At 65.3% G+C, this 55,441-nt stretch carries 59 protein-coding genes (2 of these 59 only partly in view); 41 read left to right on the top strand and 18 right to left on the bottom strand.

Translation table 11 applies throughout. The features are described from left to right. The 8 genes from M2650_RS16210 to sctV all read right to left on the bottom strand — a co-directional run. Positions 1-806, bottom strand: partial view of a FliI/YscN family ATPase gene (locus M2650_RS16210; protein WP_249476213.1) — the 5' portion only. The gene continues 562 nt to the left of window position 1, outside the view; the window shows 806 of its 1,368 coding nt (coding positions 1-806); the start codon lies at positions 804-806; its stop codon lies beyond the left edge, outside the window. Then, positions 803-1,486 carry a FliH/SctL family protein gene (locus M2650_RS16205; protein ID WP_249476212.1) on the bottom strand — a complete coding sequence of 228 codons (684 nt, stop codon included), beginning with the start codon at positions 1,484-1,486 and terminating at the stop codon, positions 803-805. Before M2650_RS16205 ends, M2650_RS16210 begins: the two co-directional genes overlap by 4 nt. Positions 1,487-1,513: 27 nt before the next feature. Further along, entirely contained in the window at positions 1,514-2,125 is a 612-nt protein-coding gene (locus tag M2650_RS16200) for a hypothetical protein (RefSeq protein ID WP_249476211.1), read from the bottom strand. 7 nt (positions 2,126-2,132) lie between these two features. Beyond that, positions 2,133-2,930 (bottom strand): type III secretion system inner membrane ring lipoprotein SctJ, encoded by a 798-nt coding sequence (gene sctJ / locus M2650_RS16195; protein ID WP_249476210.1) that lies wholly within the window; start codon positions 2,928-2,930, stop codon positions 2,133-2,135. Positions 2,931-2,944: 14 nt separating this feature from the next. Next, complete coding sequence (locus tag M2650_RS16190) at positions 2,945-3,361, bottom strand: hypothetical protein (RefSeq protein ID WP_249476209.1); 417 nt, start codon at positions 3,359-3,361, stop codon at positions 2,945-2,947. Positions 3,362-3,452: 91 nt separating this feature from the next. After that, entirely contained in the window at positions 3,453-3,788 is a 336-nt protein-coding gene (locus M2650_RS16185) for a hypothetical protein (RefSeq protein ID WP_249476207.1), read from the bottom strand. Between the two features lie 112 nt (positions 3,789-3,900). Continuing rightward, positions 3,901-5,313, bottom strand: a complete 1,413-nt coding sequence (locus M2650_RS16180; RefSeq protein WP_249476205.1) for an FHA domain-containing protein — start codon at positions 5,311-5,313, stop codon at positions 3,901-3,903. 11 nt (positions 5,314-5,324) lie between these two features. Further along, positions 5,325-7,397, bottom strand: coding sequence for a type III secretion system export apparatus subunit SctV (gene sctV, locus M2650_RS16175; protein ID WP_249476202.1), 2,073 nt, complete (start codon positions 7,395-7,397; stop codon positions 5,325-5,327). A 39-nt stretch (positions 7,398-7,436) separates the two neighbouring features. Here sctV and M2650_RS16170 point away from each other — a divergent pair, with 39 nt between their 5' ends. Continuing rightward, positions 7,437-7,673, top strand: coding sequence for a hypothetical protein (locus M2650_RS16170; protein ID WP_249476200.1), 237 nt, complete (start codon positions 7,437-7,439; stop codon positions 7,671-7,673). Positions 7,674-7,774: 101 nt separating this feature from the next. Here M2650_RS16170 and M2650_RS16165 read toward each other — a convergent pair whose 3' ends face one another. Continuing rightward, positions 7,775-8,206, bottom strand: coding sequence for a FliO/MopB family protein (locus tag M2650_RS16165; RefSeq protein WP_249476199.1), 432 nt, complete (start codon positions 8,204-8,206; stop codon positions 7,775-7,777). A gap of 152 nt (positions 8,207-8,358) precedes the next feature. Between M2650_RS16165 and M2650_RS16160 the strand changes: the two genes are divergently transcribed. The 6 genes from M2650_RS16160 (at position 8,359) to sctT (ending at position 13,428) form a co-directional block, all read left to right on the top strand. Next, positions 8,359-9,507 carry a sensor histidine kinase gene (locus tag M2650_RS16160; protein ID WP_249476198.1) on the top strand — a complete coding sequence of 383 codons (1,149 nt, stop codon included), beginning with the start codon at positions 8,359-8,361 and terminating at the stop codon, positions 9,505-9,507. Between the two features lie 22 nt (positions 9,508-9,529). Continuing rightward, positions 9,530-10,129: a response regulator transcription factor gene (locus M2650_RS16480; protein WP_283254838.1), complete on the top strand. Its 600-nt coding sequence runs from the start codon at positions 9,530-9,532 to the stop codon at positions 10,127-10,129. Further along, a complete protein-coding gene (sctQ, locus tag M2650_RS16145) occupies positions 10,122-11,231 on the top strand; it encodes a type III secretion system cytoplasmic ring protein SctQ (RefSeq protein WP_249476197.1) in 1,110 nt (369 codons plus the stop codon). The genes M2650_RS16480 and sctQ overlap by 8 nt, the downstream gene beginning before the upstream one ends. A gap of 3 nt (positions 11,232-11,234) precedes the next feature. After that, the gene (locus M2650_RS16475) at positions 11,235-12,227 is read left to right on the top strand and encodes an EscR/YscR/HrcR family type III secretion system export apparatus protein (RefSeq protein ID WP_283254837.1); all 993 of its coding nucleotides are present in this window, start codon (positions 11,235-11,237) and stop codon (positions 12,225-12,227) included. A gap of 146 nt (positions 12,228-12,373) precedes the next feature. Continuing rightward, a complete protein-coding gene (gene sctS, locus M2650_RS16130) occupies positions 12,374-12,643 on the top strand; it encodes a type III secretion system export apparatus subunit SctS (RefSeq protein ID WP_249476195.1) in 270 nt (89 codons plus the stop codon). Continuing rightward, a complete protein-coding gene (gene sctT, locus M2650_RS16125) occupies positions 12,640-13,428 on the top strand; it encodes a type III secretion system export apparatus subunit SctT (protein WP_249476194.1) in 789 nt (262 codons plus the stop codon). The genes sctS and sctT overlap by 4 nt, the downstream gene beginning before the upstream one ends. Positions 13,429-13,531: 103 nt before the next feature. Here sctT and sctU read toward each other — a convergent pair whose 3' ends face one another. Further along, positions 13,532-14,602, bottom strand: a complete 1,071-nt coding sequence (gene sctU / locus M2650_RS16120; protein WP_249476192.1) for a type III secretion system export apparatus subunit SctU — start codon at positions 14,600-14,602, stop codon at positions 13,532-13,534. Positions 14,603-14,881: 279 nt separating this feature from the next. Here sctU and M2650_RS16115 point away from each other — a divergent pair, with 279 nt between their 5' ends. From M2650_RS16115 to M2650_RS16095, 5 genes are all read left to right on the top strand, one after another. Beyond that, positions 14,882-15,220 (top strand): hypothetical protein, encoded by a 339-nt coding sequence (locus tag M2650_RS16115; RefSeq protein ID WP_249476190.1) that lies wholly within the window; start codon positions 14,882-14,884, stop codon positions 15,218-15,220. Positions 15,221-15,290: 70 nt separating this feature from the next. Beyond that, positions 15,291-15,971 (top strand): hypothetical protein, encoded by a 681-nt coding sequence (locus M2650_RS16110; RefSeq protein WP_249476189.1) that lies wholly within the window; start codon positions 15,291-15,293, stop codon positions 15,969-15,971. Positions 15,972-16,290: 319 nt separating this feature from the next. Next, the gene (locus tag M2650_RS16105) at positions 16,291-17,265 is read left to right on the top strand and encodes a hypothetical protein (protein ID WP_249476187.1); all 975 of its coding nucleotides are present in this window, start codon (positions 16,291-16,293) and stop codon (positions 17,263-17,265) included. Further along, positions 17,265-19,901, top strand: a complete 2,637-nt coding sequence (plsB, locus tag M2650_RS16100) for a glycerol-3-phosphate 1-O-acyltransferase PlsB (protein WP_249476186.1) — start codon at positions 17,265-17,267, stop codon at positions 19,899-19,901. The genes M2650_RS16105 and plsB overlap by 1 nt, the downstream gene beginning before the upstream one ends. 50 nt (positions 19,902-19,951) lie before the next feature. Continuing rightward, positions 19,952-20,305, top strand: coding sequence for a hypothetical protein (locus tag M2650_RS16095; protein ID WP_249476185.1), 354 nt, complete (start codon positions 19,952-19,954; stop codon positions 20,303-20,305). Positions 20,306-20,365: 60 nt separating this feature from the next. On the opposite strand, the gene M2650_RS16090 is transcribed toward M2650_RS16095, so the two are convergent. Then, complete coding sequence (locus M2650_RS16090; RefSeq protein WP_283254836.1) at positions 20,366-21,376, bottom strand: integron integrase; 1,011 nt, start codon at positions 21,374-21,376, stop codon at positions 20,366-20,368. A gap of 168 nt (positions 21,377-21,544) precedes the next feature. On the opposite strand from M2650_RS16090, the gene M2650_RS16085 reads away from it, so the two are divergent. The 13 genes from M2650_RS16085 to M2650_RS16025 all read left to right on the top strand — a co-directional run bounded on the left by M2650_RS16085 (position 21,545) and on the right by M2650_RS16025 (position 30,285). After that, a complete protein-coding gene (locus M2650_RS16085) occupies positions 21,545-21,832 on the top strand; it encodes a hypothetical protein (protein ID WP_249476182.1) in 288 nt (95 codons plus the stop codon). A 955-nt stretch (positions 21,833-22,787) separates the two neighbouring features. Then, a complete protein-coding gene (locus M2650_RS16075; RefSeq protein ID WP_249476181.1) occupies positions 22,788-23,447 on the top strand; it encodes a hypothetical protein in 660 nt (219 codons plus the stop codon). Positions 23,448-23,504: 57 nt separating this feature from the next. Further along, positions 23,505-24,029, top strand: a complete 525-nt coding sequence (locus tag M2650_RS16070) for a hypothetical protein (protein WP_249476180.1) — start codon at positions 23,505-23,507, stop codon at positions 24,027-24,029. Between the two features lie 64 nt (positions 24,030-24,093). Next, on the top strand, positions 24,094-24,504 hold the full coding sequence (locus M2650_RS16065) for a YfeK family protein (protein WP_249476179.1): 411 nt from the start codon (positions 24,094-24,096) through the stop codon (positions 24,502-24,504). A 29-nt stretch (positions 24,505-24,533) separates the two neighbouring features. Next, positions 24,534-25,205, top strand: a complete 672-nt coding sequence (locus M2650_RS16060) for a hypothetical protein (protein ID WP_249476178.1) — start codon at positions 24,534-24,536, stop codon at positions 25,203-25,205. Between the two features lie 409 nt (positions 25,206-25,614). After that, positions 25,615-26,034 (top strand): hypothetical protein, encoded by a 420-nt coding sequence (locus M2650_RS16055; protein WP_249476177.1) that lies wholly within the window; start codon positions 25,615-25,617, stop codon positions 26,032-26,034. Between the two features lie 500 nt (positions 26,035-26,534). Next, a complete protein-coding gene (locus M2650_RS16050; protein ID WP_249476176.1) occupies positions 26,535-27,080 on the top strand; it encodes a hypothetical protein in 546 nt (181 codons plus the stop codon). 134 nt (positions 27,081-27,214) lie between these two features. Next, on the top strand, positions 27,215-27,346 hold the full coding sequence (locus M2650_RS16470) for a hypothetical protein (protein ID WP_283254834.1): 132 nt from the start codon (positions 27,215-27,217) through the stop codon (positions 27,344-27,346). A gap of 89 nt (positions 27,347-27,435) precedes the next feature. Further along, a complete protein-coding gene (locus M2650_RS16045; RefSeq protein WP_249476229.1) occupies positions 27,436-27,879 on the top strand; it encodes an NUDIX hydrolase in 444 nt (147 codons plus the stop codon). Positions 27,880-27,901: 22 nt separating this feature from the next. Then, a complete protein-coding gene (locus M2650_RS16040; RefSeq protein WP_249476175.1) occupies positions 27,902-28,327 on the top strand; it encodes a DUF695 domain-containing protein in 426 nt (141 codons plus the stop codon). 99 nt (positions 28,328-28,426) lie between these two features. Then, on the top strand, positions 28,427-28,975 hold the full coding sequence (locus M2650_RS16035) for a hypothetical protein (RefSeq protein ID WP_249476173.1): 549 nt from the start codon (positions 28,427-28,429) through the stop codon (positions 28,973-28,975). A gap of 222 nt (positions 28,976-29,197) precedes the next feature. Further along, positions 29,198-29,689 carry a nuclear transport factor 2 family protein gene (locus tag M2650_RS16030; protein WP_249476171.1) on the top strand — a complete coding sequence of 164 codons (492 nt, stop codon included), beginning with the start codon at positions 29,198-29,200 and terminating at the stop codon, positions 29,687-29,689. Between the two features lie 80 nt (positions 29,690-29,769). Beyond that, positions 29,770-30,285, top strand: coding sequence for a DUF4396 domain-containing protein (locus M2650_RS16025; RefSeq protein ID WP_249476169.1), 516 nt, complete (start codon positions 29,770-29,772; stop codon positions 30,283-30,285). Positions 30,286-30,439: 154 nt separating this feature from the next. Here M2650_RS16025 and M2650_RS16020 read toward each other — a convergent pair whose 3' ends face one another. Then, a complete protein-coding gene (locus M2650_RS16020; RefSeq protein WP_249476168.1) occupies positions 30,440-30,649 on the bottom strand; it encodes a YdcH family protein in 210 nt (69 codons plus the stop codon). Positions 30,650-30,717: 68 nt separating this feature from the next. Between M2650_RS16020 and ttcA the strand changes: the two genes are divergently transcribed. From ttcA to M2650_RS16000, 4 genes are all read left to right on the top strand, one after another. Then, complete coding sequence (gene ttcA, locus M2650_RS16015; protein WP_249476166.1) at positions 30,718-31,611, top strand: tRNA 2-thiocytidine(32) synthetase TtcA; 894 nt, start codon at positions 30,718-30,720, stop codon at positions 31,609-31,611. Between the two features lie 209 nt (positions 31,612-31,820). Continuing rightward, on the top strand, positions 31,821-32,726 hold the full coding sequence (locus M2650_RS16010) for a recombination-associated protein RdgC (protein ID WP_249476164.1): 906 nt from the start codon (positions 31,821-31,823) through the stop codon (positions 32,724-32,726). A gap of 192 nt (positions 32,727-32,918) precedes the next feature. Next, entirely contained in the window at positions 32,919-33,695 is a 777-nt protein-coding gene (locus M2650_RS16005) for a YgjP family zinc-dependent metalloprotease (protein ID WP_249476162.1), read from the top strand. Between the two features lie 51 nt (positions 33,696-33,746). Beyond that, the gene (locus M2650_RS16000; RefSeq protein ID WP_249476160.1) at positions 33,747-34,463 is read left to right on the top strand and encodes a hypothetical protein; all 717 of its coding nucleotides are present in this window, start codon (positions 33,747-33,749) and stop codon (positions 34,461-34,463) included. Between the two features lie 138 nt (positions 34,464-34,601). On the opposite strand, the gene M2650_RS15995 is transcribed toward M2650_RS16000, so the two are convergent. Together M2650_RS15995 and hemH are read right to left on the bottom strand one after the other, a co-directional pair. Next, positions 34,602-35,444, bottom strand: coding sequence for an alpha/beta fold hydrolase (locus M2650_RS15995; protein ID WP_249476159.1), 843 nt, complete (start codon positions 35,442-35,444; stop codon positions 34,602-34,604). Then, the gene (hemH, locus tag M2650_RS15990; RefSeq protein WP_249476158.1) at positions 35,437-36,402 is read right to left on the bottom strand and encodes a ferrochelatase; all 966 of its coding nucleotides are present in this window, start codon (positions 36,400-36,402) and stop codon (positions 35,437-35,439) included. The genes M2650_RS15995 and hemH overlap by 8 nt, the downstream gene beginning before the upstream one ends. A gap of 276 nt (positions 36,403-36,678) precedes the next feature. Here hemH and M2650_RS15985 point away from each other — a divergent pair, with 276 nt between their 5' ends. The 5 genes from M2650_RS15985 (at position 36,679) to M2650_RS15965 (ending at position 39,688) form a co-directional block, all read left to right on the top strand. Then, positions 36,679-37,569 carry a lipid-binding SYLF domain-containing protein gene (locus tag M2650_RS15985; protein WP_249476157.1) on the top strand — a complete coding sequence of 297 codons (891 nt, stop codon included), beginning with the start codon at positions 36,679-36,681 and terminating at the stop codon, positions 37,567-37,569. Between the two features lie 70 nt (positions 37,570-37,639). Further along, on the top strand, positions 37,640-37,867 hold the full coding sequence (tatA, locus tag M2650_RS15980) for a Sec-independent protein translocase subunit TatA (protein ID WP_249476156.1): 228 nt from the start codon (positions 37,640-37,642) through the stop codon (positions 37,865-37,867). 34 nt (positions 37,868-37,901) lie between these two features. After that, positions 37,902-38,246 carry a Sec-independent protein translocase protein TatB gene (gene tatB, locus M2650_RS15975; protein ID WP_425602559.1) on the top strand — a complete coding sequence of 115 codons (345 nt, stop codon included), beginning with the start codon at positions 37,902-37,904 and terminating at the stop codon, positions 38,244-38,246. Further along, positions 38,233-38,994 carry a twin-arginine translocase subunit TatC gene (gene tatC / locus M2650_RS15970; protein WP_249476155.1) on the top strand — a complete coding sequence of 254 codons (762 nt, stop codon included), beginning with the start codon at positions 38,233-38,235 and terminating at the stop codon, positions 38,992-38,994. Before tatB ends, tatC begins: the two co-directional genes overlap by 14 nt. Continuing rightward, positions 38,987-39,688 carry an RDD family protein gene (locus tag M2650_RS15965; protein WP_249476154.1) on the top strand — a complete coding sequence of 234 codons (702 nt, stop codon included), beginning with the start codon at positions 38,987-38,989 and terminating at the stop codon, positions 39,686-39,688. Before tatC ends, M2650_RS15965 begins: the two co-directional genes overlap by 8 nt. Before the next feature lie 37 nt (positions 39,689-39,725). Here the strand turns inward: M2650_RS15965 and M2650_RS15960 are convergent, their stop codons facing one another. Together M2650_RS15960 and M2650_RS15955 are read right to left on the bottom strand one after the other, a co-directional pair. Continuing rightward, positions 39,726-40,634 carry a hypothetical protein gene (locus tag M2650_RS15960; protein WP_249476153.1) on the bottom strand — a complete coding sequence of 303 codons (909 nt, stop codon included), beginning with the start codon at positions 40,632-40,634 and terminating at the stop codon, positions 39,726-39,728. Between the two features lie 68 nt (positions 40,635-40,702). Continuing rightward, positions 40,703-41,443, bottom strand: coding sequence for a glutamine amidotransferase (locus tag M2650_RS15955; protein WP_345779873.1), 741 nt, complete (start codon positions 41,441-41,443; stop codon positions 40,703-40,705). A gap of 104 nt (positions 41,444-41,547) precedes the next feature. Here M2650_RS15955 and glyQ point away from each other — a divergent pair, with 104 nt between their 5' ends. The 5 genes from glyQ (at position 41,548) to M2650_RS15930 (ending at position 51,704) form a co-directional block, all read left to right on the top strand. After that, positions 41,548-42,447 carry a glycine--tRNA ligase subunit alpha gene (glyQ, locus tag M2650_RS15950; protein WP_249476152.1) on the top strand — a complete coding sequence of 300 codons (900 nt, stop codon included), beginning with the start codon at positions 41,548-41,550 and terminating at the stop codon, positions 42,445-42,447. A 136-nt stretch (positions 42,448-42,583) separates the two neighbouring features. Then, positions 42,584-44,776, top strand: coding sequence for a glycine--tRNA ligase subunit beta (glyS, locus tag M2650_RS15945; protein WP_249476151.1), 2,193 nt, complete (start codon positions 42,584-42,586; stop codon positions 44,774-44,776). A 198-nt stretch (positions 44,777-44,974) separates the two neighbouring features. Beyond that, positions 44,975-46,753 (top strand): autotransporter assembly complex protein TamA, encoded by a 1,779-nt coding sequence (locus tag M2650_RS15940; protein WP_249476150.1) that lies wholly within the window; start codon positions 44,975-44,977, stop codon positions 46,751-46,753. Next, entirely contained in the window at positions 46,750-50,580 is a 3,831-nt protein-coding gene (locus tag M2650_RS15935; RefSeq protein WP_249476149.1) for a translocation/assembly module TamB domain-containing protein, read from the top strand. Before M2650_RS15940 ends, M2650_RS15935 begins: the two co-directional genes overlap by 4 nt. After that, positions 50,577-51,704, top strand: coding sequence for a winged helix DNA-binding domain-containing protein (locus M2650_RS15930; protein WP_249476148.1), 1,128 nt, complete (start codon positions 50,577-50,579; stop codon positions 51,702-51,704). The genes M2650_RS15935 and M2650_RS15930 overlap by 4 nt, the downstream gene beginning before the upstream one ends. A gap of 41 nt (positions 51,705-51,745) precedes the next feature. On the opposite strand, the gene M2650_RS15925 is transcribed toward M2650_RS15930, so the two are convergent. Next, positions 51,746-52,552, bottom strand: a complete 807-nt coding sequence (locus M2650_RS15925) for a phytochelatin synthase family protein (RefSeq protein WP_249476147.1) — start codon at positions 52,550-52,552, stop codon at positions 51,746-51,748. Between the two features lie 230 nt (positions 52,553-52,782). Between M2650_RS15925 and M2650_RS15920 the strand changes: the two genes are divergently transcribed. Both M2650_RS15920 and M2650_RS15915 read left to right on the top strand, forming a co-directional pair. Beyond that, positions 52,783-53,172 (top strand): hypothetical protein, encoded by a 390-nt coding sequence (locus M2650_RS15920; RefSeq protein WP_249476146.1) that lies wholly within the window; start codon positions 52,783-52,785, stop codon positions 53,170-53,172. 105 nt (positions 53,173-53,277) lie between these two features. Further along, complete coding sequence (locus M2650_RS15915) at positions 53,278-53,523, top strand: hypothetical protein (RefSeq protein ID WP_249476145.1); 246 nt, start codon at positions 53,278-53,280, stop codon at positions 53,521-53,523. A gap of 3 nt (positions 53,524-53,526) precedes the next feature. Here the strand turns inward: M2650_RS15915 and M2650_RS15910 are convergent, their stop codons facing one another. Next, positions 53,527-55,441, bottom strand: the 3' portion of a protein-coding gene (locus tag M2650_RS15910; protein WP_249476144.1) for an Rv1355c family protein. The gene runs 269 nt beyond the window's last position; 1,915 of the gene's 2,184 nt are visible here — the last part of the coding sequence; the start codon falls outside the window, past its right edge; its stop codon occupies positions 53,527-53,529.

Raw genomic sequence — 55,441 nt, 5'->3', positions numbered from 1 at the left:
CGCTTGCCGCGGTCGCGGAAATGCTCGGCGATAGCGGTCGCGACCCAGGCCGCGCGGCTGCGTTCCAGCGCGGGGCGGTCCGAGGTGGCGACCACGATCACGGATTTGGCCAGGCCTTGCGCGCCCAGGTTGTCGTGGATGAATTCGTTGACTTCGCGGCCGCGCTCGCCGACCAGCGCGATCACGTTGACGTCGGCCTCGCCGCCGCGCGCCAGCATGCCGAGCAAGGTGCTCTTGCCGCCGCCGGCGACGGCGAACACGCCGACGCGCTGGCCGACGCCGGTGGTCATGGTCGCATCGATGGCGCGCACGCCGGTGGAGAACGGCCGGTCGATCAGCTTGCGCGAAAGCGGATTGGGCGAAGCGGCGTAGATCGGCGCATCGACAGTCGCGCCGAGCGGGCCTTTGCCGTCGATCGGCTCGCCATGCGCATCGACGATGCGGCCGAGCAGGCCGTTGCCGGCGCGCACCGCGGCCTGGCGGCCGGTGCCGATCACTTCGGTGGTGTGGGAAATGCCGTCCAGCGCGCCCAGCGGCGTGAGCAAGGTGTGCTGGCGCGACACGCCGACCACTTCGGCGGCGAGCTTGAAATCCGGATCGCCGACGCCGCGCGGATTGCGCAGTTCGCACAACTCGCCGATGGTCGCTTTCAATCCCGTGGCTCGGATCAGCGTGCCGTAGGCTTCGGCGACGCGGCCGACGCGCTCGATGCCGTGGATCGCGCCGAGCGCGTCCAGCAACGGATCGTCGGGCGCGGCTTTCGCCGCATCCAGGTCCAGGCCGCCTAGCGTCTGCGGTCCGGTCATGAGGCCGCCGGCATCGGAACGTTGGCGCCGGCCAGCGCGGCGCGGATCGCTTCGATCTGCTGGGCGATGCCGGCGCGCACTTCGCCGGCTTCGGACACCACGACGCAGCTCAACGCATCCAGGCTCTCGTCGTCGACCAACTCGATCACGCCGACCGCGGGATGCGCCTGCCGCACCGCGCCCAGACCGGCCTGCACTTTGTCGCGGACGGCCGGATGCACGCGGATCAGCAGGAACTGTTCGGCTTGCGCGGCCTCCACGGCGCGCATCACCAGCGGCGGCATCACCTCGCTGGGATCGAAGCCCGGCGCGATGCGCGCGACGATCGCGCAGGCGAGTTCGGCGACGCGGCCGCCGGCCTCGCCCAGCACGCGGGCGCGGCGTTCGTTGAGCGCGGCCAGCTGCACCGCCATCTGCTGCTGCGCCTTGGCGAAGCCTTCGGCATAACCCGCGGCATGGCCCTGTTCGCGCGCCTGGCCGATTTCGGCCTCTGCGCGTTCGTACAACGCGTTGACGCGCGCGATCAGCTGATCGAGGTCTTCCAGGCGCTGCCAATCCTGCGCCGGCACGACCGATGCGGCCAGCGCGCGCTCGAACTGCTTGCGTTCGAACACCGCCACGGCGCCGCGGCCGGCGGCGGATTTCGCGGGAGCGGATTTGACGGCGGATTCTGCTGGCATCAGGTTTTCCGATGATGCCGCGGGCGCTTACTGCGCTTCGCGGCGCGATTTATGGTGCGTGTAGACGCGCAGGAAAGGTTTCTCGGGCAGGTGCGCGGCGTCGCGCGCCGCATCGTTGGGCTGCAACAGCCGCGCCCATTCGCCCAGCGCCCGTTCGTGGCCGGCGGACCATGCGTCCAGTTCGGCGCGGCCCTGGCGATCGAGCAAGGCATAGAGCGCGGCGTCGCTCGCGTCTTCGGCGAGCGCCTGTTCGATCGACGCGGCCAAACGCTTGGCGACGGCCGGATCCACGCGCCCGTTCCATACCGTGTTGTCCAGCGCCAGCAGATAGCTGTTGCCCAGCGCCTGCTTGAGCCGGCGCACCGGTTCGCGCCGCACCTCCGCGCGTATCGCCGGCGCGTACGCCAATGCGCCCAGGTCGCGCGTCAGCGCAGCCACGCTGGCGCGGGGCCAGCGTTCGACGATGCCGTAAGGCCCGCCGGGCGCCGGCGCCAGCAGCGCCGCCGCTGCGCCGTCGGCGAGCCAACGCGCGAGCAGTCGGCGGCCCAAGCGGCTGTCCTGCGCGCGCGACAGCAGCTCGGGCTCGAGCCCGTCGTACCAGCTCGGATCGACTTCGGCCAGCAGCGCCTGCAAGGCCATGCGCCGATCACCCGTTCCAAACGCCGCGCGGCTGCGCCGCGGCCTGCGCTGCGGCGGCCCGGCTGCGCAGGCGGCCGAGCAGGGCCAGCAGCAACGCGATCAGCACGACGACGCCGACGGCGATGCCGATGCCCAGCGGACCGATCGCCGACAGGGCCGGCGTGATGCCGGTCTGGCGCGGCTTGACGTCGACGCCGGTGGGCGCGGTCATCGGAATGAACTTGACCGTCACCTTGTTGACGTCGTCCAGGCCCTGCACGCCGTCCTTCACTGTCACCTTGATCGCGGTTTCGGCGTTGCTGAGGTCCGCGCCGGGACGCTCGAAGATCATCACCGAGGCCGAAGACACCTTGCTGTCGCCGCCGAGCGGATCGCGCTCGGGCAAGGCGATGTGCACGCGCGCGTCGACGACGCCGGGAATCCGCGACAGGGTGTGCGCGATTTCCTGCTCCAGGCTGCACTGGTAGCGCGCGCGCTCCTCGATCGCGGACGAGGCGAAGCCTTCCTTCTTGAAGACTTCGCACATCGAGGCATAACGCGCCCGCGGCAGGCCGCGGTCGTACAGCACCTGCATGGCCTGCGGGAATTCGTTGCGGCCCACGCGTACTTCCCAACCCTGCTTGCTGGGCGACGGCGCCTTGCTGGCGCCGATGCCCGCCGCCTGCAGCGCGGCGGTCACTTCGTTGGCCTGCTGCTCGTCCAGGTCGCTGTACAGCGGCGCGCCGCTGCAGCCGGCCAGCAACAGGCAGGCCAGCGCCGCCAGCAACATCAGACGCAGCGGTTTGAAGGCCATCGCCCTATTCATGCCCATTTCCCCCGTTACGACTGCTGACGGAACAGCTGCTGGATGCCGTCCGACGTGCGGTTGGCCACGTTCGAGGTCAGCTCGGCCTGGAACAGGAACTGATGGCAACGCATCGTCATCTGCATCATTTCGCCGGGCGTCAGGTCGGCGCTGTTGGCGGTCATGGTCTGCGACATCGCATTGATGTTGTCGGCGCCGCCGTTGAGGTGTTCCAGCGCAGCCAGCACGGCCCGCGTACCCTCGGAAGGCGGCGCGGCGACGCTGGCGATCACCTGCTGCGGCGCGCCGGCTTGCGGTGCGCCGCCGGTGCGTTCGAGCGCGGCTGCGAAATCGCGCACGTCGAAGGCAGAGGCCTGCGGCGATTGCGCCGGACGCGCGGCGGGCGAGGCTTGCGCGGCGTCCATGGCGGCGACTTGTATGGCTTCGATCATGTCGGTCTCCTTGCTGTCCGATGATCCGATGCTGGATCGTCCGTAGCCGGGCGATTCGGCCCGGCACGCACGATGCTTCAGCCCCGGCGTATTACTGCCGCTTGCCGAGCGTTTCCAGCGCCTGGCCGACCGCGTTCTGCGAGGTGGCCGCGTTGTTGGACATGAACTGCATGCGCAGGCTCTCGGACGTCAGCGTGATCATGACCGAGGGCTGATCCTGGCCGCCGCTGACCTGGTCGGACAGCTCGGTGATGCGCGCGGCCTGGGCATCCAGGGTGCTGCCCCATGCCCGCGCCATGGCTTCGTACCAGCTGTTGGCGCTGCCGCCGGATACGCCGCCGCCGCGCCGGTTGCCGGTGACGCCGACCGCATTGACGTCGGTGATGTAAGTGTTCAGCAGATGACCGCTGACGTTGGCATTGCTCATGACGCTTCTCCTTGAGTGAGCGCGGCTATTGCCGCCGAACTACCGTGAACGTTATGGAACCCTACGACGCTTGCTGACTTTCTGACTCTAAAAATTTGCGGCCGCACAGCCCTCACATGCGCTGCGCCGGTTGCGGTTTGGCCTTGGCGACGGTTTGCGGCTGCGCCGGAGCGGCGACGGCGGCGGCGGCGGGCGCCGCAGGTTTGGCGACGGCGTTCGTCGACGCCGCCGCTTTCGCAGCGGGCGTCGCGGAAGCCGGCGCCGCGGCGGGTGCGGTCTTGGCGTCGACGCCGACCGCGACCGTGGTCGCCTCGGTGCCGGCCGGTGCCGGAGGCGGCGCCAGTTGCACGCGCTGCAGCTTGCCTTCGGCGTCGAGCGCGGTCGCGCCTTCGCTGGTGATGCCGATCAGGGTCGAGCCGTCCGGCAACTTTTCGCCCATGCCGAACTTGCTGCCGTCCGAGCCGAGCACATGCGGCTCCTTGCCGCGCACGATCGACACCAGGCTCACCGCCGGTTTCTGTTCGGCCGCTTTCTGATGGGCGACCTGCTGCGCGGCGGGCTGGAAGGGATCGATCGGATCGTAATTGCGCGGGATGATGCGCCGCACGCCTTTCACGTCGCGCATCGCGCGCCCGAGCGCGGCTTCCTTTAGCGCATTGCCGTCGGCGAAATTGCCGGTGACCTCGACATCGCCGTTGCCCAGGTACTGGGTGCGGGTGGCGAAACCTTCGGCACGCAGGATCTCGCGCACGTCGAAGGCGATGTCGTCGCCGGTGCGCAGGCTCAGGCTGGCGCTGAGGCCTTCGCTCTTGATCTTTTCGCGGATGCGGTCGCGGGTGGCCGCGTCCCTGACCGTGCCGGACAGCACCGCGATGCCGTTGGCATCCTTCGCGACTCGTCCGTCGGCGATCGAGAATTCCGGAATCAGCCGGGTGAGCGCATCGCTGGCCTGCGGCGCCTGGTCGCGCTTGGGTACGACCGCGGCCAGGATCGCCACCGACATCAGCGACAGCACCGCGAACGCCGCCACGGCCGGCAGCCGCTTCATGTATGGCGCCGGCGCGGGTGCCGGACGCGAGCCGTCGTAGGCCGGCAGCATGGATTGCCAGGCCGGATCGTCGGCATTGCCGACCGCCAACGCGGCCTGCCCGAGTTCGATGCGCTGCAAGCTGGCCAGCGCGACCGGGTCGCCCGGATGCAGCGGCTGCCCGCCGACGCGCAGCGGCGCGTCCAGCGCGCGAACGGACAGGCTGCCGCCGAGCAGGCCGATCAGCGCATGGTGCGGCGCCACACCCTGGTCGGACAGGACGATGTCGCAATCCTCGCCGCTGCCGACCAGGATCATCTCTTTCTCGGCCAACGGCCGGCTGGCGCCGATATGCAGCCCGGACAGGATGCGCAGCGCGTAGCCGGCGCCTTCATTGCCCGCAGCCGCGGCGGTAGCGGCGGCGGCGGTTCCGGAAGCGCGCTTGGCTTTCGATTTCTTGGCGGAGGATTTCGGGTGGGTCGGTGGGCTCTGGGTCATGGGGGATTACCTCAGGCGTTGATCTGGCCGGCCTGCATGATGCGGAGATCGGGGGCGAGCTCCTGGTAGGACAGCACGGGCAGATCGAAGAAATCGATTTCCATCAGCTTGCGCAGATGCCTGCGCACATCGAGTGAACATAACAAGACAGGACGCACGGTCTCGGGCTGCCGCGCCAGCTGCGAACGGACCTCGCCGCCCAGCCGCGCCGCCAGCTCCGGCGATATCGCCAGCTGGCTGGCACCACCGGCCACGCGCACCGACTGGCGCAGGCGGTCTTCCAATTCCGGGTGGATCATCAGCACGTGAAGGGTGCGTTCGTCGTCGGCATAGCGGTCGGCGATCTCGCGTTTCAATGCGACGCGAACGTATTCGGTCAGCAGCACCACGTCCTTCTCGCGGCCGCCGACGTCGGTGATGGCTTCGAACGCATCGCGCAGGTTGCGCACCGGCACGCCTTCTTCGGCCAGCCGGCGCAGCACGTCGGCCACGCGCTGCGGCGCGACCACGCGCAACATTTCCTTCACCAGATCCGGATAGTCGCGCTGCATGCGGTTGAACAGGTGCGAGGTTTCCTGGATGCCGATGAAGCTGCCCAGCCGGCGCTGCAGCGCGCTGCGGCAATGCTCGGCCAGGGTGTCGAGCGCGCCCTGCGCGTCGGCGGCCGGCTCCTTGATCCACTCGCCCGCCAGCGCCGGGAAGAACCCGGCAGCGCGCGGCGCGTTGCCGTCGCCGGGACGGGCAGGCCGGAAATAGGCGTCGTCGCGCACGCGTCCGAACGCGATGCGCGCACCGAACGCGCTCAGCCGGTATTCGCCGCGCTCGCGCAGCTTGGGTTCGATGCGCACCGTCGGCACCGGCACGGGCACGCCGTATTCCTCGCGCAGCCGCTGCACGATCCCGCCGATGCGTTCGCGCAACGGCAGGTCGCCGACCATCGCCGCCAGCGACGGCGAGATGTCCAGCTGCAACGGCGCCGGCGGCGCCAGGTCATCGGTCTCGACCACTTTCTCGCCGGTGGGCCGTTCGCCTTCGGGCACGCGGAACGCGCGGCGCAACACCATCGAACCGTGGCGATAGCGCCAGGCCGACAGACCGAGCAGGGCCAGGCCGAGCAGGCCGAACACCATCTTCGGGAAACCGGGCACGAACACCATCGCCAGCGCCAGCATGCCGGTGATCAGCATCACCCGCGGCTCGCCGGAAATCTGCCGCGAGATCGCTTCGCCCAGATGGCGGTCGTTCTCTTCGCCGGCGGTGCGCGTCACCACCAGGCCGGCCGAGATCGCAGCCAGGATCGCCGGGATCTGCGAGACCAGGCCGTCGCCGATCGTCAGGATGCTGTAGGTGTGGGTCGCATCGGCCAGCGACATGTCGCGCTGCAGGACGCCGATCGCCAGGCCGCCGAGCAGGTTGATGATGATGATGACGATGCCGGCGATGGCGTCGCCCTTCACGAACTTCATCGCGCCGTCCAGGCTGCCGTGCAACTGGCTTTCCACTTCCAGCAGGCGGCGCTTGCGGCGCGCTTCGTCCTTGTCGATCAGGCCCGAGCGCAGGTCCGAATCGATCGACAGCTGCTTGCCGGGCATCGCGTCCAGGGTGAAGCGCGCGGCGACTTCGGCGACGCGCTCGGCGCCCTTGGCGACGACGATGAACTGGACCACGGTGATGATCAGGAACACCACCAGGCCGACGACGAGATTGCCGCCCGCGACCAGGTTGCCGAAGGTGTCGATGATGTGGCCGGCCTCGGCTTCGAGCAGGATCGAGCGCGTGATCGCGATCGACAGCGACAGCCGGAACAGCGTGGTCAGCAGCAGCACGCTGGGGAAACTGGAGAACGCCACCGGTGTGGGGATGTAGATGGCCAGCAGCAGCAGGCCGAAGCCGATCGCGATGTTGAAGGCCACCAGCGTGTCGATCACCGCCATCGGCAGCGGCAGGATCATCAAGGTGATGATCGTGACCGCGGCGAAAGCGAGCACCACGTCGCTGTATCCGCCACGGCGCCGCGGGGCGCCTGCGGGCGCCGCGGTCATCGCGCCGAACAGGTCGCGCAGGGGCTTGAGCCTTACTTCCATGTTTGACTATCCGTCGGGGGACGGGCGACGCAGTATGCCTTGCGCGCCGCAGAACGCAACCCGCAGCGCGCCTTCGCCGATGCGATGCGGGTGGTCCAGATGGCGATTCCCCCGGATGCGCTGCTGCGCACCGATTCGGAGAACTGTCGCATGGCGCTGACCTCATCCGTTTCGAAGGTCACCATAGCATGCGGATTGCTGCGGTTTCGCTTACACGCCGCGTTACATCGCACCGATGCGATGCGCAGCGTTCATCTTTGTATTTGTTTCATATGAAAGCGTTTCGACGAGCGAGCGAATCCGCGCGGCCTTCGCTGTCAACATTCTGTAACGACCGCGCGGCAGGAGCCAATTCCTTCACGCGCGCATTACGCGAGCTACTGAAATAAACGTTCGCTTGAAACCGGCGCAGGGTCAGATGGATTCTTCACATCCTGCGCCGATGGTGCGATATCGTCTGGCTGCAGTTGTGTGATCAGGCTCAAGGATTGGGCGCTGACGCCGACCGCGAATACGCGGCCGGCGCGGGTGCGCACCAGTACGATGCGTTCACGCGGCCCCACCGGCAGCACCTGCACGATCGACAAGGATGCATCGCGGCCGGTGATCCCGTAACGTCGCCGGGCCAGGCGCAGCACCACGAGCAGGGCCGCGATCACTGCCGCCAACGGCAACACGATGGCGAGCAGTTCGCCGATGAAGGAAGACTTGGCGGGCGCCGCGGCCGGGGCGGCCGACCAAGCCAGCCCCGACCACGCGATGCAGGCGGCGGCCGGGAGTATTCTGCGGAAAATGAGGGAAGAGGTCATGGCAGACGGATGCGACAGGAAGGGATGCGATAGGCAGGCGGGCCGGAAACGTCACGGCGCCGACATGGCGCACGGCTACCGTAACAGGGTGTCGACAAAGGGCAAGCTCATCCGTTCGCGCAGGGCCGCGCGCGCGCTCCGCGGTGCGCGCCATGCGTGAAGCGCGGCCATCGGGCGGCGCGGCGGTCGCGGACAAACCTGCGACGGCCGGCACGCGTGCGCCGCGGCAGAAGCCTGCGCCGGGCGGCGGCGATCCGGATACCGCATCGTTCGCCGCATGGCTGGATGCGGTGCCCTTCGCCTGCGCCGCCTATGCGCGCGACGACGGCGCGCTGGTCGCGGCCAACCGCCGCTTCCTGGACGAGTTCGGCGATCTGCCCGAACACACCCAACGCGAGCGGCTGCTGCGCGGCCTGCACGGCGACGGGTCCGCCGACGCGCAGCCGATCGAAGTGCATGCGCCGCACAACGGTCGCTGGTACGCCTTGCATTGGGGCGATACCGTACAAGCCGGCCGTGCGCTGGCCTTGCTGACCGCGGTCGACATCAGCGAACGCATCGAAACCCTGGACTCGCACAAGACCCAGCAGGAAAAACTGCTGTTCACCTCGCGCCTGATGTCGGTCGGCGAAATGGCCGCGACCCTGGCGCACGAACTCAACCAGCCGTTGGCGGCGATCGTGAACTACCTCAACGGCAGCCTGCGCCTGGTCGACCAGGCCGGCGGGCCGGTGCAGGTCGAGCGCGCGCTGCAGGCCGCGCGCGCGCAGGCCGAACATGCCAGTGCGGTGATCTCGCGGGTGCGCGAATTCGTGCGCGCGCGCGAACCGCGGCGCGACGCGCACGAATTGCCGGCGATCGCCGGCACCGTGCTGGAACTGCTGCGGCTGGAAGCCGAGCGCCTGCAGCTGCGCATCGACCTGGCGCTGGCGCCGGCGCTGCCGGCCGTGTACGCCGACCGCGTGATGATCGAGCAGGTGCTGCTCAACCTGGTCAAGAACGCGATCGAGGCGATGCGCGAAGTGCCGGCCGCGCGGCGCGAACTGCGCGTCGAAGGGCGGGTCAACCTGGACGGCGAGATCGAAGTGCGCGTCTGCGACCGCGGCCCGGGCTTGAGCGCGCAGGACCAGGACCAGCTGTTCTCGCCGTTCTTCACCACCAAGACCGACGGCCTGGGCATCGGCCTGGCGATCTGCCGCTCGATCATCGAGTACCACGAAGGGCGCCTGTTCTTCGAGCCGCGCGACGGCGGCGGCAGCGTATTCGGCTTCACCCTGCCGCGCGCGCAGGGCCGCGCATGAGCCGCGACGGAGAGGACGACCGATGCAGGACACCCGCGTATACCTGGTCGACGACAACGACGGCTTCCGCGACTCGACCGCCTGGCTGTTGCAGACCGCCGGCTTCGAAACGCTGGCCTACGCGTCCGGCGCGGAATTCATCGCCGCTTATACGGGCGAACGCCACGGCGATGCGGCCGAGTGCCTGGTCTCGGACATCCGCATGCCGCAGATGAGCGGCCTGCAGTTGCAGGACGAACTGCAGCGCCGCGGTTGCGCCTTGCCGCTGGTGTTCGTGACCGCGCACGGCGACGTGCCGCTGGCGGTGGAAGCGATGCGCAAGGGCGCGTCCAATTTCATCGAGAAGCCCTTCGGCGACGACACCCTGATCGATGCGATCCGCACCGCGATCGCCAGCGCGCGCAACAGCGCCGGCGGCGCGCAGGGCGGGCGCCTGGCCCAGCTGAGCCCGCGCGAACGGCAGGTGCTGGACCTGGTGGTGGCCAGCAAGCCCAACAAGATCATCGCCGACATTCTCGGCATCAGCATCAAGACCGTGGAACTGCATCGCTCGAACATGATGAACAAACTCGGTGTACGCTCGCTGCCCGAACTGATGAAGGTGGCCCTGGGACATGGTTGAAGCCGCCAGCAAGAAAGCTCGCGCACCCGCGACGAAATCCCGGCCCGCGCACGCGGACGCGACAGTCGCCGCATTGCGCGGCCGCATACCGTCGCTGCTGCCGGCGCAGGCGGAAACGATGCGCTATTTCTTCGCCGCGCCGGAACGCTGGCCGTTGCGCGACGGCGGCGTGCTGCGTTTCGCGTACGGCGATGCCGGCGCCGCCGGCGAAACCATCGAATTGGAAGCCGACGGCGTGCGCCTCGGCCTGCGGCTGGACCAAGCCGACAGCGCGCAGCCCAGCGACGATCTTCAATGGAGCGATTACCGCGGCCGTTCGCGCCTGCTGGCCTGGACGCTGGCGCACGAAGCGCAACTGATCCGGCTCAGCGATGCGCTGGGCGTATCGCTGCTGCCGGTGGAAGGCGGCGACGAACGCGACCCGCAAACCGTCGCGCGCGATCCGGATATCTGGCTCGCGTTCTCGATCGAGGATGCCGGCCGCGGCGCCATGCTCGGCACGCTGCGTCTGCCCTGCTCGTGGATCGACCGCCTGCTGGACCGCGCCGAACAGGTCTATGCCGACGATCCCCCGCCCGATCTCGAGCGCTGGCGGCAACTGCCCGCGCCGATCGCGATCCGCCTGGCCGGTCCGCGGCTGCGCCACGACGATTGGCGCGCGTTGCGCCCGGGCGACGTGATCGTGGTCGGCACGCGCGGCCGCGTGCCGTCGCCGCAGGCCTACGCCGCCGATCGCCGCTGGCCGCTGGCCGGTGGCGCCGACGGCTGGCGCATCGACGGAGCGCCGCAAATCCTTTCAGCACCGCAGGAGAATTCCCCCGTGAACGACAACGAAGTCAACGCCGAGGCCGGCGACGCCGCAGCCGAGGCCGCAACGCAGCCGAGCGTGCACAACCTGCCCGTGAACGTCGAATTCGATCTGGGCCGCGTGCAACTGAGCATCGGCGAGCTGGCCAACCTGCAGCCGGGTTACGTGTTCGCGCTGCCCGCGCATCTGGAAGGCGCCAACGTCACCATCCGCGCCAACGGCCGCGTCGCCGGCCGCGGCGAAATGGTCGCGGTCGGCGATACGCTGGGCGTGCGCCTGCTGTCCTGGAGCTGAGGCATGGATTTCAGCACCTTCTCCCCGGCGCTGGTCCTCGTCACCGTCGTCAGCCTGGCGCTGGCGCCCTTCGTCGCGGTGATGGTGACCTCGTTCACCAAGATCGTGGTCGTGCTCAGCCTGCTGCGCAATGCGCTGGGCCTGCAGCAGGTGCCGCCCAACGTGGTGATCAACGGATTGGCGATCGTCCTGTCGATTTACGTGATGTATCCGGTATTGCTGGACACGCATGCGGCGATCAATGCGCGCATGGAAGGCAAGCCGATGCCTGCGTCGATCCAGGCGCAGATCGATGCGCGCGCGCAGGCGCGGGCCAAGGCCGCAGCCGCGGCTGCGGGCACCGCCGCGCCCACCACGACGCCGCCGCCCGCCTCGCCGGCAGAAGCGACGCAGACCGCGATCGGCGCGCAACCGGTGACCGCGCCGGTCAGCCCCGCTGCCGCCGACGCATTGCGCGCCGAAGCCGAAGCGCGCGCGCAGGCGCCGTCGGCGCCGCGCGATCCGTCTTCCGCCGAAGATGCGGCTGCGCCTGCCCCGGCCGAGGCTGCGCCGCGCGAGACCACGGCTTCGCAACCGCCGCCACTGCCCAAGGGCGGCAAGATGGATACCGAACGCCTGCTCGCGCTGGTCGAGGCGGGCAAGGAACCGCTGCGCACCTTCCTGATCCAGCATTCCAGCAATGCCGAGCGCAACTTCTTCCTGAAGAGCGCGCAGCGCCTGCTGCCGCCGGCGCGTCGCGGCGACCTGACCGTGGACGACTTCATCGTGGTGGTGCCGGCGTTCACCGTCAGCGAACTGACCGCCGCGTTCCAGATCGGGTTTCTGATCTTCCTGCCGTTCCTGATCATCGATCTGGTGGTGGCCAACATCCTGCTGGCGCTGGGCATGATGATGATGTCGCCGACCACGGTGTCGCTGCCGTTCAAATTGCTGCTGTTCGTGCTGATCGACGGCTGGGCCAAGCTGGTGCATGGCTTGGTGCTCACCTACGGCTGATCCGCTGTTCCTCCCCCTTTGAAAAAGGGGGCTCGAGGGGGATTTGCTTTTGATTTCTGCCTTGTTAGTTACAACAGCAAAAAGAGCAAATCCCCCGTAGCCCCCTTTTCCAAAGGGGGCAACAGCAACAAAAAAGGCGTTTTGCGATGAACGAAGTACTCGAACTGACCAAACAGGCCCTGTGGCTGACGCTGATCCTGTCGGGTCCGCCGATCGCGGCGGCCTCGATCGTCGGCCTGGCGGTGGCCTTTCTGCAGGCGGCCACCCAGCTGCAGGAGCAGACCTTCGCCTACACCGTGAAGTTCGTGGTGATCGTGATCACTTTGTTCGTCACCGCCGCGCTGATCGGCGGCACGCTGTACACCTACGCCGACCGCATCTTCGTCGACTTCCCGGGCCTGGTGCACCGCGGATGACCGCGTTCGACCCGGTCGGCAATGCGATGCTGGCGCTGGGGCTGACCCTGCCGCGCATCATCGGCGCCTTCATCATGCTGCCGCTGCTGACGCCGGAAAACATGCCTGCGATGGTGCGCAACAGTTTTCTGGTGAGCCTGGCGATCGTGGCGCTACCGGTGGCGATGGCCGGCGCGCCGATCGAGATGATGGGCACCTTCCAATGGGGTCCGATGGTGCTCAAGGAATTGTTCCTGGGCATTTCGATCGGCCTGTGCTTCGGCATCGTGTTCTGGGCGCTGGGCGCGGCCGGCAGCGTGATCGATACGCAGGTCGGCCTGGGCATGGCGCAGGTGTTCGATCCGGTGCAGGGCCACCAGACCTCGCTGCACGGCCAGTTCCTGTCGCAGCTGGCGGCGTTCCTGTTCATGGCCAGCGGCGCCTTCCTGGTGTTCCTGGACCTGCTGCTGTCGAGCTACACCTTGTGGCCGGTGACGTCGTACTTCCCGAACATGCATATCGGCGGCATGCATCTTTTCATCGGCCAGTTCAGTTTCCTGATGACCGCGTTGCTGGTGCTGGCCGCGCCGGCGATGGTGGTGCTGCTGCTGGTGGACCTGTCGTTCGGCCTGGTCAACCGCTACGCGCCGCAGCTCAACGTGTTCGCGCTGACGCTGCCGATCAAGGCCTGGCTGGCGACCGGCATGATCCTGCTGATGCTGGGCGTATACGTGGAAATCGTGCTCAAGCGGCTGGCCGACAACAGCGGCCTGCTCGACGCGCTGCGCCGCGCCTTCGGCGGGTAGCCTGCGGCTGCGCTTCTGTAGGAGCGGCTTCAGCCGCGAGCTCTTTCCCTCGTGATCGCTTGAGCTTGGGCAAGAGCTCGCGGCTGAAGCCGCTCCTACAAAGCTATTCCTCGCCGCGATCGCGGCGCACGGTCTCGGCCCAATGCAGCACCTGCGCCACAGCCTCGAAGAATTCATTGTGGATGTAATCGTCCAGCTCGACCTTTTCGTTGAGCCCGCGCGCCAGCTCGATGTTCTGCAGGATCGGGACGCCCGATTCTTCGGCGGTCTTCTTGATCAGTTCGGCCAGATGCTCCTCGCCCTTGGCGACGACCACCGGCAGGTCGGTGACGCCCTGTTCGTACTGCAGCGCGATCGCGATATGGGTGGGATTGGTCACGACGACGTTAGACCCCCGCACGGCATTGAGCATGTTCTGCTGCGACCATTCCTGATGCAGCTGGCGGCGGCGCGACTTGATGTAGGGGTCACCTTCGTTCTCCTTCACTTCCTGGCGGATGTCGCGCCGGCTCATGCGCAGCTGCTTGAGGTACGAGAATTTCTGGTACGAGGCGTCCAGCACCGAGACGAAGAAGAACACGAAGATCGTCCAGATGCCGATCTGCATCAAGCCCTGCCAGATCGCGGTGCCCATCGCCGCCGGCGGCGCGTACGGCAACTGGATCAGTTCCGGCAACAGCCCGCGCAGCACCAAGAAGCCGATGAAGAGAAGCGCCGCGCTCTTGGCGATCGACTTGACCAGCTCGACCAGATTGTCCATCGAAAACATCTTCTTGATGCCCTCGACCGGATTGAGCTTGGACAGGTCGGGTTTGATTTTGGCGAAGGTGCCGATCGGTCCGACTTGCAGGAATTCGACCACCACGCCCAGGAACACCGCCAGGGCCAGCAGCGGCAGCGTCAGCCATAGCAACGCATCGACCGCCGACAGGGCGAGCCTTTGCACGGCGTCGTTGAACGGCATCTGGATCGCCGCCAGGCTCTGCTCGAACAGCGCGGTGATGCGCGCGTACATGAAGCCCATCAGCAGCCACGCGCCGACCAGCCAACCCAGCACCAGCACGGTGCTGGTCAGCTCCTTGCTCTTGCTGACGTTGCCTTCCTTGCGCGCGTCCCTGAGCTTTTTGGCGGTGGGCTGCTCGGTCTTGTCGGCGCCCTTGTCCTTCGATGCCATGCCGCGGCCTGCCGAACGGGTCGGACCGCAGGCTAGCATGACGTTGTGGACGATTCGTTCAGCTGTGGGAACGGCTTCAGCCGCGAGCTCTTCCCACTCTCAACGGTCTGAATACGTGCCCGCAACCTGAATGAACGAGCTCGCGGCTGAAGCCGCTCCCACAAGAGCCGCAGCGACCTAGGGCTAGCCCGAGATAGCGGCAACCCGGCCCCGGCGTTACATTTGCGTCATCTCCGCCACTGCGCCCGCCCGACAGGAACCCTTGGTAGTCCAAGCCCGATGAGCAGCATCAACACACCCGACCCGACCCTCAACCGCGCCAGCCTCGACTCGCTGGGCGGACAGGTGTCGCTGGACGATCTGCGCCATCAGCAAGGGCTGGATACCCCGCAAGGCGGCACCGAAGTCGCCGAAGCGCCTGCCGCGGCGCCGCTCGCGGATAACGCAACGGCGATCGATGCCGGCGAAGCGGTGCTCAACACCGCCGCCTGGGATGGCGTACCGGATGGGGCCCGTACGCTGGCCGGAGACATGGCTTTCGAGAACGCGCTCGGCGCGCTGGATCTGGGTAGCGCGGCCGATCAGGGCGTCGATGCCGTCATCGCTGCGTTTGCCTGATCCTTCGGCCTGATTCGATCCGCTCTGCTGCGCTACGATCGCCGCATCGCTCCGACGACGCGCTGAAACCTTGAACGAACCCGTGCCCTCGCCCGAGGCCCTGCGCGCCGCCGCGGACAGGCTGGTGTCCGCGCTCGCCGCGCACAGCGACCCCGAATACCGCCTCACGGTGCTCAAGCGCTTGGTGAGGCGCCTGGGCGAAGAACGCTATCCGCTGTTCCTGCGCGTGCTCGGCGTGGTCGCCGAAAGCGACGATGAGCGCGCGCAACGCCTGCTGGCCGACACTTTCGGCACCGCCTTGCGCCGCATGGACATGCCCGGCGGCGCCTTGAGTTCGTGGGGCGCGACGCGCTTGCCGGAGAGCGCCGGACCGCTGGCCGCCAGCACGCTGTCCGGACAATTCTTCGGCGCCACGCCGCGGCGATTGCTGGGCCCGGTGGAATACCTCACCGTCTGGCACCTGCAACGCACCCAGCGCGGCACGCTCGGCGCGGCCGCGTTCCGCACCGCGCTGTCGCGGATGATCGCCCTGCTCAACCGCAGCGACGATGCGCGCACGTTGTATCCGCAAAAACTCGCCGCGGACGCGCAGAACGAATTGGAAGGCGCCTACACCCGCGCCACCCGCGAACGCCTGGCCGCGATCGCCGCGGCCTGGAAAGCCGGGCGCACGCCGGAAGAAGTGGCGCAGGCGGCGATGGACATCAGCGACGCCGAGCATCCGCGTGGCTGGGTGATGCGTGATCTCTAGCGGCTTTTTGTAGGAACGGCTTCAGCCGCGAGCTCTTCGGCTTCGCAGTCATCCCAAGCAAAAAAGCAATTGTCATCCCGAGCACAGCGAGGGATCTGCTCTCGGCCAAAGCAGATCCCTCGCTGCGCTCGGGATGACAGCATAGGTCAAGAGCTCGCGGCTGAAGCTGTTCCTAAAAAGCCGTCCCTATAAAGGCCGCTCGCGTAACGACCGTACGCAGGACCGGAGCGACGCGCTTCTCACTAAAGCACGGCAGAACTTGCCGCCAGCCCCGCGTCGTGCCCAAGATGCGCGCCAGCGCCCTCCGGGAAGCCGCCGCATGCGATATCGATCGATCTGCTGTTTGCTGCTGATGGCGCTGGTCGTCGGCGCAACGGCTGCCTGCAAGCGCGACGCCTCGTCCGATGACGGCATCGCAACGCCCGCCGGCGCCACCAAGCCCGCCGAAGCCGTGCGCCTGCTCACCCAGCACCTGCACGACAACGATCTGGAAGCCTTCGCCCGCGACGCCGTGCCGCCGGCACTGCAGCCGCAACTCGAGCAGGCTTGGCGCGAAGGCCGCACGCGCTGGCCGTTGACCGAATTGCCTTTCGACGAACGTCTGCCGCAACTGCTCGCCGCCCTGTCCGCGCCCGGTTCGGAGAAAAAACTGCAGCAGGTGTTCGATCGCCAGTTCTCCGGCGCCCACGCCGAACTGAAAGCCGCCGCGATGTCGCTGGGCCTGTTCGGCGTGCAATACATCCGCAGCGAAGGCGACTACAGCGACGACGAACGCCAGCACTACGCGCAGTTCATCCAGGCGGTCAGCCAGTGGGGCCTGACCGCGCCGCTGGGCGATCCGCAGCGCGCGCGGCGGGTGATTCCGCAATTGACGACCGCCGCGCGCCGCACCGGTCTCGCCTCCGAAGCCGACTTCCGCAAAGCGGGCATGCAGGAAAGCCTGCGTCGGCTCGGCCCGTTCATGGCCACGACGAAACGCGCGTTGGAGATCTACGGCCTGCAACTCGACGACAGCCTATCCGGCCTGCAGGCGAGCCTGCAGCAGCAGACCGGCGATCGCGCGCGCGTCCGGCTGCGCTACTCGCTTGGCGAAACCGACATCGACACCGTCGTCGATGTCGAACGCCGCGCGGGGCGTTGGTACCTGAGCGATTACCTGCGCCACGCCGAGGCTGCCGTCGCTGTTGCGGGAGGGGCTTCAGCCCCGACAACGGACGCAGCCGGCGCTCAAGCCCCTCCCACAAACGCTGAGCCCGCCACCCCCGAAACAGTGCGGAACCCGACTTCGCCATAATGTCGGCGATGCCTGACCAAACGCCCCTGCCTTTTCCCGAGCCGGACACCCACGGCCCGGCGCCCGAACCCCCCGCAAACCGCGACACAGAGCGGGTTCGCGCGCCATACGGCAAAGCCAACAAGCCGGCCGGCCGGCCCTGGTGGTCGCGCCTGTTGGGCCGGCTGCTGGACCCGTGGATCGCGCTGAGCCTGGAACCCGAAGCGCCCGGCCAATACGCCGACGGCCGCCCGGTCTGCTACGTGCTGGAAGACTACGGCCTGTCCAACGCGCTGATCCTGGATCGCGCCTGCCGCGAAGCCGGCCTGCCGTCTCCGCTGCAGCCGTTGCCGGGCGATCCGCTCGGCCGCAAGCGCGCCTACGTGGCGCTGTCGCGACGCAACGCCAGCGCCTTGTCGCCGGCCGGCCCGTCGCCGGGCAAGACCCATTCCGGTTCGCTGGCACGCTTGCTCGAAGCGCATCGCGACTATCCGGAACTGGACGTGCAACTGGTGCCGGTGTCGATCTTCGTCGGCCGCGCGCCGGACCGGAACAGCGGCTGGTTCTCGGTGCTGTTCTCGGAAAACTGGACCCTGGTCGGCCGTTTCCGCCGCCTGTTGGCGATCCTGCTCAACGGCCGCAACACGCTGGTGCGTTTTTCGCCGCCGGTGTCGCTGCGCGGCATCGTCGAGGAAGGCCTGCCGCCCGAACGCACCGTGCGCAAACTTTCGCGCGTGTTGCGTACCCACTTCCGCCGCATCCGCGCAGCGGTGATCGGGCCGGACTTGTCCACGCGCCGCCTGTTGGTCGACAAGGTGCTCGCTTCGGAGCCGGTGAAGGAAGCCATCGCCGACCAGGCGCGGCGCGATAACAGCAAACCTGCCGACGCGTGGAAAAAAGCGCACGCCTACGCCTGGGAAATCGCCGCCGACTATTCGCATCCGGTGGTGCGTTCGGCGAGCTTCTTGCTCACTACCGTCTGGAACCGAATCTATCGCGGCGTGCTGGTGCACCACCTCGAACGGCTGAAGGAAGTCGCGCCGGGCCATGAAGTGGTCTACACGCCCTCGCACCGCAGCCACATGGATTACCTGCTGCTGTCGTACCTGCTGTACGACCGCGGCATCGTGCCGCCGCACATCGTCGCCGGCATCAACCTCAACCTGCCGGTGATCGGCACCATCCTGCGCAAGGGCGGCGCGTTCTTCATCCGCCGCAGCATCCGCGGCAACATGCTGTATTCGGCCGTGCTGAGCGAATACGTCGCGCAACTGGTCGCCGGCGGTTACTCATTGGAGTACTTCATCGAAGGCGGCCGCTCGCGCACAGGCCGCTTGCTGCAGCCCAAGGGCGGCATGATTTCGATGACGGTGCGCGCCTTCTTGCGCCAACCGACGCGCCCGGTGCTGTTCCAGCCGGTCTACATCGGCTACGAGAAGCTGATGGAAGGCAACAGCTATCTCGACGAGCTCACCGGCAAGCCGAAAGAGAAGGAATCGATCTGGGCGCTGCTGTGGGGCATCCCTAAAGTGCTGCGCCAGAACTACGGCCAGGTGGTAGTGAATTACGGCGAACCGATCCTGCTCGACGACATGCTCAAGCGGCACGCGCCCGGCTGGAACGGACAGCCGGTCGGCGAAGAGGAGAAGCCGGCCTGGCTGTCGGACACGGTCGATGCGATCGCGCAGCAGATCCAGGTCAACACCAACCGCGCCGCCGACGTGAACCCGATCAACCTGCTGGCGCTGGCGCTGCTGTCCACGCCCAAGCACGCCATGGGCGAAGCCGACCTGTTGGCGCAGATCACGCTGTCGAAGAAGCTGCTGGCCGAAGTGCCCTACTCCGACCGCGTCACCGTCACGCCGCACACGCCGGAGCAGATCGTCGCCCACGGCGAAGAGATTTCCGTGCTGTCGCGCACCGCGCACCCGCTGGGCGACGTGCTCGCCGTCGACGACGACACCGCGGTGCTGCTCAGCTATTTCCGCAACAACGTGGTGCACCTGTTCACCGCTTCGGCCTGGATCGCGTGCTGCTTCCAGCACAACCGGCGCATGAGCCGCGCGCAACTGCAGCGGCTGGGCCGCAGCCTGTATCCGTTCCTGCAGGCCGAGTTGTTCCTGCCCTGGGACGAGGACGGCTTCGCCGGACGCATCGACCGCACCATCGACGTTTTCGTCCGCGAAGGCCTGCTCGAACTGATCAACGACGACGACGGCGGCATCCTGTCGCGCAACGCCGGCCAGTCCGACGAAGTGTTCCGCCTGCGCGCGATCGGCCATGCGCTGCAGCAGGCTTTCGAGCGTTACTACATCGCGATTTCGGTGCTGGTGAAGAACGGCGCCGGCACGCTGAGTTCGGCCGAACTGGAAAGCCTGTGCCAGCTCGCCGCGCAACGCCTGTCGCTGCTGTACGCGCCGGCCGCGCCGGAGTTCTTCGACAAGAGCCTGTTCCGCGGCTTCATCCAGAAGCTGCGCGAGATGCGGCTGGTCTGGCCGGACGCCAACGGCAAGCTGTCCTTCGACGAACGCCTGGCCGGCTGGGCCAAGGATGCGCGCATCCTGCTGGGCCGCGAACTGCGACACACGATCGAGAAGGTGAGTCCGGAGATGGCCAAGCCGGAGCCCGAAACGGAACCCGCACCCGCAGAATCGTGATGGTTTAGCCTCCCATCCGGATTCGGGCGTTGGCCAATGGAGAGATTCCCATGATCGGATTTCTGTTGTTTGTGGCTCAACTTGCCGCCGCGGATATTTCTTTCGCTCAGGCCAAATCGTTCGCCGACCAATACGAGGCGGCGATCAGTTCCACCGACAAGGCAGAACTGGTCGAGGCGCAGGGCAAAGCGCTCGACGATGCCATCGCGACCTGCGGGCCCATCAAGGGCACGCCCCCGCCATTCACCATCGTCGCCCATGTCGCCCAAGGCGGCGCCACCGATCGCACCTGGCGCAACGGAGAATCCGCGCTGGCCCGGTGTTTCGAACAAGAGCTGGGCACTGCAACGCTACCGGTAGCCGCTGGGAAAGCGTTCTATACGTCCTATGAGATCAGCTTTTGATCGGAAACCTGAGTTGCAACCGTTTTATGGTCTCTGATCCCGCTTCTTTCGTTTTCCTGATCAGATGCGATCCAGAGGACTGACCACGCCGCTGGCGCCGCGATCGAGCACGTGCGTGTAGATCTGCGTCGTGCTCACATCTTTATGGCCGAGCAGTTCCTGGATCGTCCGGATATCGGCACCCATCTCCAGCAAATGAGTCGCGAAGCAATGACGTAGCGTGTGCGGCCCCACCGGCTTCAAGATGCCCGCGCATCTTGCTGCGCCAGACACTGCGCGCTGGAGTACCTTTTCGTCCAGGTGGTGACGCTTTTCCCGACCGTCCCGCGGATCGATGCCGCGCCTTGTCGCCGGAAACACGTATTGCCATCCCGGCTGCCGCGCCGCATTCGGATACTTCCGCGCAAGCGCCGCAGGCAGCGACACCTCGCCGTAGCCTTGCGCCAGATCGGCTTCGTGCAAGACCAATGTTGCATTGATCTGCCGCTTGACCGGTTCGCGCAGCGCGGCCGGCAACACCGTTTTGCGATCTTTGGCGCCCTTGCCCTCGCGCACCGTAATTTCGCCGCGCACAACGTCCACATCCTTGATCCGAAGCCGCAGGCACTCCATCAGGCGCAAACCGCCGCCGTACAACAAGCTCGCCATCAACCATTCCCTGCCGGACAGCTGTCGCAGCAGCATGGCCACCTCGCCCCGGGCAAGCACGGTCGGCAGACGCCGGGTCCGTTTTGCGCGCACCACGTTCTCCATCCATGGCAACTTGATTCCCAAGACTTCTCGATACAGGAACAGCAGCGCCGACAATGCCTGGTTCTGTGTACTCGCCGACGCCCCGCCCTCCGTCGCCAATCGTGAGAGAAAAGCCTCGACCTCCACACTGCCCATATCGCGCGGATGTCGTCTGCCATTTGCCCGGATATACCGGCGAATCCAGCCCAGATACACCGCTTCGGTTCGAAGGCTGTAGTGCTTCAACCGCATTCGGGCCCGAATTTCATCGAACAAGCCCCGGCGGGGAACCTGTTCGACTTCAGGTTTTATAGGGGTCGTTTCACCGCGATAAGACATATAGGGGTCGACTGGCCGGCATAACTAGCGAGTCTCTTCCCTGATACGGTTAGCGGATATCGACCCAAGCCGTTGATTTTTGTCAGAATAGTCTGATTGACGCCTTCGACGGACCAAGTGCAAACTCGCGCTATGCCCCATCTTGGGGTCTAAATGTAGTTAGGCCCCGTGATCATTTCATTTGAAGGCCCAGTGTTCTTCACCTCAGCGGACGAGGATCAGTTCTTCCGCTGGCTTGGCTCTCTGCCCGAGTACCAAGCCATCCGTGGCACCGGTACTACGTTGGAGTTGACCCTTAGTACTCCTGTGCAGCCTGAGACGGTGCGGCAACTCCTTGTGATCTTCCGCCGCTGGCACCTGGACGTGGCTCCGCTGTTGACCCTGCGCTCACCCGAGACAAATGCTTTTGTGCTCTGGGATACTGCGCTGGCAGAGGCCTCGGCCACCGGGGCCTAACAATTCATTCAAGCCGAAACCGCTTCGCGGTTCGGCTTAATTCAGGCGTTAGGGCGCTATGGACACATTCTTGCTTCTCGTAGTTGCGCTTTGGGGTAGTTCGCTACCTGCGCCGCCACCGCCTACCAGCCGGATTTGCACCGCCGCGGCTGGAAACGATGCCAAGATAGTCAGCTGGCTGCGAGGCGATTACGGCGTGCTTGGCTCACATGGCGATCAGACATACACCGGCCAGCTCACCCTATCCGGCAACGAGGACTCGGACTCGCTAGATGTAACAGGCACGGTTGACGGCTCGCCCCGCCAAGGCACTGCACGGTACGTTCACTGCGGCCCAGATCGGGTCAGACAGTTGGAGATCTCGTTCACCTCGGGCCAGGTGCTCTACTGTGTTTGGCACAATGACTATGACAATTTCAACCGGGTGTCGTGCTCGCGCAGCCTCAGTGATCCCAACGGGGATCATGAGCTTTGGGTCCAGCGGTACGCGCCCTAACAATTCATTCAAGCCGAACCCGCTTCGCGGGTCGGCTTAATTCAGGCGTTAGGCGGTACACATGCACTTCAGCGATCTTGAGAAAGCGGCACTACAACTAAACGAGCTCTACGAGCAGCTAGAGACCAAGAGGTACGGCCGCGTCTGGACTACACAGGAACTTGCGCTCGGATTCATGGGGGACGTAGGCGATCTGGCAAAACTGATCCAAGCAAACGCGGGCGTCCGAACTATCGAAGACTGCAAGGCGAAACTTGGTCATGAGTTGTCGGATTGTCTCTGGTCCATTCTTGTCTTGGCGAACAAGTGCGGAATTGATCTAGAGGCAGCGTTTGTCAGGAACACCAGTGAGATAGCCGAACATGTGTCTAGCGAACTTGGTAACTAAGCGGCTGCCGCCTGACAATTCGTCCAACCGGCGCCGCTTCGCGGCGCGGCTTAACTCAGGTGTTAGACGGCATGGCAAGTGTCCGGTGGTTTGATATGGGAGCGAAGGGGCATCATGGCTACCCTCAGCCAGAAAGCTCCTGGGCCGACCAAACATATAAAGGACACTGCGACTGCTGCGGGGTATACGAGTCCCAGGTAGCTCCATTTCGGTTCCGCAAATCGAATCGCGTAACCCACTCTCATTTCCGCCAGCTCAACTGGGTATTTGATGCTTGGTTTGTAGCTCCGGAAGTGGAGTCAGTTCTTCGTAAAAATAGAATTGCCGGGATAGATTTTTGCGCCGCACTAGATCATAAGTCCGGACAACCACTGGACAACCTACGCCAATTAATAATAACCGGCGTGATCAAGGGTGTTGACACTTCGGAGTTGCCTACGGTGACCTGCAAACCTTTCAACGAGGAAGCCGACACCTACACCGTTCCGCCAACCGGGCCGTTCTGCGGAAAAGTGAAGTACCACCCACCCACATCGATTGTAATTCCGGAGCAAGCTTTATCGGACGCGGCGGATCTGTCTCTAACTGCAGCATGGTTCGGTAGCGGCTTCGGCGCTTGGCACGGCACCATAGCGTCGCAAAAGTTCTTTGATATCGTTCAAGCTCACGGATGGCGCGGACTGGAGCTATCGCCAATTTTTCATTCAGGGCATTCCAAGCGTGCCGTCTAACAATTCATTCAAGCCGAACCCGCTTCGCGGGTCGGCTTAATTCAGGCGTTAGCTGCTATGGAAAATGCCGTCGCGGACATGTTGAAAAAGCACCCTTTAATCGCATTCTCGCCGCTCACCGATTTCCAGGTGACGTCCCTGTTGGACGTCGCTGTAGAGGTGGAGAGGCTGCTCGATGCGGCGGTAATTTCAGACCAAAGTGTTGATGGCGTCACCCTAAACAAAGGGTACGCGCTGCTATGGCTGTGGGTCTTGGGAGCTTTTGAGGTGCTTAGAACGATGGCACAAGCCCGCATATGTTTCTCAGAGGACCTCGCGGAGAGGATTGTTATACAGAAGCGCTACCTTTCCAGGCTGCGAATGCCCCTGTCGAAGCAAGAATTTCAAGGAAAGGCCGTTGCGTCCGGCCTAACGGGGTTCTTGTCCGGCGTTGATACGAAGTCTCGAGATGTGAGCTTTGATGTGGGCGGGGTCAGCTATTCCGCACGAACCATGCTTCATGATTTCCGCTCGCTCATTTCTACTGTCTCTCCCACCGACATAAAGGCTCGGCATGACAGCACGTACTCTTGTCGCAGCTAACAATTCATTCAAGCCGAACCCGCTTCGCGGGTCGGCTTAATTCAGGCGTTAGCGCCCTAAACAGATGAAGTCGATCGCCTTAGCATTTGTCCTGCTGTTCTCCAGCACGGTTGCTGCTCAGAGTCAGCACGCTTCTGCTACGCGTGAGATTGGCCAGTTGTTTGTTGTGCTGGAGCGGTCTGGCTGCCAGTTCTATCGCAATGGCTCTTGGCACAACTCCAAGCAGGCGGCGAGCCATCTCCGGCGCAAGTACGACTACCTCGCCAAAAAGGGGCTTGTCACAACCACCGAGTCATTCATTGACTTGGCGGCCACAAAGAGCAGCGTCTCTGGCAAGCCATACATGGTCAAATGCCCGGATGCGGCAGCCGTTGAGAGCAAGGTGTGGCTCACTCACAAGCTCGTTGGTCTCCGCAGCGCCGGTGCGGGCGCTAACAATTCATTCAAGCCGAAGCCGCTTCGCGGCTCGGCTTAATTCAGGCGTTAGAGCGCTCGGGAGGATTCATGGCTACTGACAAGTTAGTGCCGCCAAAGCAGAGCAAGGGCGACACCCTGCATGCTTTAGCTAAAGCGGGACTGTCGGCGGTACCGATCATCGGCGGGCCTTCGGTCGAGCTCTTCCAGCACGTAGTTCAACCACCGCTTGAGAAGCGGCGCATCGAATGGATGGCATATGTCGGCGAAAAACTCGTAGAGCTAGAACAGCGGGGCGTCGACATCCAGCAATTGAGTGAGAACGAGGAGTTCGTTTCCGCAGTCCTTCACGCCTCGCAACTAGCCGTGCGTACCCACCGTCAAGAGAAGCGAGAAGCGCTACGGAACGCCTTGTTCAATATCGCTTCTGGCAAAGCCCCGGAAGAGTCCTTGCAGCAGATCTTCCTTGAGTACATTGACTCTTTCACCGAGCTACACGTCCAGTTGCTCAAGTTCTTCCAACAACCTCCTGGCTCGGCGAATGTAATGATGGGCGCCTTGTCCTCGGTCATTGAGCAAGGCATTCCAGGGCTGAGAGGGAAAGGGCAAGTCTATGGCCAGGTCTGGAATGATCTAGTGGCCAGAGGGCTCGTAGGTAACGTTGGGCTACAAGTGATGATGACCGGGCACGGCTTGGCTGAAAAGCGCACCACTCCTCTTGGAGATGCATTTCTTGCTTTCATATCAGAGCCCGCGCTCTAACAATTCATTCAAGCGGATGCCGCTTCGCGGCCCCGCTTAATTCAGGTGTTAGACCTCATGAGCAACTCCCGTGCAATCTCAAAAAGTGCCTGGCGTGTGTTCACTGCTCTGCGTATTGCCTGCATCAGCCTCGTACTGTTAGGAGTCGTCCTTCTTTTCTCGGGTCACGATTACGGAATATTCGTTGTTATGGTTGGGGCTATGCTGGGATATGCAGCCAGCTTTCGACGCTGCACCAATTGTGGCAAACATGTAGGCTGGGCGGGCTGGTGGTGGCTTGGATTTGCCAATTCATTTACACGTAGCTGCATGCAATGTGACCATCCAGTGCGCAAACCTGATGAGGCCTAACAATTCATTCAAGCCGAACCCGCTTCGCGGGTCGGCTTAATTCAGGCGTTAGGTGCCCATGAAACTCCATCACTCGTCGCTCTGTTTAATAGCCCTGCTCACGGTGTCGAGTCCCGCGTTCTCTTGCAGTCCGCCCTTGGCGCTCTGGCTGGGGCCTGAAGGCCCCAAGGTTCCTTACCAATATCCTTCGCACTTCGCCTTTCTCGGAAAAGTTGTCGGTTACACAACCACATCTACCGGAGATCCAGCGCTTTCATTGCTCGTCCTCGACGCGTGGACGAATCGCCAAGTTGAGGGACAGGTAATAGATATTGGCGTAGCCCAATGGCAAGGGTGCAACCTGTCAAAGCCAATGGGTAAACCGTTCCATCCCGAAACCTATCCGATCGGAACGCGCCTGCGAATCATTGCAAGAGAGCAAACGATGTTCACGTGGGATGTCGATGCCGGAATCCTTGTTCTCGGCACAGGCTCCTAACAATTCATTCAAGCCGAGGCCGCTTTGCGGCTCGGCTTAACTCAGGCGTTAGGCTCTTTATGAAACTTCCCCGAGAACTCGCCACCAACAAATCCGCGACTTATAGGCTTCAGCCCCGTTACTACCTCCTCACCACTTGTGTGGGCTTTGCCGGGGTGGCGGTCGGCTTCGGGCTTCTCTTCGTGTCCTTCAGCTACTTGTATACCGCCGTTCTTGGCGTTCCAGTCACTAGGTCGGTCCCTTTCAGCGCAACTACTGGCTGGCTACTGCTCGCCTTCATGATCGGTATCCCCGTTTTTATTTATATCGGTTGTGTCCTAGTTGCAGGTATGTTCGGCTTGTTTTTGGTTGGGCGCGGCAAGTGCTCATGGTCTGAGGCTTTGTATTACGCTTTGTTCTCCAGGTACCCAGCTGACTGGTACAAATCCAGGGATGGGGCCTAACAATTCATTCAAGCCGAACCCGCTTCGCGGGCCGGCTTAATTCAGGCGTCAGGGATCATGACGAAGATCACCGCAAGACTGGCATGCTTCTCGATGCTGCTTTCAGCGACAGGATGCGCAGCGACTTTAGCGTTGGATGCGAAACTACAATGCATGGCGGAGCCAGAGTCATCGACCCCCATCAAAACAAGTGGCGAGTTCCCATTTAGGCTGGTCTATAGGAAAAACGGAGTAGAGAAACTTATAACCGATACGCAGATTTGCAAGCTTAGAGATCCGGGTTGCCGCGCGTCTGAAAGGCCTGCGAGTTGGCATGAAGGGCTAAAGAGCGGGAGAACCGTGATCCCGATCGAGTCCTTCGCAGCGGGCGACGAGATAGAGCAGTTCAACGTTTCTCCCTACCCTTGCAGCGCGCTTATGGAAACCTCTACTTTCAGACACAAAGACGACAAGCCTCTTTACGCCGTCGACGCTGTTCGATATAGGGATGGGAAAAAGGTTGGCACGTCAGGCGCCGCTTCCGCTACATGGAAGCTCGCCAAGCATGGCGTTGAGATCATCAGCTATGAGCAGTGGTCGGCGGGCGACACGAATGAACCCTAACGTTTCATTCAAGCCGAACCCGCTTCGCGGGCCGGCCCAGGCGACGCGGGCGTTCCAGCGATCAGAGACAATGGATGCTGATCTGCGATAGCCTTCGGAGGCGTCACTTGGCGGTGCGACTTTGGAGGTCTGAAATGACAAACGGCGAACAAAAGATACTTGTGCGCGGAGTGGCCGCTGGCACGCTTGTGGGTTTGGTTATCGGCGGCATGATCGCTTTGTGGATCGCGATGAAGCCCGGGTTCTTTGCAGGGCTGGTCCATTAACCAGGCCGCCTCGCCGGCGCTTGGCAATCCATTCGAGCCGAGCCGCGGACCGGCTTAATCCGGGCGTAAGCGCGCACTTTGTGGACGTCATGGTTCCCATAGAGAACGAGCGGGTAGAGCGCCTTCTTTCGGTCAATGAGATGGGCGAAGCTGCGGCCGCCGTCCTACCCGTCGCCTTCCCATTGGTTATTGGGCGCAGCGATCTTGGCTACTTGCTGGTGCACAATGCAATGAGGGGCGTTTGGGAGTTGCCCGGCGGATTCATCGATGCAGGTGAGACCGCAAGGCAATGCGCAGCCAGAGAGCTAGAAGAAGAGTCCGGGCAGAAAGTCGCCCTTCTGCGTTGGCGGGCGGCTATCGAGCTTGATGTCAAGACTAAGATCATCCATGGGGCTTTGTACTGTGCGGACATTGCCACCCCCACGCCGTTCAGAAGCAATAGCGAGATAGATTCTATCGGCTATTGGCCTGCATCCACATTGCCAATGGGCGTTTCTGCCATTGATAGGGCGTTGCTTGCTTACTATGCGTAGCCGCGCACAGCCGGGGGGATCGATGGAAGAGCTTCGCCAAGATTGGACGCAATACGAAACCGACGACGAGGATGTCGGCCCGAAGCTCTGGCAGATCCGCGGCTCATTTCCCGCCGATTTGGATCCTGCTCAATATCCGGTTGCGGTCATTATCGAGTGGCCCTATGCCGACGACGGCCTGCCCGACCCGGAGACCCTTTCCGCCCTTCACGTTTTCGAGAGCTGTCTGGACCGGCTCAATACCGACGCTGGCGATAGCTTTCTCGTTCATGTCATTCGCGGCTCCGGCGTGAGCGAGCTTTGCTATTACGTTCGCGACTACGGCCAGTTCATGGCCGAGTTCAATCGCGCGCTGCCCGGGCGACCCCATTACCCGATCGAGATTGAGTTCATCAACGATCCGCAGTGGGGATATCGGCGTTCCGTACTGGAGAATTTTTCCCAATGAACCGGACGACTAACCATTCGTTCGGTCGAAACCGCTTCGCCGCGCGGCTTAGTTCAGGCGCTACTTAACCCCGAAGCGATTTCTGGTTATGTTGTCGGCATGCCTACCGACCCCGCCGCCCGCTTTCTGGCCCTGAAGGAACGGGGCGCCTCGCCGCAAGAGGTCTACACCGCGATGCGCATGAACGACCTGGACCGAGCGCAGGCGATCGGCCTCTTGTGCTCGGTGTACGGCTGCCCGCAGGCCGAGGCCGAGCGCATCGTCGCCTCCGTAGACGGTCCGCGGCGCGAAGCGCTGACGACGATCGGCGGCCACGAGCAATTGCTGGACGTGCTGAAACGGGAACTGGGTTATTGCGCCTGCGCCCCGGAGGAAGCCCTGCGGACACTGCGGGACGTGCTGCGGGCAGCGCGGGACCGGACGCAGGCTGCGAACGACCCCGACCCCGAGGCGTTCGGCCGGGCATCGCAGGCGCTGGAAGCGTGCCTGATGCTGGATGCGGCGCCCGGTTTCGCCAGCTGGTTCGTGTACGGCTTGCAGCAGCGCGATCTGATCTGGCACGGGTTCCGGCTGACCGATGTTTGGATCACCGACAAGGGTCGCTGGCTGCTGCAGGCGATCGAGCGGTTTCCGCCGCCTGAGGCATAGCGCCTCGGCCGCTACCCATGGAGGCGATATGAAAAACGTGGATACGGTGCCGCGCGGCTGAAGGAAAATCTGGAGGCCAAGGCGCAAAAGAAGACGCGCGGCGACAAGCGCCGAGAATAATCTCGGCATGGCTGCGGCCGTATCGCGATCGCGGTTGTCAACGCTGCCGCTCTTTCGGCGTTGCGTGTATACGTCCTCTTCCCTTCCTCTTGCCGGCGCCCCATGAAACCATCGCTCTTGCTTGCCTTGCTGCTCTCGTTCCCGGCTCTGGGCCATGCGGCCGGCGTGGATCCGGACAACCGGTCCGTCGAAGCGGTGGTCGAAGCCTTCCGGGCGTCCATCGTCGACAAGGACAAGCCGCGCTTCGTCAAGCTCTTCCTGCACGAGAACACGGCCTGGCAGAGCGTCACCGGCGACGCCAATCTGGACAAGATCCGCGAGACGAAGCCGCAGGCGGTGAAAGTCAGGGTGGATGCCAAAGACGGGCACCTGTCCTTCATCGACGACATCGTCGCCAGCAAGGACCGGGAAGAGGAAAAATTCCGCAATGTGAAGGTAGAAACCGATGGCGACATCGCTTCGGTTTTCTTCGATTACAGCTATCACAGCGGCGGCAAGGAAACCAACCACGGCAAGGAAGCGTGGCACCTGGTGCGCACCGACCAAGGCTGGAAGATCGTGTCGGTGATCTGGTCGGTCAACTGGACGCCTTAGCGATGCAGCGCCCGATCGAGGCTTGACTCTGGACCTAACTCCAGGGTCGAGACTGGGCGCCTTCGCCAAGGAGCGCCGCGATGACCCACGATTGCTGCAAGACCCCGCCGGAACACGCCGAACCCATCAAAGCCGGGCATGCCCACGCGCATCACGCCCACGACAGCCATAACGCCTCGCTGGGCCGGCTCACGACCTCCGCCACGCTGCACTGCCTCACTGGTTGCGCCATCGGCGACTTCGTTGGCCTGGCGATCGGCATTTCGCTGGGCCTGGGGCCGTGGGCGACGATGGCGCTGGCGGTGGCGTTCGGTTTCGTTTCCGGCTTCGCCTTCAGCCTGGTACCGCTGTTGCGCAGCGGCCTGTCGCTGGCGCAGGCCTGGCGCGCGATCTGGCTGGGCGAAACGATTTCGATCGCGATCATGGAGCTGGCGATGAACGTCGCCGACTATCACGTGGGCGGCGTGCAGGTGGCATCGATGCTGCATGCGCGCTTCTGGCTGGGTTATGGCGCCGCACTGGTGGCGGGATTCGCGGCGGCGTGGCCGGTGAACCGGTGGATGTTGGCGCGGGCGATCAAGAAGCCTTGCCACTGAACTCACCCCACCTAGTGGAAGCGGCTTTTTTAGGAGCGGCTCTTGTGGGAGCGGCTTCAGCCGCGAGCTTTTCGAGGCGGCGCTAGGGTCAAGAGCTCGCGGCTGAAGCCGCTCCCACAAAAAAGCAAAAGCCGCTCCCACAGAAAAGATCCTGTCACGCCGGCTCGTCGGGTATCAGCGCCGACTCGAGCTTGGCGATCGCATCCTTCAACAGCAGCTTGCGCTTCTTCAGGCGCTTGATCGCCAGTTCGTCGGCTTCGATGTCGGCCTGAAGGCGGGCGATGGCCTCGTCCAGGTCGCGGTGCTCGAGCTTGAGCTCGACCACGCGGCGGGCCGTTTCGGCGGGATCGGAGGGCGACTGCATCGGTTTCGAGCTTACACGCAGGCGGGCGCGAGCGTCATCGCGCCGGCTGCCGCTAAAATGGGCGGCCGATGAGTACCGTCCTGCCCCTGGCTCCGCCCCTGCCCCGCCCGCGCGACCGCGCGGCGCAGGAACGGCACAAGCTGGCCAAGCGGCTGCGCCATCAGGTGGGCCGGGCGATCGCCGACTTCGGCATGATCGAGGACGGCGACAAGGTGATGGTGTGCCTGTCCGGCGGCAAGGACAGCTACACGATGCTCGACATCCTGCTGCAACTGCAGAAGAAGGCGCCGGTGCGCTTCGAGCTGGTGGCGGTGAACCTGGACCAGAAGCAGCCGGATTTTCCAGAGTACGTGCTGCCCGAATATCTGTCCTCGATCGGCGTGGCCTACAAGATCCTGGAACAGGACACGTACTCGGTCGTGACCCGCGTGGTGCCGGAAGGCAAGACCCTGTGTTCGCTGTGCTCGCGGCTGCGCCGCGGCGCGCTATACACGTATGCCGAGCAGGAAGGGTTCACCAAGATCGCGCTGGGCCATCACCGCGACGACCTGGTGGCGACGTTCTTCCTCAACCTGTTCTTCCATGCCAAGATCAGCGGCATGCCGCCCAAGCTGCTCAGCGACGACGGCAAGCACGTGGTGATCCGGCCGTTGGCTTACGTGAACGAAGCCGATATCGCCGAGTACGCCGAAGCCAAGGCCTTCCCGATCATTCCGTGCAATCTGTGCGGCTCGCAGGAGAACCTGCAGCGCAAGCAGGTGAAGCGGATGCTGGACGCCTGGGAAAGGGAAACCCCGGGGCGGATCGATCAGATCGCGCGCGCACTGGGCGATATCCGGCCGTCGCAGTTGAGCGATCCGAAGTTGTTCGATTTCCTGGCGTTGGGACGGCGCGATTCGATCGGGCTTCCCGACGCGCATGCTTGGCTCGCAGGCGAACCGCACGACAGCGGCGCCGCTTAGTTTCATGCTTCATGCCCTTACGCCGTCATTCCCGCGAAAGCGGGAATCCAGTGACTTTAGCCTCTCCATAAAGCGGCGAAGCGATCTGACGTACCGCGCGCCCTCCCCCAACCCTCTCCCGCAAGCGGGAGAGGGCTCAAGCAAAGTCGCTGGATTCCCGCTTTCGCGGGAATGACGGCTCAAAGCACTCCTCCCATTTCGGACCTTCGATGTTCTTCAGAAACCTGACCCTGTTCCGCTTCCCCGCCTCGCTCGATCTTTCCGAGCTCGATACGCACCTGGCCGACGTGCGGCTAAAACCTGTCGGCCCGATGGACCTGTCTTCGCGCGGCTTCGTCTCGCCGTTCGGCCGCGATGCGGAGGCGCTGTCGCATCGCATCGACGATGCGGTCTGGCTGACCGTGGGCGGTGAGGACAAGCTGCTGCCGGCGGCGGTGGTCAACGACCTGCTCGGCAAGAAGCTGGCCGAGATCGAAGAGAAGGAAGGCCGCAAGCTCGGCGGACGCGCGCGCAAGCGGCTGAAGGAGGACCTGGTCGCGGAGCTGCTTCCGCGCGCCTTCGTGCGGCCGACGCGCACCGATGCGATGCTGGATCTCGAGCACGGCCTGTGCGTGGTCGACACGCCTTCGCGCAAGAACGCCGAGACGGTGGTGTCGGAGATTCGCCACGCGCTGGGCAGTTTCCCTGCGTTGCCGTTGAATGCGGAAGTGGCGCCGCGCAGCGTGCTGACCGGCTGGATCGCCGGCGAAAAACTGCCCGACGGGCTGTCGCTGGGCGACGAATGCGAGTTGAAGGACGCCGCCGAGCATGGCGCGATCGTCAGATGCCAGCATCAGGAACTGCTGGGCGACGAAATCGCCAAGCATCTGGAAGCCGGCAAGCAGGTCACGCGGCTGGCGCTTACGCTGGACGACCACGTGTCGTTCGTGCTCGGCGAGGATCTGGTGATCCGCAAGCTGAAGTTCCTGGACGGCGCCGTCGACCAACTCGAAGGCACCGAACGCGAGGACATCCGCGCCGAGCTCGATGCGCGTTTCGCGCTGATGGCCGGCGAGCTGAAGCGGTTGTTCGCGGTGCTGGAGCCGGCGCTGAAGCTGAGCCGCGCCGAGAGCTGAACAGGGTTCCGTAGGTGCGGATTCATCCGCACGCTTTTCCGTTCGAATCAACAGCGTGCGGATGAATCCGCACCTACGAAGAGCAAGGACAGCGGAGCAAGCTCCGCTCTACAGAGCGAGATCAAGGGCTCGCGGCTGAAGCCGCTCCCGCAAACGCTACGCAATGCAACGCGCTGCGGTTACGATATCCGCATGCCTTCCCTGTTCCGCCTGATCGCGCCCAAGCCCCGGCCCACGCGCGACACGCTGTCGGTGCTGTTGCCCGACGGCCGCAACGTCGACATCACTCGCGTGCGCGATCCGCGCGCACGCCGGCTGCGCCTGTCGGTGGACGAGCGCGGCGCGCGGTTGAGCCTGCCGCTGCGCGCCAGCCTGGTGTCCGGCGACCGCTTCGTCGCCGAACACAGCGACTGGCTGGCGCGGCAGATCGACCATTTCGCGATGGATGCCGTCCCGCGCCTGGTGCGCGGCGAAACCGCGGCGCTGCCGCTGCGCGGCGAACAGGTGCCGTTGCGCTGGGCCGAAGGCCGCTACGCGCGCCTGAGCGAAGACGAACACGGCCTGATCTTCGCGCTGCCCGCGCGCGGCGGCGATGCGGCGATGCGGCGCACGCTGCGCGATTTCTACGAGGCGCAAGGCCGCGCCGATCTGGGACGCTGGCTGCCGAAATACGTACCCGGGCTGCCGCGCTCGCCTTCGCGAGTGACGTTCAAGGTGATGTCGTCGCAGTGGGGCTCGCTGAGTCCGGACGGGGTGATGGTGCTGGACCTGGCCTTGGTGCTGGGCCAACCGGCGGCCTTCGAGTACGTGCTGGTGCACGAGCTCTGCCACCTGATCCATGCCGATCATTCGCGTGCGTTCTGGCGAGAGGTAGGCGCGCGCTTTCCGGCCTGGCGCGACCAGCGCGGCTATTTCCATGCCGAAGGGCGGCGCCTGAAGGCCGGCCTGCGCGGCCTGCTGTCCGCCTGAGCCGCGGGGACGCGTTGTCCTGATTCCGGCGCCCGTTACGATGGCCTCTTCATGCGCAACGCGATACGACCCTCCGCAGGGATCCGGCACAAGCTGCTAGGCGGCTGCCTGGGCCTGGCGTTGTTCGGCGTATTGGCCTTCGGGCTGTTTCTCGCCGCGATCTTCTACTACACCAGCACCAAGGTGGCGCATACCGTGGCGCCGCCTGGCGATCCGCGCCGCTTCGACCCGGTGGCCGCCTACGCGACCGTGGCCGCCTTCGCCGGCAACGACGCGCGCCTGACCCGGCTGACGGCGCGTTTCGTGCGCAGCGACGGCACCTTGGATCTTGAAGCGGACTACCGCCCTTCGCCGAACGCGCAATACCGCTTCGTGCGCGAGGTGGCCGCGCCGGCCGATGCGCCGCCGATCGGCGCGGGCAGCGGCGCGGACGGGCGCTGGTATGAGCAAGTGCAGGTGGAAGTGTCGCGGCCCTGGGAATTCCGTTCGGTGCGCAGCATCGGCGGCGGCGGTAGCGCCTCCTACCAGTATTTCAACCGCGGCATGCAGCGCAAGGCGGACGCGCCGACCGGGCGCGCGCCCGCCGCCGCCGTCGCGGCGCCGGCCTGCCCGTTCGCCCGGCTGTGGGCCGATGCGATCGCCCACGGTGCGCCGACGTCGGCGGTCGCGACCATCGAATACGACGCGCGCGGCTACGACTTCCGCATCGACGGTCTCGGGTTGGCGCTGCGCTTCGATCCGGATTGCAGCCTCGCGTCCGCGCGCTGACTTGCTTTTCGCAGGAGCGGCTTTTGTGGGAGCGGCTTCAGCCGCGAGCTCTTTCTACCAGCCGCCATCAACTGCAAGAAAAAGCTCGCGGCTGAAGCCGCTCCCACATAAAACCGCTCCCATGAAATGAATTAGCGATCAGGCATGGAAAAAATCGCCGATCGCCGCGGCCACGTCCTGCGGCTGTTCCATGTGCAGGTGATGTCCGCCCGGCAGCACGACCAGTTCGCCCTGGGGCATCAACGCCACGCGTTCGCGGCGCAATGCATCGGGCAGGTAGGGCTGCGCGGGATCGGCGAAGATCGCCCGCGCCGGGCACTCGATGCCCTGCACCAGGTCGCGGATCTGCGGCTCGGTCATGCGCGTCATCGTCGGCAGGGTCAGGCGCGGATCGCTCGACCAGACGTAGCCGCCTTCGACCGCAACCACGCCGCGTTCGACCAGCAACCGCGCCACCGGCTCGCTGAGCGCGTTGGCCTGCATGCGCGCGCGGATCGCCGGCTCGATGTCGGGAAATATGCGCAGGCGTTTGCCCGGCAAGGCGCGCGTCGCCGCCACCGCTTCGCGCATGCGCGCGACGGTGCGCTCGGGCACTTCGGCCAACGCGCCCAAGGCTTCGATGAAAACGCCGCGCTCGATCCGCTGCGGGCAACCCGCCGCGACCAGGCTGCCGATGCCGGCGCCCATCGAATGGCCGAGCAGGGCGAAGCGTTCCCAGCCCAGCGCGTCGGCGGCGTCGAGCACCGAGTGCAGCGCATAGGCGAAGGAGTAATCGGCGCCGGGCGCGAGATGCGCGGAGCGGCCGTGGCCGGGCAGGTCGATCGCGACCAGGTCGACATCGTCCAGATAGGGCGCCAACGGCACGAAGCTGGCCGCATTGTCGAGCCAGCCGTGCAGCGCCAGCACCCGCGGCGCACCTTCGCGGCCGTTGCGCAGGCCGGCGAGCGTGCCGGCCGGCGTCTGCAGGGCGAAGTCATGCATCGTCCGTCTCCGCCGCGCGCGCGGCCAGCGCCGCGAGCGCATCGGCGTGCGCCAGCGCGTCGTTGAGGCAGGGGATGTAGCGCAGCGTGCCGCCGCGCGCGGCGTAGCGCGCGGCCAGCATCATCGCGACTTCTTCCAATGTCTCCAGGCAGTCGACCGCGAAACCGGGGCAGACGGCGTCGACCGTGTCGACCCCGCGCGCGGCCAAGGCGTCGAGCGCCTCCAGCGTGGCGGGCTGCAGCCAGCGCTCGCGGCCGAATCGCGATTGATAGCTCAAGCTCCACTCGCCGTCGGCCAAGCCCAACCCGGCCGCGATCGCGCGCGCGCTGGCCTCGCACTGCTGCGGATACGGATCGCCCCGATCGGCCAAACGCTGCGGCAAGCCGTGGAATGAGAACAGCAGGTGCTTGCCGGCGCCGTGCGCGGCGCGATGCGCGCGGATCGAATCGGCGACGGCGGCGACCCAGGCGGGATCGGTGTCGTATCGCTCGATCATCCGCACCTGCAAACCTGCGCCCGCCTTGGCCAGCGCGTCGGCGACAGAAGCGGTGGTGGTAGTGGAATACTGCGGATACAGCGGCAGCACCACGACCCGCCGCACGCCTTCGCGGCGGAAGGCGTCCAGCACCTCGGCGATCGCCGGCCGCCCGTAGCGCATCGCATGCGCCACGTGCCACTGCGGCAGGCGCTGCTGCACGGCAGCGGCCAGGCGCTGCGTGTATACGGCCAGCGGCGAGCCGCCTTCCATCCAGATCTGCGCGTACTTGCGCGCCACCTTCGGTCCGCGCAGCGGCAGGATGGCGAAATGCAGCAGCGGACACCACAGCCAGCGCGTCAGCTGCACTACGCGGCGGTCGTGCAGGAACTCGGCCAGGTAGCGGCGCACCGCGCGCGCGGTCGGCGCCTCGGGCGTGCCGAGGTTGACCAACAACAGGGCGGTGGAAGGAGAGGCTGGCATCGCGACGCTGGCTCCGGGGCGCGCGCACCTTAGCATGCGGGCTCTTTTCCGCCGCTTCGCCCCGCTTTTGTAGGAGCGGCTTTAGCCGCGAGCCCTTACTCCCATGCCGGGGAACGCCGCCGCGATTTGCGGGAAAGAGCTCGCGGCTAAAGCCGCTCCTACAAAGAGCAGCGGGCCGCGTCGGGCTCACTCGCGATTCATGCCGGCGCGACTAGGCTGAACTTCACCTGTATTTTGTTGTCCTTGAGACGATCGCCCCGATCGCCGGAGTTCGATATGACTCGCCTGTCCCGCCTGCTGCTCCTGATCGTCGCCTGCCTGGCGCCCGTCCTCGCCTTCGCCGGCAACGCGGAAGAGGAACGCGCCCGCAATGCGCTGCGCGTGCTGACCGACATCCAGGCGATCCCGGAGTCGGCCATTCCCGACAAGCTGCTCGACGAGGCGCGCGCGATCGCCGTCATTCCGGACACCATCAAGGCCGGACTGGTGATCGGCGGCCGCCGCGGCCACGGCGTGCTGGCGGTGAAGAATCCCGACGGCACCTGGTCCAACCCGACTTTCATCACCCTGACCGGCGGCAGCATCGGCTTCCAGGCCGGCGTGCAGTCGGCCGACATCGTGCTGGTGTTCCGCAGCGACCGCGGCCTGGAATCGATCGTCAACGGCAAGTTCACCCTGGGCGCCGATGCCGGCGTCGCTGCCGGGCCGCTCGGCCGCAACGCATCCACCGCCACCGACGGCGAACTGAAGGCCGAGATCTGGTCCTGGTCGCGCGCCCGCGGCCTGTTCGCCGGCGTGGCGCTGGACGGCGCCGTGCTGTCGATGGACGATGCCGCCAACCAGGCCGTGTACGGCAACGGCACCACGCCGCGGATGATCTTCGAAGGCCGCGCCAACAATCCGACGGCGGCCAACGCCATCGTCGATTTCCGCGACGGCCTGGAAGAGGCCACCGCCACCGCACGCGCGCGCCGCGGCACGCAGGGCACGCAGACCGCCTCGGCCGCGACGACGTCCGCCCCGGCCGCCGTCGCACCGGCCACCGATACCGCTCCGACCGCCGTACCGGCCGCCGGCGACCCGCAACCGACGCCGTTCGAGCCCGCGCAGGCGGGCGAAGTGCGCACCGAAGCCCTGCCCGAATCGCCGCCGCCGGCCAAGCCCTAACATCCGCCGGCCGCGGCCGTAACATGACTACTGGTATCCTGACTGCCCGTAACCGTTTGGCGAGTTTCCGATGGGTGGTTTAAGCATCTGGCACTGGGTGATCGTGCTCGTGATCGTGGTGCTGGTGTTCGGCACCAAGCGCCTGAAGAACGTCGGCAAGGACGTGGGCGAGGCCGTCAAGGGCTTCAAGCAGGGCATGAGCGACGAGGACAAGACGCCCGGCCAGCTGGGCGACGACTCCAAGCGCAACGAACAGGCCTCCGAAACCCAGCGCAACGACGACAACGCGCCGCGCTGAGCGGCCGCGCTGAACCCGGCCCGGTCTCCCCGCCATGTTCGACATCGGTTTCAGCGAGCTGCTGATCATCGCCGTGGTCGCGCTGATCGTGCTCGGCCCCGAACGCCTGCCCAAGGCCGCGCGCTTCGCCGGCTTGTGGGTGCGCCGCGCGCGCGCGCAATGGCATTCGGTGAAGGACGAACTGGAACGCGACCTGGCGGCGGAAGAACTCAAGCGCAACCTGCAGGAGACGCAATCGCTGATGCGCAAGGCCGACCAGGACCTGCGCAGCGAAAGCGAACGGCTGCGGCGCGATTTCGAGCGCATGCCCGGCGACGGCGACGAGCCTGCCGACGCCACCCCTCCCGCTCCGGCCCGCGACGACGATGCAATCCGCTGACGACGACGTGCAGGGCCGCCTGCTCGACCACCTGATCGAACTGCGCGCGCGCCTGCTGCGCGCGGTGGTCGGCCTGCTGCTGGTGTTCGTCGCGTTGCTGCCGTTCGCGAACCGGCTGTACGGCTGGCTGGCGCAGCCGCTGCTGGAGAAATTGCCCAAAGGCGGCCAGCTGATCGCGATCGAAGTGGCCTCGCCGTTCTTCGCGCCGCTGAAGCTGGCGTTCTTCGTGGCGCTGGTCGGCGCGATGCCGTGGCTGCTGTACCAGGTGTGGGCCTTCGTCGCCCCGGGCCTGTATCGGCGCGAGAAGAAGCTGGCCATGCCCTTATTGGCCTCGGCGCTGGTGCTGTTCTACGCCGGCTGCGCGTTCGCGTATTTCCTGGTGCTGCCGGCGGTGTTCACCTTCCTCAACAAGGTGACGCCCAGCGGCGTGGCGATGATGACCGACATCAACGCCTACCTGGATTTCGTGCTGGTGATCTTCCTGGCCTTCGGCGCCAGTTTCGAATTGCCGGTGGCATTGGTGATCCTAGTGCTGCTGGGCTGGGTGACGCCGGCGCAGCTGCGCGAATGGCGCGGCTACGCGATCGTGGGCATCTTCGTGATCGCCGCGATCATCACCCCGCCCGACGTGGTGTCGCAGCTGATGCTGGCGATCCCGATGATGCTGCTGTACGAGGCCGGCATCCTCGCCGCACGCCTGGTCGGGACGCGCGAAAGCGCCGATCCGGCCGATGCGGGCGATGGCTGAGATCGCCGGGCCGGCCGGCTTCTGGCGACGATACGCGGCGTGGTCGCTGGATGCGGCGATCGTCGCCGTGCCCACGCTGCTGCTGAGCGCGAACGGCTTCCCGACGCGATTGCAGGCACTGCAGGCTGCGTCGGCAACGGTCGTGAATCTGGTCGCGCAACGCCTGACCGATGCTTTGATGCAGGGCGGCGACCTGCTCCGGCTGGCGCAGCGATTGGCCGATGAGCCGGCATTGCGGTTGGCGATCGACGCCATGCTCGCTTGCCTCCGCAGCCTGCTGACGCCGCCGCTACTGTGGTTCGCGTTGTTCGCGGCGATCTACTGGATCGCTTTCGAGGCCTCACCGTGGCAGGCGACGCCGGGCAAACGCGCGTTGCGCATCCGGATCACGGACCGCGACGGCGCAGCGCCGGGCTGGAGTCGCGCCGCGCTGCGCCATGTCGCGGGCGCGCTGTCGTGGCTCACCCTCAATCTGGGCCACGCGCTGGCGGCATGGACGCCGCAGAAGCGCGCCCTGCACGATTTCGTCGCCGGCACGCGCGTGCTCGTCGACGAAGACGCGAACGCAGCCTTGCCGGCATGGGCGAAAGCCTGGATCGCACTGCAGATCGCGGCGACGCTGTTCTCCGCCGCCTGGCTTTACCTGCACCTGCTCGGCACGCTGCGGACGGCGGTAGACAGCGCGCTGTACTGAGTGGCGTAGGGTGGTCCAAGGCCCACCCTACTCGATGTCAGGCCGCGACGACGTTGTTGTTTCCGCCATCGCTGCGGGCGGACTCGCCGCCGGCGACATCGCGCCACACGTGGTACATCACGCCGAAGATCACCACGTACAGGATCAGGATGAAAGCCAGATAGACCGGCGCGGCCAGGACGACCGCCATGGCCGGATGGACCAACGCGCCGATCACGCCCAGCAGCGCCACCAGCAGGCCCACCACCAGCACCAGTATCAGCGCGAACACCAGCCAGATCACCAGCAGCACCAGCAGCGGCAGCAGGTTCTTCAGCGCGCCGACGAAGCCGTCCGACATCGCGCCGCCCACGCCGCGTTCGGTCAGCGCGACCTGGCCGAAGGCGACCGCATACGCGCCCTGGAAGAACAGGCCGAACAGGATCGACAGGCCCACGACGGTACCGAACCCGGCCGGCAATTCCGGCAACGTCGCCGGCGTGGCGCCGCCTGCGGCCTGGCTGCTCAGCACCTGCATGTACCAGGAAAAAATGCCGGGACCGAAGATCGCGAAGATCGCACCGAACACCGCGATCGCGATCACCGCCATCACGACCGCCAGCGCGATCATGCGCGGCGCGCCCTGGCCGGCCTTGAACGTGTCGAAAATGGCGGTGGACCGCGTGGCGCGGCCGTTCTCGCTGGCATCGATCACGCGCAGGTAGCCGCCGAGCACCGGCGGCATCACCAGCAGCGAAAACAGCAGGCTGAAGCCGGCCAGGCCGAGCATCGCGGTCATGCTGGTCATCTTCAGCCCCAGCTGCGCGACCAGCTGCACGAAGGTGGGCACCAGCGCCACCAGCAGCAGCAATGCCGCGCCGCCGAAAATGGCCTTGGGATTGTTACGGCCCAGGTTGATGCCCTGCATCATCCAGCGCCAGCCGGCTCCGGGCCCCATCGCACGCATCTGCATATCCCACCCCTTGGTTCGATCGATGGCCATCCCCGGCCGTTGCGGCATCCTAACCCATCGTTTCAGCGCCCGCGCACGCCGCCGCGCGCATGCTTCACGAACCGCCGCAGCACACGCCGCGCCTGCGGCGCCGCGGTCACCGAGGCCGACATTGCGCGCCAATCGCGGCCTTCCTGGGCCAGCGCTTCGCGGCGCGCGTGCACGTAGCCGCGCATGTGCGCGGCGCTGAATTCGGGATGGAACTGCACGCCCCAGGCGTTGTCGCCCCAGCGGAAAGCGTGGCAGGCGTCGTGCACGGACTGGGCCAGCACCGTCGCGCCGTCGGGCGCGCGCAAAACCGTCTGCAGATGCGTGGCCTGCGCCGGGAACTGCGCAGGCAGACCCGCGAACAGCGGATCGTCGCCGGCTTGCGGATGCAATTCGAGGCCGATCGTGCCCATCTCGCGGCCCTGCGGATGGTCGCCGACCTCGCCGCCCAGCGCATGCGCCAGCAGCTGATGGCCGTAGCAGATGCCGAACAGCGGCACGCCGGCATGCGCGGCCTCGCGCAGCCATTGCGCGCTGCGTTCGCTCCAGTCGCGGCGCTCGGTGACCATGGCGCCCGAACCGGTGACGATGACGCCGGCGAAACCCTCGTGCCGCGGCAATGCGTCGCCGCTCTCGACCCGGGCCACCACCGCTTCGTCGGCGCGCAGCCCGGCAGCGACGCGGATCCAGTGCGGGAAGCCGCCGTGGCGGCGCATCGAGGCCACCGGCTGGCCGGTTTCCACGATCAGGAAAGGCGAGGCGAATGCTTCTTGCACGATGCGCAAACCCTGTCGAACGCCGGCCCGCAGCGGGCCTCCCCGTATACTAACCGGCCCTCATTGCCTGCCGGTCGCGCCCCCGCTCCGCACCAAGGATTCCGATGCAAGGACCTACCTTCCAGCAGATGATCCAGCGCCTGAACGCCTACTGGGCGGAACAGGGCTGCGTGCTGATCCAGCCGCTGGACCTGGAAGTCGGCGCCGGCACCTTCCACCCGGCCACCTTCCTGCGCGCGCTAGGACCGGAACCGTGGAACGCGGCCTATGTGCAGCCCTGCCGCCGCCCCACCGACGGCCGCTACGGCGACAACCCGAACAGGCTGCAGCGCTACTACCAGTACCAGGTGGCGATGAAGCCCAACCCGGACAACATCCAGGAGCTATACCTGGGTTCGCTGGTGGCGCTGGGCATCGACCCGCTGGTGCACGACCTGCGCTTCGTCGAGGACAACTGGGAATCGCCGACGCTCGGCGCCTGGGGCCTGGGCTGGGAAGTGTGGTTGAACGGCATGGAAGTCACCCAGTTCACTTATTTCCAGCAGGCCGGCGGCTTGGAATGCCGGCCGGTGCTGGGCGAGATCACCTACGGCCTCGAGCGGCTGTGCATGTACCTGCAGAACGTCGACAACGTGTTCGACATCGTGTGGACGCAAGGCCCGCAAGGCACGGTGTACTACCGCGACGTCTATCACCAGAACGAAGTCGAGCAGTCCGCGTACAACTTCGAACATGCCGATGTGCCCGAGTTGTTCCACCGTTTCGACGCCTGCGAGAAAGAAGCGCTGAAACTGGTCGAACTGGGCCTGCCGCTGCCGGCCTACGACCAGGTCTGCAAGGCCTCGCACAGCTTCAACCTGCTCGACGCACGCCGCGCGATCAGCGTCACCGAACGCCAGCGCTACATCCTGCGCGTGCGCAAGCTGTCGCAGGCGGTGGCCGAGGCGTATTACGCGCAGCGCGAGAAGCTCGGCTTTCCCGGACTGAAGAAAGAAACCGCTTAAAGCCCCTCTCCCACCGGGAGAGGGGTTGGGGTGAGGGTACGGCGCGAGTGCGTTGCCGCAACCACACACCGCACCCTTATCCGCCCTCCGGGCACCTTCTCCCGGGGGGAGAAGAAAAAGCAAAAAGAGCCGCACCATGACCGACATGAAACCGCTGCTGATCGAACTGGGCACCGAAGAGCTGCCGGTCAAGGCATTGCCCGGCCTGGCGCAGGCCTTGTTCGACGGCGCCATCGACGGCTTGAACAAACGCGGCATCGCCTTCGACCGCGGCGAAGCCAAGCCGCTGTATACGCCGCGCCGCCTCGCGGTGCGCCTGCCGGGCGTCGCCGTCGAACAGCCCGAACAGCGTTCGGAAGTGCTCGGCCCCTATCTCAACATCGCGCTCGATGCGAACGGCGAACCCACCAAGGCCTTGCAGGGTTTCGCCCAGAAGGCCGGCGTGGACTGGACCGCGCTCGAGAAAACCACCGACGCCAAGGGCGAGCGTTTCGTGCACCGCGCGGTCAAGCCCGGCGCGCGCACGCGCGAGTTGCTTCCGGAGATCGTGCGCGAAGCCATCGCCGCGATGCCGATCCCCAAGCCGATGCGCTGGGGCGATCACGACTACGCGTTCGCACGGCCCGTGCATTGGCTGGTGCTGCTGCTGGGCAAGGACGTGGTCGACGGCGAAGTGCTCGGCGTCAAGGCCGATCGCATGAGCCGCGGCCACCGCTTCCTGCACGACAAGCCGGTGTGGGTGAACGATCCGGACGAATACCTGGACGCGATGCGTGGTGCCAAGGTGCTCGCCGACCCCGACGAGCGCCGCGAGCGCATCGTGCGCGAGGTGCAGCGCGCCGCCGCGAAAGCCGGCGGCAACGCGCGCATCGACGACGACAATCTCGAACAGGTGAACTGTCTGGTCGAATGGCCCAAAGCGATCCTGTGCTCGTTCGAGGAAGAATTCCTGGCCGTGCCGCAGGAAGCGCTGATAGCCACGATGGAAGCCAACCAGAAGTTCTTCCCGGTGCTCGGCGCGGACGGCAAGCTCACCGAGAACTTCATCGGCATCGCCAACATCGAATCCAAGGACGAAGCCGAAATCCGCAAAGGCTACGAGCGCGTGATCCGCCCGCGCTTCGCCGACGCCAAATTCTTTTTCGTCGAAGACATGAAGCAGGGCCTGGCGTCGATGAACGAAGGCCTGAAGACCGTCACCTACCAGGCCAAGCTCGGCACCGTCGCGGACAAGGTCGCGCGCGTGGCGGCGCTGGCCGAAGCGATTGCCGGCGAAGTCGGCGTCGATCCAAAACTCGCGCGCCGAGCGGCAGAATTGTCGAAGGCCGACCTGCAGTCGCGCCTGGTGAACGAATTTCCGGAGTTGCAGGGCATCGCCGGACGTTATTACGCCGCCGTCGAGCACGAACCGCTGGAAGTGGCCAATGCGATCGATGAGGCTTATATGCCGCGGTTTGCAGCGGATTTGATCGCCCCATCGAAATTGGGGCGAGTCATTGCAATTTCCGAGCGAATCGACACGCTTGCAGGTGGTTTTTTTGCTGGATTGAAGCCTACTGGAAACAAAGACCCATTTGCATTGCGTCGCAATGGCTTGGGATTGGCGAAAATCCTAATTTCGCTAGATCAAGACATTAGTCTTCCTACCTACATCTTCTATGCACTGGAACAAGTAGATGCCCAAGCGAAATCCAGCAAACTCCTGGAAATTGAAGTCCTTGCAAATAAGGCGATTTCAGCCGGGTTAGGCGTGGAAATGCCCGAGTCCTGGTATCACTCAGCGTATGAAACCGAGATAGATACCCAGATGGAGACCATGCGCGCCATATATGATTTTGTCATTGATCGTATGCGCGCCTACTGCATCGATCAGGGCGTGAGCACACAGCAGTTCGAAGCTGTCACAGTATTGAAGCCACTGTCGCTTCTGGACTTCGATCGGCGCACGAAAGCAGTCGTGGAGTTTTCTAAGCTCCCCGAAGCCGAAGCTCTGGCCGCCGCCAACAAACGCATTCGCAATATCCTGAGGAAAGTCGAAGGTGAAATTCCAACCGTCGTCGATCCCAGACTGTTCGCGGAATCCGCCGAACGCGACCTGCACGAAGCCGTCGAACAGGCTATCGCCGATACCGACGACGCGCTGAAGCGGCGCGACTATGTCGCCGTGCTCGGCCGCCTGGCGCGCCTGCGCCCGCAGGTGGACGCGTTCTTCGACAGCGTGATGGTCAACGTCGACGATGCCGCCGTGCGCGACAACCGCCTCGCGCTGCTCAAGCGGCTTGCAGATCGACTCGGCAGCGTTGCTGCGATCGAACACCTTTCGACCTGATCCAATAGGTCGCTGTCATCCCGAGCGAAGCGAGGGATCTGCTTACGAGTCGCTTCGATCCAGCAGATCCCTCGCTTCGCTCGGGATGACGGCTGAAGGATCAAGAGCTCGCGGCTGAAGCCGCTCCTATAAGGCCGCTACCGCAAGAATGCGAACCCGCGCCTTTAGCCGGACATCCAATCCCGGTATCCTGCGGGCATGAGATCGATCCCCCGCCTTCTCGCCGCCGCGTCGTTGCTTTTCGCAGTCCAGGCGGCGCAGGCCCGGGGCACCATCGACAAGGTCCAGATCCTCGGCCTGGACAAGAAGACCGAAGCGGCGCTGATCGAAAACATCCAGGTCAAGCTGTCGCTGTACGAGGCGATCGGCAAGCCGCAGGGCGAATCGCGGCTGGAATACCTGCTCGAACAGGCCGAGAAGCAGACTAAGCAGGCGCTGGAACCGTTCGGCTACTACACGCCCACGGTCACCGTGGACGCGCCGCGCAACGGCGACCGGCTCACTGTCAACATCACCGTGGCCAAGGGCGAACCGGTGCGCGTGCGGCGTTCGAACATCGCGATCAGCGGCGAAGGCGGCGGCGACCGTTACCTGAAGGAAGACTTGGCCGCGTTCAAGCCGAAGCCCGAAGAAGTCTTCGACCACACCGTTTACGAAACCAGCAAGATCGCGATCACCCGGCGCCTGTCCGACCGCGGCTATTTCGATGCCGACTTCACCCAACGCCAGGTGTCGGTCACGCGCGCGGAGCATGCCGCGGACATCGACCTCACCTGGGACAGCGGCATGCGCTACGACATCGGCCACGTCACCTTCCACGACGACTACTTCAAGCCCGGCCTGTTCGAGCCGCTGGTGTATTGGGAGGAAGGCAGCTACTGGCACCAGGGCAAGCTGGACCGGCTGCGCGAATCGCTGACCAAGCTGGACTACTTCAGCTCGATCGACATGGAACCGCATCCGGACCAAGCGGTGGACGGCAAGGTGCCGGTCGACGTCACCCTCAAGCGCGCCAAGCGCACGGTCTACACGGTCGGCCTGAGCTACGGCAGCGAGAGCGGCGCCGGTATCCGCACCGGCCTCGAGCGCCGCTACGTGAACGCGCGCGGCCACAAGCTCAACAACCAGCTCGACTACGCGCAGAACCGCAAGAGCCTGACCACGCAGTACCGCATCCCGGCGTTCAAGTGGCTGGACGGCTGGTACACCGGCACCTTCAGCGCCTACGACGAGCAGACCGACTACATCGACCTGCGCAACGTCAAGCTCAGCGCCGCGCGCAGCGGCGAGATCAACGACAAGCTCACCGCGATCGCTTCGATCAACGCGCTGCGCGAACGCTGGAACTACGGCGACACCGATGCGGAAGGCAAGAAGATCTACCAGTACTCGACGCTGTTCTACCCGGAGTTGCGCGCCGATTACGTCGATGTGGACGACAAGCTGTTCCCGCGCCGCGGCTTCAGCGCCAGCGCGTCGCTGCGCGGCGGCCTGAAGAGCGTCGGCTCGGATGCGAATTTCGGGCAGCTGTACGGCAGCCTGCGCTGGTTCCTGGGCCTGGACGCGAACAGCCGCCTGCTGCTGCGCGGCGAATTCGGCACCACGATGACCGACGACCTGGTGGCCATGCCGCCGAGCCTGCGCTTCTTCGCCGGCGGCGACCGCAGCATCCGCGGCTACGCCTACCGCGAAGTCGGGCCGCGCACCCCGCCGCCGGACAATTTCGCGCTCGGCGCCAAGCACATGTTCACCGGCACGGTGGAATACGAACGCTATCTCGACGGCAGCCCGTGGGGCGGCGCCGTGTTCGTCGACACCGGCAGCGCGTTCGACGACACGCCCGACCTGCACACCGGCGTCGGCATCGGCCTGCGCTGGCGCTCGCCGGTGGGACCGGTGCGGATCGACATCGCACGCGGCTTGAACGATCCGGATTCTTCGTTCCAGGTCTATCTCAACATCGGAGCGGACTTGTGAGCGCGCCGATGCCCGCTTCCGTTCCGCGCAAACGCTTTTATCGGCGCAAGAAATTCTGGGCGTGGTCGGGCGGTTCGGTCGCGCTGCTGGCCATCGGCGCGGTACTGCTGTTGTACTGGCTGCTGCAGACGGTCGCCGGACGCGATGTGCTGTTGGCGCAGATCATCGCCCGGCTGCCGCCGGGCGCGTCGCTGAAATGGGAGAAAGTGGAAGGCCCGCTGGCCGGCCCGCTGATCCTGCATGGTTTGGATTTGCGCTGGGATAAGATCCATTTCACCGCCGAACGCGCGTATCTGGATCCGGACATCCGCCCGCTGCTCGGCCGCCGTCTGCGCCTGGACGCGATGCAGCTGACCAACGCGACGCTCGATGTGCCCAAGAGCGACGAGCCTTTCAAGCTGCCGAGCTGGCCCGAGTCGCTGCCGAACATCGAGATGCCGCTGGCGATCCAGGCCGATGCGCTGGCGATCGACGGTTTCGACATCAGCCAATCGGGCGAGCATGTCATCGACATCCGCAAGCTGCGCGGCGGCGTCGACGTGGCCACCGGACTGGTGCACGTCGAGAAACTGGCCATCGACAGCGACCGCGGCGATTTCTCGCTCAGTGGCGACTACATGCCGCAGCGCGACTACCGCACCAACATGATCGGCACGGCGACCTTCCCCGCGCCGCGCGGCCGCACGCCGGCGAAGCTGTCGCTCAACGCGCAGGGCGATCTTTCCAAGATGGACGTGCTCGTCTCCGGCAACGCGCCGGCGCCGCTGCGTGCGATGCTGACCTTCACCGGCAAGGAAGACCCGGTCTGGCATTTTTCTGCGAAGACCGAAGCGCTCGACCTGGCATTGTTGTTGCCGCCGGAAGAAGGCGCCGCGGCCGCCGAACCGCAACCGCTGTCGTTCGATTTGACCGCCGATGGCAAAGGCGGCTCGGCGCAGTTGCGCGGCACCGTCGCGCAAGGCGATATGGCCGTCACCCTGCAGCCGTCGAAGGTGAAGTTGGACGATCAGGTGCTGACCGTCGCGCCGCTGGTCGTCGACGCCTACGATGGGCGCGCGACGCTGCACGGCAGGGCCGACTTCACTGTGCCGGAAGAAGGCAAGTTCCGTTTCGCGGTGAATGCGCGCGGTTTCAAGTTCGGGGCTGCGCCCGATCCGGCGCAGCCCAAGGGCGCCGCGGCGCCGGTGCCGATCGGCGTCGACGCCGACCTGGGCATCGCGGGACGGATCAAAGACTGGGCCGCGGTCGGCAACGCCCGCATCGCCCGCGGCGAGCAGAAAGCCACTGTGGATCTGGACGTGCGCGGCGACACCGAGCGCGCCACCATCAAGACGCTGCGCGCCAAAATGCCGACCGGCACATTGGACGCTACCGGCAAGGTCGGCTGGACGCCTGTGTTGGATTGGGATCTGCGGGCCAAACTCGCGGGATTCGATCCCGGTTATTTCGCGCCGGGCTGGGACGGCAACGTGTCCGGCCAATTGGCGAGCAAAGGCAAACAGCGACCGACGACGGCAGACGGTCAACCGGGCGGTTTCGATGCGACGCTCGATGTGCCCGCGCTCAGCGGAAAACTGCGCGGCCGTCCGCTGCAGGGCCGCGGCAAATTCGCGTTGCGCGGCGAGCAAGGCGAAGGCGATTTGGCTTTGAAGCTTGGCAACAGCAGGATCGACGCCAAGGGCAAAGTCGGCGACAAGATCGACATCGCCGCGAATCTGCAGCCGCTGCAGTTGGACGACCTGCTGCCGGATGCCGCCGGCACGCTGCGCGGCAAGGTGCTGCTCAAAGGCAACCGCGATACGCCGGACATCACCGCGGACCTGGTCGGCAGCGGCGTGAAATGGAGCGGCTACGCGGCCGAAAGCCTGTCGATCAAAGGCCGCCTGCTCTGGCGCGGCAGCGGCGGCGAACTCGCAGTGCGCGGCACGAACGTCGCCGCGGGCATGGTCCTGGAGTCGCTGCGCGTCGACGCGCGCGGCGCGATCGAAAACCTGCAGGTGGACGGCGACGCGCGCAACGCGATGGGTGCGGTGGCCTTGTCCGGCAACGCGCGCAAAACCGGCGCGCGCTGGCAAGGCACGCTCGCCACGCTGCAGCTGACGCCGTCGAAAGGCGCCGCGTGGCGGTTGCGCCAGCCCGCGCCGTTCATCGTCAATCCGCCGTCCTTCAGCCTCGCCGATGCCTGCCTGGGCGCGGAAGGCGGCGGCGAGTTGTGCGCGAACGCGGTCTGGCCGCAGCAAGGCGTCACGGTGAAGGCCGCGGCGTTGCCGCTGACGCTGCTGCAGCCCTGGCTGCCGCCGAACGAAGGCCGCCCGTTGCTGTTGCGCGGAGAAGTGAGCCTCGACGGCCACATCAAACCGCGCGGCAACGCATGGGAAGGCAAGATCCACGTCGCTTCGCTCGAAGGCGGCCTGCGCATCGGCGACAAGACCCGGCGCGAAATCGTGCGTTACGACAACTTCACCTTCGACGCCGATTTCGATCCGCTGCGGATCCAGGCGCGGCTCGGCACCGGCTTCAGGGGCGACGGCTTCATCGACGCGCGCGTCGCCACCGGTTGGGACGATTACGCGCCGCTCACCGGCGACATCTATCTCAACATGTCGCGCTTGTTCTGGCTGGAACTGTTCTCGCCGGACCTGGTGCGGCCCGAAGGCCTGATCGAGGGCCACGTCAGCCTGAGCGGCACGCGCGCCAAGCCGGCGCTCGGCGGCGAAGCGGATCTGACCAACTTCAAGGGCGAACTGCCGGCGCTAGGCTTGAATTTGAGCGAAGGCCGGATGCGCCTGGACGCGTTGCCCGACGGCTCTGCGCGCATTTCCGGATCGGTGAAGACCGGCGAAGGCGCGCTGACCGTCGAAGGCGGCTTGTCCTGGTATGGCCAGGCCACGCCGCTGCAGCTCAACATCCGCGGCGAGAACGTGCTGGTCGCCGATACTTCGCAGCTGCGCGCGGTCGCCAATCCGAACCTGCAGTTCGGCATCGTCGACAAGACGATGCAACTGCGCGGCGAAGTGACGGTGCCTTCGGCCGACATCGACCTGGAACGCCTGGAAATGGGCGTGTCCGCGTCCGCGGACGTGGTGGTGCTCGATCCCGAAGATCCGGAAGAAGCGCCGAGCTCGCCGCTGGACATGGATCTGGCGGTCGTGCTCGGCGACGACGTGAACATGAAAGGCTTCGGCCTGACCGGCAAGATCGGCGGTCGGATGCAGGTGCGCGCGCGGCCCGGCCGCGAGATGGTCGCCAACGGCCGGCTCGACGTCGACGGCAAGTACAAGGCTTACGGCCAGCAGCTGGACATCACCCGCGGCGAGTTGAGCTGGAGCAACAGCATCGTCTCCGATCCGATCATCAACATCCGCGCCGAACGGCATGTGGGCGATGTGACCGCCGGCATCGACGTCACCGGCCGCGCCCAGGCGCCGCGCGCCCAAGTCTGGTCGGATCCGGCGATGCAGCGCTCCGAAGCGATGGCCTACCTCGTGCTGGGCCGCAGCCTGGAAGGCGCGACCGGCGGCGAAGCGCAGCAGGTCGACGCCGCCTCGGCCGCGCTGGCCGCGGGCAGCGGCGTGCTGGCCTCGCAACTGGGCGCCAAGCTCGGCTTCGACGACGCCGGCGTCAGCCAATCGCGCGCGCTGGGCGGTTCGGTCGTCGGCGTCGGCAAATACCTGTCGCCGCGGCTGTACGTGGGCTACGGCGTGTCGCTGGTCGGTTCCGGCCAGGTGCTGACTTTGAAGTACCTGCTGCGCAAAGGCTTCGACGTGCAGGTCGAATCGAGCACGGTCGAGAACCGCGCGTCGATCAACTGGCGCAAGGAAAAATGACTCGCGCCGCCGCACGCGAGGCGCCCGCTCGCAAATTGCCTGCGCACTACGCGGGCATCGCGGCCGTGCGACTGGCCAACCAGGGCATCGCCGAACCGTTCGCCGGTACGCCGCAGCAGACGGTGTCGCGCATGCTGGCGATGCAGGCCCAGGATTACTACGCTTCGCTGTGGGCCGTCGGGCTGCGCACCCGCGAAGCGACCGAAGCCGATGTCGAGCGCGCCATCGCGGAACGAAAACTGGTCCGCACCTGGCCGATGCGCGGCACCCTGCACCTGCTCGCCGCCGACGACGTACGCTGGATGCTGGCCCTGACCGGCGCCCGCATGTCCGCGTTGAACGCAGGCCGCATCGAACGCATGTACGGCCTGGACGCCGCGGCGATGAAGCGCTGCCGCAAGATCGCCGAGAAGGCGCTGCGCAGCGGCGAACCGGTTTCGCGGACCGCGTTGTACGACGCGTTCGCGGCCGCCGGCATCGAAACCGGCGCCTCGCGCGGCATCAACATCCTCGGCCAGCTTTCGCAAGACGCCGTGATCTGCGGCGGGCCGCGGGTCGGCAAGCAGCCGACCTACGTACTGGCCGATGCGTGGCTGCCCGAATCGAAAGCATTACCGCGCGACGAAGCGCTCTCCGCCTTGGCCGCCCGTTATTTCGCCAGCCGCGGTCCGGCGACCGCGCACGATCTGGCTTGGTGGTCGGGCCTGACCCTGAAAGACGCGCAGGCTGCAGTCGATGGCGCCGAACGGCAACTCGTCGGCGAATCCATCGACGGCGTCGTGTACTGGTCATCCGCGGCCGCCGACCTCCGCGCCGCGGCCGTCCAACGGGTCCATCTACTTCCGCCGTTCGACGAATACTTGGTCGCCTACCGCGACCGCAGCATTCCGCTGGATCCCGCCTTCGGCCCGCGCGTGATCGGACTCAACGGGCTATTCAACGCCAGCCTGATCAGCGGAGGACGCGTGGCTGCGACTTGGAAGCGCAAGATCAAGACCGTGGCGGAGATCGGTCTCGAGCCGCTGAGGCCCTTGCGTAGCAGCGAAGTTCGTGCGGCGGCAGATGCGGTGCGGCGTTATGGCGCGTTCCTGGGCTTGGAAACCCGGCTCGTCCGGTTGCCGTGAAAAAGCGCAGCATGACCTGCAGGCCGCAAGCATGGCCCGCCTCAGTTCGGCTTTCGGCCAGGGGCGGCCTCCGCAACGGACCGGAGCGATGCGCTGCGCGTGGCGCGCCCGGCCCGTGCATAAGGCCCTTCCCGGACGATGAGGAAGCCGCGCGTGCGTTGCGACGAAGGATTGAGCGGCGCGTTCATCGCGTCCCACAATAAGGTCGCGGGCACCCAAACCGACGGGTATTTGTGCGCCGCCACGTCGAGGATCAGGAAGCGGTCGGTTTCGTGATCGTAAGCGGCGATCGGTGAGATGTGGCCGCCTTCGGTTTGGCCCAGTTCGGCGCGCTGGTAGTTCACGAGCAGGAAGTCTCCGGTCGCTCTCAAATTTTTTCGCGCGATCCGGCGGAACGCTTCGAGGTCCGTATCGGAGGCGTAGACGACCGTCGCATCCGCGCCGTGCGCGCGCAAGGCGCGGCCGAGTTGATTCAGCGACATTCCCGACACGCTGACCCGCCAGGAAGACGCGATCTCCTCGACAGCCTCGGTGAAGAACGTGGATTGGTCGATATGGTCGTCCTCGTCGCGCATCGCATTGATGACGACCACCGAACTGGCTACGCCGCAGAAGGAACCGCGCATTTGCGCGACGAAGTTGGCGGCAAGGCTGTCGTAATCGGCCGCATACCCGCTCTGTGCGACCAGCTTCCGGCCTGACGGCGATTGGATCGAAACCAACTGCTCCGGGATCGGCAGCCTGTCGACCGACGGCGTTCGGAAGTACCGGTTCCAGCCAACGCCTCCGGCCGCAAGTAAAAGAAGCAGCGGCACGGCACCCAAGACGACGGCTAGAGACCGCTTCATCGCACCCTCCCAGCGCTTCGGCGGCGCGATAGGTCGCGTGTAGCGTCAGGATTGACCCCGATCGATCAAGCGAAGGTGAAACATGGGAAGCCGTAACTTGAATGAATGCGCGCGCGAATCGAACGACGCGAGGGTGTCGCCTAATCCCGGGCGGATGCTCGTCCTAAAACCCCATTTAGGTTAGCTGCGTTCGAAAGGCTGCGCTATCGAAACTGGCCCACCGGGCATGGATGATGGAAGAACCCTGTTCAGCAAGACGTGCGCCATTGATCGCGGCCGCGAAAAGCAGACGTATCGGCACTCACGCAGAACTTGCACGCCTCTTAACCTTGGCTTCCTTCGGCGATGTCGGCCCACAAGACATACGCCCCATCGACGCGCAAGGCCAACTTAGAAAATCCGGTCGCATTGCCGCGCCTTCGCAGCCTGCGGCATTCGCCGGTGGTTTCGTCGAGCTGGCTTTCATTCCGGTGCGCAGGAACATGCCCGCCGCGCACGCCGCCCTCGCCCCCTTTCCTGGACTTGCCGGCTGCCTTTCGCTCAGCGCGAACGACCGCATAGGCTTGCTTTACGCCCCGCACAATGTGATCGCGTTCGCAGTTGTGAAAAATGTGCAGTGACCGCTGGCCATCGGCCCGTTCGTTCCCCGTCTTGACTGTAGCGCCGCCAACCCCTGGACGCAGGCGGAGCCGGTGCTGCAAGGCGTTACCCATATGGAGACGAGTATGGCAAGGGATGCGAACAAGGGCGGCCTGCGGATGCGGGTCGAGCTGGATCCAGCCGAGCGTGCGCTGCTGATCCGCGGGCTGCGCACCATGTGGCATTTGCATGTCGATTCGCAAATCGCCGCAGCCTCGCGGCTGTCGACCATCGACCGCTCGCAAAGGGCGGCGCTGGAGACTACGGACGTCCGGTTGCTCGAAATCCGCGCGCTGGCCGGCAAGCTCGGCGCGGCCATATTCGGCGATTGAACGCTAGCTGCGCCTTCTCAGCGTGGAGCGTGGAGAATTCAATTCGTCTGCGGCGGGGAGCAGGCGGAACAATGCGATGTCGGCGCGCGATTCCGGCACGCCGAAGATCGCCCGGAAGCGCTTGTCGATTTCCGGCAGCGCTGCGGCCTGCAGCTCCGTGACCGGCCTGCCCGCACGCCATGCGCCGAGCAGATAGCAGAGGGGCGTCACGGGACAAAGACCAACATCCGCACGCGTAGCTTCCAGCCACACACGCTGCAGCGCTCGCCCGCCAGACAGATAATCGCCATGTGTACTGGTGGCCGACCACAACAGGCCGATGGCGGAACTGGAAGACACTTGCTCATGAGCCAGCTTGGCCAGACCTCCGCCCAGATCCCACTCGCACAGCATCGCCACGATATCCGGGTCGCGCAGGATCTGCAGCGTAGCCTCTTCGGCCGCTGACAACGACAGCGACGACAGAGGAATTCCTTCGCCTGCGCGTCGATGCTCGTGCTCTGACCAGGCGATTTCGCGCACCATGTCCGCGTGCGAATCCGGATCGAGAATGCGCAAGCGCTCGGCCTCTCCCACGAGTTCGGCCACGGATTCTATCGCCCGCCGTTCGCTCAAGAAGGCAAGCTTGAGACCCGGAAACCTGGCCGCCTGCATGCACAACCGGTCCAGCAAAGTGTCCGGAAGAGATGAGATGGTTCGTGGGCGGGTACGTACGCTCCGTCGCCGCACCAGTTGGGCGTGTAAGGGCTCGCTGCAATGCCGTCCTCCATCGACCAGCGACAAGGACGCGATCGCGGCGCCTTGCGTGTCGATCTCGACCTCGACCTGGAAGCCATGATGGCTCGACGAAATGATCGCCGATTCCAGCGTTGCGCCCAGGCCGACCATAGCCGCTTTGTCGTCGTGGTACAGCACGCCGGCTTGGTCAGTGCGGCGGTATTTCAGCACAAGCCCGCTTTCCGTTTTCTGCCATTGCCATGGCTGCACGTTGCCTGCCGACGGAGCGAGAATGGCATCGGCGATGATGCTGTCCAATGGGCCCTCGAATTGATCCGCGATGGAATTCGAATGCGTCTCGGACTCGAACGCATTGGGCTGCACCGACGGCCGACGGCTCCCCACTTGGGCAAGATCCATATAGTAACGGCCCGATTCGACGGGTTCTCCCAGCAACAGCCGCCGTGCCGCGTCGCAGACGATGGCACCGCCAAGGGTGACGTCGGACGCCAGCTGTGGCCAGGTTTTGATGCTCTGCTCGATCTCCATCATCGACGCGCGCAGCCGCACCGAAGAGGATGACAAACCGATGATATCGAGCACGATCGGTACCTTTTCTTCGGTGCTCAGATCCGCGAGCGTCTCAGGATCCTGGTTTTTCATCCGCCCATGGAAAAAAAGACGATCTGGTTCTGTGTCGAAGCGTTCGATATCCGTCATGCCGCGGTCGGAAGTGTTCATCAGCACAGGAATACCGCGTGCGCGTGCTGCCTCGCGTAATCGCAGCTTGACGTCCAAGCTGTCGCACTCGTCGATGACGGCATCCAATCCATCGAGAAAAGCCTCGCTATTGTCCTGCGTGTAGCCGCTGTCGAAACAATCCACTTTCAGATAGGGGTCGAGCTCGGCGATCTCGCGCGCCGCGGCCACGGTCTTGGGCAGGCCGATGTTGTGTATACCGCAGCGCAAGCGATTGAGATTGGAAAGATCGATCGTGTCGTGATCTGCAAGCCGCAGTTCACCGCAGCTGCGTTCGAGCGCGAGCGTCAAGGCGACCGACTGTCCTACAGAAAGGCCGACTACGCCGATCTTCTTGCTCGCCAGCCTGCGCTGCTCGGCGGCGGTGATCTTGTGCTGGTTGCGATTGGTCCGGAGCTCGATGAAGTCGGCCTCGGGCAAGACCCGCACAAGCCGCCGCGCC

Origin of the sequence: Luteimonas galliterrae, assembly GCF_023374055.1 — a bacterium.
GTDB lineage: Bacteria > Pseudomonadota > Gammaproteobacteria > Xanthomonadales > Xanthomonadaceae > Luteimonas_C > Luteimonas_C galliterrae.
This window is presented reverse-complemented; position numbering and strand designations above follow the sequence as displayed.

Coding starts and splice junctions, on each gene's coding strand:
- M2650_RS15930 (WP_249476148.1), top strand. CDS start 50,577: ATGACTCGCGCCGCCGCACGCGAGGCGCCCGCTCGCAAATTGCCTGCG.
- M2650_RS16075 (WP_249476181.1), top strand. CDS start 22,788: ATGGCAAGTGTCCGGTGGTTTGATATGGGAGCGAAGGGGCATCATGGC.
- M2650_RS16480 (WP_283254838.1), top strand. CDS start 9,530: ATGCAGGACACCCGCGTATACCTGGTCGACGACAACGACGGCTTCCGC.
- hemH (WP_249476158.1), bottom strand. CDS start 36,402: ATGCCAGCCTCTCCTTCCACCGCCCTGTTGTTGGTCAACCTCGGCACG.
- M2650_RS16165 (WP_249476199.1), bottom strand. CDS start 8,206: ATGACCTCTTCCCTCATTTTCCGCAGAATACTCCCGGCCGCCGCCTGC.
- tatA (WP_249476156.1), top strand. CDS start 37,640: ATGGGTGGTTTAAGCATCTGGCACTGGGTGATCGTGCTCGTGATCGTG.
- M2650_RS15985 (WP_249476157.1), top strand. CDS start 36,679: ATGACTCGCCTGTCCCGCCTGCTGCTCCTGATCGTCGCCTGCCTGGCG.
- M2650_RS15995 (WP_249476159.1), bottom strand. CDS start 35,444: ATGCATGACTTCGCCCTGCAGACGCCGGCCGGCACGCTCGCCGGCCTG.
- glyQ (WP_249476152.1), top strand. CDS start 41,548: ATGCAAGGACCTACCTTCCAGCAGATGATCCAGCGCCTGAACGCCTAC.
- sctS (WP_249476195.1), top strand. CDS start 12,374: ATGAACGAAGTACTCGAACTGACCAAACAGGCCCTGTGGCTGACGCTG.
- M2650_RS16035 (WP_249476173.1), top strand. CDS start 28,427: ATGCCTACCGACCCCGCCGCCCGCTTTCTGGCCCTGAAGGAACGGGGC.
- tatB (WP_425602559.1), top strand. CDS start 37,902: ATGTTCGACATCGGTTTCAGCGAGCTGCTGATCATCGCCGTGGTCGCG.
- M2650_RS16000 (WP_249476160.1), top strand. CDS start 33,747: ATGCGCAACGCGATACGACCCTCCGCAGGGATCCGGCACAAGCTGCTA.
- M2650_RS15915 (WP_249476145.1), top strand. CDS start 53,278: ATGGCAAGGGATGCGAACAAGGGCGGCCTGCGGATGCGGGTCGAGCTG.
- M2650_RS16050 (WP_249476176.1), top strand. CDS start 26,535: ATGACGAAGATCACCGCAAGACTGGCATGCTTCTCGATGCTGCTTTCA.
- sctJ (WP_249476210.1), bottom strand. CDS start 2,930: ATGAATAGGGCGATGGCCTTCAAACCGCTGCGTCTGATGTTGCTGGCG.
- M2650_RS15920 (WP_249476146.1), top strand. CDS start 52,783: ATGATGGAAGAACCCTGTTCAGCAAGACGTGCGCCATTGATCGCGGCC.
- M2650_RS16470 (WP_283254834.1), top strand. CDS start 27,215: ATGACAAACGGCGAACAAAAGATACTTGTGCGCGGAGTGGCCGCTGGC.
- sctT (WP_249476194.1), top strand. CDS start 12,640: ATGACCGCGTTCGACCCGGTCGGCAATGCGATGCTGGCGCTGGGGCTG.
- M2650_RS16475 (WP_283254837.1), top strand. CDS start 11,235: ATGGATTTCAGCACCTTCTCCCCGGCGCTGGTCCTCGTCACCGTCGTC.
- M2650_RS16055 (WP_249476177.1), top strand. CDS start 25,615: ATGAAACTCCATCACTCGTCGCTCTGTTTAATAGCCCTGCTCACGGTG.
- M2650_RS16180 (WP_249476205.1), bottom strand. CDS start 5,313: ATGACCCAGAGCCCACCGACCCACCCGAAATCCTCCGCCAAGAAATCG.
- M2650_RS16065 (WP_249476179.1), top strand. CDS start 24,094: ATGAAGTCGATCGCCTTAGCATTTGTCCTGCTGTTCTCCAGCACGGTT.
- M2650_RS16025 (WP_249476169.1), top strand. CDS start 29,770: ATGACCCACGATTGCTGCAAGACCCCGCCGGAACACGCCGAACCCATC.
- tatC (WP_249476155.1), top strand. CDS start 38,233: ATGCAATCCGCTGACGACGACGTGCAGGGCCGCCTGCTCGACCACCTG.
- M2650_RS15965 (WP_249476154.1), top strand. CDS start 38,987: ATGGCTGAGATCGCCGGGCCGGCCGGCTTCTGGCGACGATACGCGGCG.
- M2650_RS16115 (WP_249476190.1), top strand. CDS start 14,882: ATGAGCAGCATCAACACACCCGACCCGACCCTCAACCGCGCCAGCCTC.
- M2650_RS16005 (WP_249476162.1), top strand. CDS start 32,919: ATGCCTTCCCTGTTCCGCCTGATCGCGCCCAAGCCCCGGCCCACGCGC.
- M2650_RS16020 (WP_249476168.1), bottom strand. CDS start 30,649: ATGCAGTCGCCCTCCGATCCCGCCGAAACGGCCCGCCGCGTGGTCGAG.
- M2650_RS16200 (WP_249476211.1), bottom strand. CDS start 2,125: ATGGCCTTGCAGGCGCTGCTGGCCGAAGTCGATCCGAGCTGGTACGAC.
- glyS (WP_249476151.1), top strand. CDS start 42,584: ATGACCGACATGAAACCGCTGCTGATCGAACTGGGCACCGAAGAGCTG.
- M2650_RS16070 (WP_249476180.1), top strand. CDS start 23,505: ATGGAAAATGCCGTCGCGGACATGTTGAAAAAGCACCCTTTAATCGCA.
- ttcA (WP_249476166.1), top strand. CDS start 30,718: ATGAGTACCGTCCTGCCCCTGGCTCCGCCCCTGCCCCGCCCGCGCGAC.
- sctV (WP_249476202.1), bottom strand. CDS start 7,397: ATGGAAGTAAGGCTCAAGCCCCTGCGCGACCTGTTCGGCGCGATGACC.
- M2650_RS16060 (WP_249476178.1), top strand. CDS start 24,534: ATGGCTACTGACAAGTTAGTGCCGCCAAAGCAGAGCAAGGGCGACACC.
- M2650_RS16040 (WP_249476175.1), top strand. CDS start 27,902: ATGGAAGAGCTTCGCCAAGATTGGACGCAATACGAAACCGACGACGAG.
- sctU (WP_249476192.1), bottom strand. CDS start 14,602: ATGGCATCGAAGGACAAGGGCGCCGACAAGACCGAGCAGCCCACCGCC.
- plsB (WP_249476186.1), top strand. CDS start 17,265: ATGTCGGCGATGCCTGACCAAACGCCCCTGCCTTTTCCCGAGCCGGAC.
- M2650_RS15925 (WP_249476147.1), bottom strand. CDS start 52,552: ATGAAGCGGTCTCTAGCCGTCGTCTTGGGTGCCGTGCCGCTGCTTCTT.
- M2650_RS16045 (WP_249476229.1), top strand. CDS start 27,436: ATGGTTCCCATAGAGAACGAGCGGGTAGAGCGCCTTCTTTCGGTCAAT.
- sctQ (WP_249476197.1), top strand. CDS start 10,122: ATGGTTGAAGCCGCCAGCAAGAAAGCTCGCGCACCCGCGACGAAATCC.
- M2650_RS16205 (WP_249476212.1), bottom strand. CDS start 1,486: ATGCCAGCAGAATCCGCCGTCAAATCCGCTCCCGCGAAATCCGCCGCC.
- M2650_RS16160 (WP_249476198.1), top strand. CDS start 8,359: ATGCGTGAAGCGCGGCCATCGGGCGGCGCGGCGGTCGCGGACAAACCT.
- M2650_RS15940 (WP_249476150.1), top strand. CDS start 44,975: ATGAGATCGATCCCCCGCCTTCTCGCCGCCGCGTCGTTGCTTTTCGCA.
- M2650_RS16030 (WP_249476171.1), top strand. CDS start 29,198: ATGAAACCATCGCTCTTGCTTGCCTTGCTGCTCTCGTTCCCGGCTCTG.
- M2650_RS16010 (WP_249476164.1), top strand. CDS start 31,821: ATGTTCTTCAGAAACCTGACCCTGTTCCGCTTCCCCGCCTCGCTCGAT.
- M2650_RS15960 (WP_249476153.1), bottom strand. CDS start 40,634: ATGCGTGCGATGGGGCCCGGAGCCGGCTGGCGCTGGATGATGCAGGGC.
- M2650_RS16090 (WP_283254836.1), bottom strand. CDS start 21,376: ATGTCTTATCGCGGTGAAACGACCCCTATAAAACCTGAAGTCGAACAG.
- M2650_RS16105 (WP_249476187.1), top strand. CDS start 16,291: ATGCGATATCGATCGATCTGCTGTTTGCTGCTGATGGCGCTGGTCGTC.
- M2650_RS16095 (WP_249476185.1), top strand. CDS start 19,952: ATGATCGGATTTCTGTTGTTTGTGGCTCAACTTGCCGCCGCGGATATT.
- M2650_RS16190 (WP_249476209.1), bottom strand. CDS start 3,361: ATGATCGAAGCCATACAAGTCGCCGCCATGGACGCCGCGCAAGCCTCG.
- M2650_RS16185 (WP_249476207.1), bottom strand. CDS start 3,788: ATGAGCAATGCCAACGTCAGCGGTCATCTGCTGAACACTTACATCACC.